The following is a 56,283-nucleotide window of genomic DNA, read 5'->3' as shown; positions in this document are numbered from 1 at the left end:
AGCTCGTCCACCAGGTGCCAGCGGCGGGGCACCTTGAAGGGGCTCAGCCGCTCCCGGCACCAGGCGTCCAGCTCGGCGGGGTCGATGTCGGCACCGGTGGGGACGACGAAGCCGACCACCAGCTCGCCCCACCGCGGGTCGGGGGCGCCCACCACGGCGGCCAGTGCGACGCCGGGGTGCGCGACGAGCACCTCCTCGACCTCGACGGGGGACACGTTCTCCCCGCCGGTCTTGAGCATGTCCTTGAGCCGGCCGACGACCCGGCAGTGCCCGGCCGGCGACATCTCGGCGAGGTCCCCGGTGTGCAGCCAGCCCTCGGGGTCGATGGCCTCGGCGGTGGCGACCGGGTCGTCGAGGTAGCCGCGGGTGATCCGCTCGCCGCGGACCCACAGCTCCCCCGGCGTGCCCGGCGGCAGCACCGCGCCGTCGGGGCCGGCGACGCGGACCTCGGTGCCGGCCAGCGGGGCGCCCACGGTGCCGGCCCGGACGTCGTCGGGGTCGGTGGGTGCGGTCTGCAGCACGGCACCGCACGTCTCGGTCATCCCGAAGGTGGTCGACAGCCGGGCCCCGAACGCCGTCTCCACCCGGTCGACGAACGCGGGGGTCACGGTCATCCCGCCGGTGAACAGCACCGCGAGGTCGGGCAGGTCGGGCACGCCGCGGGAGGCGAGCAGGTCCAGCAGGGTCGGCGCGGCCGACAGCATCGTCACCCGGCAGGCGGCCAGCACCTCCAGCACGGGGTCCGGCGCGAAGGGCAGCACCACGTGCTCGGCCCGCGCCCACAGCGCACCGACCACGCCGAGCACGTTGCCCGCGGTGTGGAACAGCGGCATCGGGTTGCACCAGACCCGGCCGGCGGTGGGTCCCAACCGGTCGGCGAACGCCGCCCCGGTGGCGACCATCCCGGCGTGGGTGATCCGCACGCCCTTGGCCCGGCCGGTGGTGCCGGAGGTGAACTGCACCTGGGCGAGGGTCTGCGGGTCCACGACCGGCAGCCGGCCGGGCACGGCCGACGGCAGCGCGGCCCGCCAGTCGGACCCGACCCGCAGCACGCGCACGCCCTGGACCGCGGCGCAGAGGTCGGCGACCGGGTTGCCGGCGACGTCCTCGGCGGCGACAGCCAGCCGGACGCCGGCCAGGCCCAGCGCGTGCGCGACCTCGGCGGGGCGGGACCGCGGGTTGACCGGCACCAGGGTCATCCCGGCCAGTGCGACCCCGAGCTGCACCAGCACCGGCGCCGGGCCATTGCCCAGGCAGGTGGCGATGCGGTCCCCCGGCGCGGCCAGCTCCAGCAGCCCGGCGGCCAGCGCCGAGGCGTCGGCCAGCAGCTCCGCCGCCGTCCAGCTCTCGCCGGTCCCGGGCGTGCGCAGCAGCACGTCGTCGGGACCCTGCCGGGCGGCCCGGCGGAGGACGTCGCCGACGACGTCCTCCGCCAGGTGCACGGCCGGTGCCCGCAGCTCGCTGGTCACGAGCGCGGGCACCGCTCAGCCGCCGTAGGAGAAGGACTCGGCGCTGGGGCCGCTGACCTGGTCGAGCAGCTCCAGGCCGGCGTCGGCGTCCGCGCTGACCTTGGAGATGAACACCGTCGTCGTCGGCGACTGGCCGGCGTTCGAGTAGTCCAGACCGTCGGGCAGCAGGCCCTCGGTGTCGACCGAGGAGCTCTCGCCCAGCGCCGCGACGACGCCCTCGGGGGTCAGGTCGCCGGACTCGCAGGCACCGTCCAGCGCCTGCTTGAGCAGCTCGGCCTGCACGTAGGCCAGCGGGACCTCCCAGCCCACGGCGCCGTCCGGGTCGGCCTCGGCGTACAGGTCGTTGGCGGCCTGGACGCCGGGGGCCTCGGTGTTGGCGTAGGGCGAGATGCTGGTGATCGAGTAGGCGTTGGCCAGCAGCGCGTCGGCGGCCGGGGTGGTCAGCAGCGAGGGGTTGAACGTCGGGTTCATCCCGATGATCGGGACGTCGGCGCCCTGCGAGGACAGCACGCCGGCCAGCGAGGCGAACTGGGTGGGCGCGGCGGCGAGGACGACACCGGCGACGTCGGCCTGGGCCAGCGCGGAGGCCTGCGCGGACAGGTCGGTGGTCTGCGAGGTGATCTCCTGGGCCACGATCTCCACGCCGCGCTCCTCGGCGGCGTGCTCGGCACCGGCCAGGGAGTCCCCGCCGTAGTCGCCGGCGAAGTAGACGACGCCGATGCTCGAGCCCTCGGCGACGCCCAGCTCGTCGATCATGTAGTCCACGGCGTTCGCGGCCTGGACGGCGTTGGAGGCACCGGGCAGCTGGTTGTTCGGGTAGGCCAGCGCGGAGCCGGCCCAGCCGACGCCGCCGACGTAGACGTCGTCCTGCTCGGCCAGCGGCAGCACCGCGGAGCTGGTCGGGCCGCCGAGCACCTGCTGCAGCGCGATGACGTCGGGGGCCATCGAGCGGTAGAGGGTCACCGCGCGCTGCGGGTCGTAGCCGTGGTCCTGCACGTCCACGGTGACGTCGCGGCCACACACCCCGCCGTCGGCGTTGACCTGGTCCCAGTAGGCCTGGGTCTCGGTCACCTGCACCGCGGCACCGGCGGCGAAGGGCCCGGAGAGGTCGGTGAGCATCCCGATGGTGATCTCCGAGTCGGTCACCCCGTTGCCGGTGGCGACGTCGTCGGACCCGCCGCCGCCCTCGGCGGACGGCGCCGTGGTGCTGCAGGCGGCCAGGGCCAGGAGCGTGACCGCCGCGGCGGACAGCGCGGAGGCGCGGGGCAGGTGCTTCATCGGGTGGTCTCCTTCGACCGGGGGGTGGTGACGGCGACCGGGCGGTCGCCGTCATCGGGGGTGCGGGGTGCGGGGGGTGCGGCAGGGGTGGAGGTGCGCTGCCGCAGCCGGCGGGCGGCGCCGGCCAGGCCGCCGCGGAGGAACACCAGGACGGCGATGATCGCCAGCCCGTAGACGATCCGGGAGGCGGTCGAGGGGTCCAGGCCGCCGGAGCCGGGGGCGGCCAGGAAGGGCAGCGCGGAGCTGTACTGGGCCAGCACCAGCGGCAGCGCGGTGACGAAGAGCGCGCCGACGACGGCGCCGGTGACCGAGCCCAGCCCGCCGAGCACGATCATCACCAGGAAGTCGACCGACGCGGTGAGCCCGAAGACGTCGGGGGCGACCCGGCCGTAGGCCAGCGCGAGCATCGCCCCGGCGAGGCCGGCGTAGCCCGAGGACACGACGAACGCCGAGGCCTTGACCTGGGCCACGCCGACGCCCATCGCGGCCGCGGCGGTCTCGGAGTCCCGGACGTTGGCCCAGGCCCGGCCGGTGCGCCCGGCCCGCAGGTTCGACGCCAGCCACCAGGCGGCCACGGCGAGGACCAGGAACAGGTACCAGAGCCGGTGCAGGCCCTCGAACTCGACGCCGGCGACGGCCAGGTAGTCGGGGTCGCGGTTGCTGAAGCTGAACCCGCCGAGCGCGAAGGACTCGACCGACCGGCCCGTGAACCCGCCGGTCCAGTCCGAGAGGTTGACCAGCAGGTGCCGGACGACGAAGACCAGCCCCAGCGTGGCCAGGCCCAGGTAGATGCCCCGCAGCCGGCCGGCGACCGGGGAGAACGCGGCCCCCACCAGCGCGGCGACGCCGACGGCCAGCACCAGGCCGAGCACCGGCGGCAGCCCGAGTCCGGTGACCGACGTCGTCGTCTCCCCGGTGGTGTAGGCGTAGACGTAGGCGCCGATCGCGGCGAACGCCGCGTGCCCCAGGGACAGCTGCCCGGCCACGCCGACCAGCAGGGTCAGCCCGACGGCGCCGATGGCCGCGGCCATCACGAACAGCCCGGTCTGCAGCCAGAAGTCGCTGAGCACCAGCGGGAGCGCGAGGGCGACGAGCACCAGCACCGCCCCGCCGGCCTTACGCGGGAGCTCAGACACGGACGGCCTCCTTGCTGCCCAGCAGGCCCGAGGGCCGCACGAGCAGGACGACGATCATGACGACGTAGGGCGCGACCTCGCCGAAGCCGGTGCCCAGGAAGGGCTCCAGCTCGGCCTCGTAGCCGGTGACCAGTGCGCTGGTCAGGCCGATGACCAGGCCGCCGACGACGGCGCCGGGCACCGAGTCGAAGCCGCCGAGCACCCAGGCCGGGATGGCCGCGAAGGCGCTGAGCGCGACGGTGGGGGCGACCCCGGGTGCCGGGAAGGAGGTCAGGAAGACCCCGGCGACGGCGGCCAGCACACCGGCCAGCGCCCAGCCGGTGGCCGCCGTCCGGGAGAGCCGGATGCCCATCAGCGAGGCGGTCGGCCCGTCGGCGGCCGCGGCGCGCATGCCCACGCCCAGGTCGGTGCGGCTGAACAGGTACCAGAGCCCGGCGAAGGCCACGACCGTGACGCCGGCGGCCAGCACCCGCCCGGTGGGCAGCGAGACGTCGCCGAACCGGACCACCGAGGCGCCCCACGGCGCGCCCAGGGTGAGCACCTGGTTGCCGATCCGCCGGGTGAGCTCGGTGAGCAGCACGATGTCGACGCCCAGCATGAGGATCGCCGCGGTGTCGGGCTTGCGGTCGGCCAGGTTGCGCACCAGGACGGCGTTGATCAGCACCCCGGTGACCGCGGAGCCGGCCATCCCGACGAGCACCGCGGGCCAGAAGCCGATCGTCGGGTGCAGCACGGCGACCAGGTAGGCGCCCAGCAGCACCACGGAGCCGTGCGCGAAGTTCAGCACCCCGGTGGAGGTGAAGACGATGGCGAACCCGGCGGCGATGAGGCTGAGCACCAGGCCGTAGGACAGGCCGTTGAGCACCTGCTCGAGGAGGTAGCTCATGCCGCAGCCGCTCCCAGGTAGGCCCGCAGCACCTCGGGGTCGCGTTGCACGGCGGCCGGGGTCCCCTCGGCGATCTTCTTGCCGAAGTCCAGGACGGTGACCTGCTCGGCCAGCCCCATGACGAAGGGCATGTCGTGCTCGACCAGCACGATCGACAGGCCCAGGTCCCGGCGGACCTGGCGGATGGTCTCGGCCATCTCCTGGCTCTCCCCGTGGGTCATCCCGGCGACCGGCTCGTCGAGCAGCAGCAGCGAGGGCCGTGCGGCCAGCGCGCGGCCCATCTCGACCCGCTTGCGGTCGCCGTAGGCCAGCGTGTGCACCGGGGTGCGCAGCAGCGCGCCGATGCCCAGCAGCTCGGCGATGCCGGCGACGGTCTCCCGGTGCTCGCGCTCCTCCCGGCGGGCCCGCGGGGAGCGGAACGCCCCGGACAGCACCCCGGCACGCATCAGCCGGTGCCGGCCGACCAGCAGGTTGTCCTCGACGGTGTCCTCGAGGGCGAGGGAGATGTTCTGGAAGGTGCGGGCGACCCCGAGGCCCGCGACCCGGTGCGCGGGCAGCGCCGTCAGCTCGGCGTCCCCGTAGTGCACCGCCCCCTCGGTGGCCCGGTAGGCCCCGCCCAGGACGTTGACCAGGGTGGACTTGCCGGCGCCGTTGGGGCCGATGAGGGCGTGCACGGTGCCGGGCTCGACGGTGAAGGACACCTCCGACAGCGCGGTGATCCCACCGAAGCGCACGGTCAGGCCCTCGACCCGCAGCCGCTGCGGGGGCTCGGCGGTCGGGATCGCCGGCTCGCTCTCGACCACCTCGGTGGCCACGACCGGGACGGCGACGCCCAGGTACCGCTCCTGCACCTCGTCGCTGGCGGCCAGCTCGGCGGCCGGGCCCGACGCGGTCACCCGGCCGATCTCCAGCACGGAGGCGGCGTCGGCGACCCGCAGGCCCATCACCGCGTTCTGCTCGATGAGCAGCACGGCGGTGCCCTGCCGGTTGATCTCGGTGACGATCTCGCCGATCTGGTCGACCAGCAGCGGGGCCAGCCCCAGGCTGGGCTCGTCGAGCAGCAGCAGGCGCGGGGACACCATCAGCGCCCGGCCCATGGCCAGCATCTGCTGCTGGCCGCCGGAGAGCAGGCCGCCGGGCTGGTCGCGGCGCTCGGCGAGGATCGGGAAGAGGTCGAACACCCGGTCCCGGGCCTCGGCGCGGGCTGCGGCGTCGCGGACGGTGTAGCCGCCGGCGCGCAGGTTCTCCGCCACGGTCAGGTCGCGGAAGACCCGGCGTCCCTCGGGGACCTGGACGAGCCCACGGCGGACGACGGCGGCGGTGTCCAGCCCGGCGAGGTCCTCCCCGGCGAACCGCACGGTGCCGCCGGTGACGCTGCCGCCGTAGGAGTCCAGGGCGCGGGACACCGCCCGCAGCAGCGAGGTCTTCCCCGCCCCGTTGGAGCCCAGCACCGCGACGACCTGACCCTCGCCCACGGTCAGCGAGACGTCCGACAGCGCGGTGATGGTGCCGTCGTAGACGACGTCGAGGTGCTCGACGGTGAGCAGGGGCGGGGACATCGACGTCCTCCAGGTCGGCCGGGCGGACCACGGACGGCAACGGTGCCGTGGTCCAGGTCACGCAGAAGTTAGAGAACCAGTCGACGTACGTCAAGCAAGTGTCTAGCTTTGCCGACACCCGGGACGACTGTGCTGGGATCGGCACAACACCGGGAGGTCGACATGGGCGGGGCACTGCACGCGGTGGACGACGCCTTCGAGGCCTCGGTGACCCCCGGCCCGGCCGTCGGGCACCGGCCGCAGTCGCTGCTGCTGTCGATCCTGGGCGCGGTCGTGCTGGACACCGGCCTGCCGCCACTGCCCTCCTCGACGCTGCTGGACCTGCTCGCCGACCTCGGGGTGGCCGAGGCCGCCGGCCGCGCCACGCTCAAGCGGATGACCCAGCGCGGCCTGCTCGGCCGCACCCAGGTGGGCCGGACCGCGGAGTACGCGCTGACCCCGCTGGCCCAGGACGTGCTGCGCGAGGCCGAGGCCCGGGTGGCGTCGGCCTCGCCGTTCAGCCACCCCGAGGGCGAGTGGACGCTGTTGAGCTACTCGGTGCCCGAGAGCCGCCGGGACCTGCGACACCGGGTGCGGTCCCGGCTGACCTGGGCCGGGTTCGGCGGGCTGCGCGACGGCCTGTGGATCGCCCCGGGCACCGTCGACGTCGCCGCGGTGCTGGGCCGCTCGGACCTGGCCGAGGCCGCCGGGCTGGCCGACGCCTTCGCCGCCCGGGTGCTGCCGGGCACCGACGTGGGGGCGCTGGTGCACCGGGCCTGGGACGTGCCGGCCGTGCGGGCCGCGCACACCGCGTTCGTCGAGACCTGGGGCCGTCCGCCGCGGGTCTCGGGGTCGCTGGCCCAGCTCACCCTGCTGGGTGCGGACTGGCTGGCGCTGCTGCGCACCGACCCGGGCCTGCCGGGGTCGGTGCTGGGCGAGGACTGGCCGGCCGCGGCCAGCACCGCGACCTACCGGCGGGTCTTCGACGCCCTCGAGCCCGCCGCCACCGCTGCACTGCACCGCGCGCTGCGCGCGGCCGGCCGGACGGTCTGAACCCCCCTCAGCCCGGGGCCGCCGCGCTCCAGATCCGCGTCAGCATGTCCCGCAGCCGCTCCCGCTCGGCCTCCCCGAGCAGGGCCAGCGGGGTCTCCACCGCCGCGTCCGCCGCAGCACCCGCGGCCTCCCGGACCCGCCGGCCCGCGGCCGTGGCGACCACCAGCCGGGTGCGCCGGTCGGCCGGGTCCGGACGGCGCTCGACCAGCCCGCCGGTCTCCAGCTCGTCGACCAGCAGCACGACCTGGGAGGGGTCCAGGCCCAGCGCCGCGGCCAGCTCCCGCTGGGTCGAGCCGTCGTCGGACTCGCAGGCCAGCACCAGCACCGAGTACTGGCGGACCCGCAGCCCGTGCTCGGCCAGGGCGGTGTTCGTGGCCCGGACGACGAGCCCGCTGGCGCGGGACAGCAGGAAACCCAGGTCGTCGGCCAGCGGCTGACCCATGGCGCACCTCCATCGTTGACAACCTCCACGATACCGCCCTACGGTCCGCGGACCACCCACCACTCGATGAGGAGAACCCGTGGAGCTGACCGGCAAGGTCGCCGTCGTCACCGGATCCGGCCGGGGCCTCGGCCTCGCCTACGCCCAGGAGCTCGCCCGCCGCGGGGCGGCCGTCGTCGTCAACGACGTCGACGGCGACGTCGCGCAGGCCGCCGTGGACTCGATCACCGCCGCCGGGGGCAGCGCCGTCGCCGAGGTCGTGCCGGTCGGCTCCAGCGAGGCCGCGCAGGCCCTGGTCGACCGCGCCGTGACCGAGTTCGGCCGGCTGGACGTGCTGGTCAACAACGCCGGCATCCTGCGCGACACCACGCTGTGGAAGATGACCGACGAGCAGTTCGACGCCGTCGTCACCACGCACCTGCGCGGCACCTTCACCTGCACCCGGGCTGCAGCGGTGAAGCTGCGCGAGCAGGGCGAGGGCGGCCGCATCATCTGCATCGGCTCCCCCACCGGCCAGGTCGGCAACTTCGGCCAGACCAACTACGCCGCCGCCAAGGCCGGCATCGTCGGCATGGTGCGCACCTGGGCGATGGAGCTGGCCCGGGCGCAGATCACCGTGAACGCCGTCGTCCCGGTCGCGGCCACCGCGATGACCGAGACGGTGCCCTTCCTGGAGCCCTACGTGACCGCGCTGAAGAACGGCGACCCGCTGCCGCCCTACGCCCGCAAGCAGCTGGGCTTCGGCTCGGCGCAGGACGTCGCCGGGCTCATCGCCTTCCTGGCCTCCGACGAGGCGGCCGGGATCACCGGGCAGGCCATCGGGATCGGCGGCGACCGGCTGGCGCTGTGGACCCACCCGGTGGAGACCGTCGTGGAGTTCGCCGACGGCACCGGCTGGTCGGCCGAGGCGATCGCCGACGTGTGGGGCCCGGCGTTCGAGGCCTCGAAGCAGACCGTCGGCCAGCAGTTCGAGCCGGAGTCCTGAGATGGCCCTGCAGCTGGACCTCGACGCCCTGGTCGCCATCGACGTGCACACCCACGTGCACGCCGACACCCACGGCCACCTGGCCCTGGACGACGAGCTCAACGAGGCGGCGTCGAAGTACTTCAAGGGCGACCCCTACGACCCCACCGTCCCCGACATCGCCGCCGACTACCGGGCCAAGAACATGGCCGCGGTCGTGTTCACCGTGGACATCGAGCACGCCACCGGGCACCCGGCGCTGAGCAACGAGGAGATCGCCGACCTCGCGGCGCAGCACCCCGACGTCCTCATCCCGTTCGGCTCGGTCGACCCGGCCCGCGGGGCCAAGGGCATCGCGCTGGCCCGCAAGCTCGTGGAGCAGCACGACGTCCGCGGGTTCAAGTTCCACCCCTCGATCCAGGCCTTCGAGCCCAACGACCGGGCGGTCTACCCGCTCTACGAGGAGCTGCAGAGCCTCGGCGTCCCGGCGCTGTTCCACACCGGGCAGACCGGGATCGGCGCGGGCCTGCCGGGCGGGCGCGGGATCAAGCTGCGCTACTCCGACCCGATGCTGCTCGACGACGTCGCCGCCGACTTCCCGGGCCTCACGATCATCATGGCGCACCCCTCGGTGCCCTGGCAGGACAGCGCGATCTCCATCGCCACGCACAAGGCCAACGTCTACATCGACCTGTCGGGCTGGTCGCCGAAGTACTTCCCGCCGCAGCTGGTCAAGGCCGCCAACGGCCTGCTCAAGCGCAAGGTGCTCTTCGGGTCGGACTACCCGCTGCTGCGGCCGGAGCGCTGGATGGCCGACTTCGAGACCCTGGACATCAAGCCCGAGGTCAAGCCGCTGATCTTCAAGGAGAACGCGATCCGGGCCCTGGGGCTCCGGTGAGGGACCAGGGCCTCGGGTCCTGGCCCGAGCGCCGGCTGGCGATCTCCCCGGAGAAGCCGGCGCTGTGGTTCGAGGGGACGACGTCGACCTACCGCGACCTCGCCCTGCAGGTCCGGCGCACCGCGGGGGCCCTGCACGACCTCGGCGTCCGCCGGGGTGACCGGGTCGCCTGGCTGGGCGCCAACCACCCCACCGCGCTGCACCTGCTCTACGCCTGCGGCCAGCTCGGCGCGGTGTGGGTGCCGGTGAACGCCCGGCTCTCGCCCCCGGAGGCCCGGTACGTCCTGGAGCACTCCGGTGCCTCGGTCGTCGTCCACGGCCGCGAGCACGGGACGACGGCCGACGTCCTGGCCGAGCAGCTGCCCGGCGTCGCGCACTGGGCCGCCGCCGAGGCGCCGCTCGAGGGTGGCGCCGCCTCCCTGGACTGGCCGGCACTGGTCGCGGCGGCCGAGCCGGTGCGCCGGGACGAGGCCGTCACGCACGACGACGTCTGCCTGGTCATGTACACCTCGGGCACCACCGGGAAGCCCAAGGGCGCGACCCTCACCCACGGCAACATGACCTGGGCCTGCCTCAACCAGGTGCTCGGGTTCGACTTCACCGGCGACGAGCGCACGCTCGGGCTGGCCCCGCTGTTCCACATCGGCGGGCTCAACGGCTCGGTCAACCCGACCCTGCTGCGCGGTGGGTGCGTCGTCCTGGTCCGCGGGTTCGACCCGGCCGCCACCCTGCAGGTGGTCGCCGAGCAGCGGGTGACCTCGTTCTTCGCCGTCGCCACGATGCTCGACGCGATGAGCAAGCAGCCGGGCTTCGGCACGCTGGACCTCACCGCGCTGCGCACCGTGGCCGCCGCCGGCGCGCCCCTGCCCCTGCCGCTGCTGCGCACCTGGCTGGACCGCGGAGTGACCGTGCAGCAGGCCTACGGCATGACCGAGTCCGCCCCGGCCGGCACGGTGCTGGACAGCGCCGACGCCGTCGCCAAGGTCGGTTCGGCCGGCAAGCAGCAGTTCTTCGTCGACCTGAAGGTGGTGCGGCCCGACGGCACGGAGTGCGACCCCGGCGAGGTCGGCGAGGTGCTGCTGAGCGGCCCCAACCTGATGCAGGGCTACTGGGACGCCCCCGAGGCGACCGCCGCCGTGCTGGTCGACGGCTGGTACCACTCCGGCGACGCCGGCTCCACCGACGCGGACGGCTACCTCTACATCCGCGACCGGTACAAGGACATGATCATCTCCGGCGGGGAGAACGTGTACCCGGCCGAGGTGGAGTCCACGATGCTGGAGCTGCCCGAGGTGTCCGAGGTCGCCGTCATCGGCGTGCCGGACCCGCGCTGGGGCGAGGTCGGCCTGGCCGTCGTCGTCCCCACCCCCGGGGCGGTGCAGGACCCCGAGGCGCTGCGCGCCGCGCTGCGGGAGAAGCTGGCCGGGTTCAAGGTGCCCAAGCAGGTGCGGTTCGTGACCGAGCTGCCCAAGACCGCCACCGGCAAGATCCGCAAGCCCGACCTGAGATCCACGTACTCACCGAGGAGTGACGCATGACCACCACCACGACGATCGCCGAGATCGCCGGCCTCCAGGGCACCGAGCTGGGCACCAGCGACTGGTACGAGATCACCCAGGAGGCGGTCAACACCTTCGCCGACGCCACCGGTGACCACCAGTGGATCCACGTCGACGTCGAGCGGGCCAAGGCCGAGAGCCCCTTCGGCGGGCCGATCGCCCACGGGTTCATGACCCTCTCGCTGGCCGTCCCGCTGGCCACCGCGACGTACACGATCAGCGACGCGGTGATGGGCGTGAACTACGGGCTCAACAAGGTCCGCTTCCCCGCGCCGGTCCCGGTCGGCTCGCGGGTGCGGGCGACGACCACGCTGAAGTCCGTCGAGGAGGTCGCCGGCGGGGTGCAGAACACGATCTCGGTCGTCATCGAGCGCGAGGGCGGCGACAAGCCGGTCTGCATCGCCGAGTGGGTCACCCGCGCGTACGGCGCCCCCGCCTCCTGAGGAACGGCCTGGCTGCCCCCCCACGTCGCGCACCGCGCGGCGTGGGGCCTTGGTCGCGCTCCGCGCGGCGTGGGGCCCTGGTCGCGCTCCGCGCGGCGTGGGGCCCTGCAGCCAGGCCGTTCCAGCACGTCACCATGGCGGCATGCGCATCGCCGTCTTCACCGGGTCCCAGTCCGGCCCGCCGTCCCACCAGCACGCCGCGGCCACGTTCGCCGAGTCCCTGGCCCGGGCCGGCGTCGGGATCGTCTACGGCGGCGGGCGCGCCGGGCTGATGGGCGTGGTCGCCGACGCGGCGCTGGCCGCCGGCGGCGAGGTCGTCGGGGTCATCCCGCAGCACCTGGTCGACGACGAGCTCGCCCACACCGGGCTGACCGACCTGCGGGTGGTCGGCACCATGCACGAGCGCAAGGCCGCGATGGCCGACCTCGCCGACGCCTTCGTCGCCCTGCCCGGCGCCGCCGGCACCCTCGAGGAGCTCTTCGAGGCCTGGACCTGGGGCATGCTCGGCCTGCACGCCAAGCCCACCCTGCTGCTGGACGTCGACGACTTCTGGCAGCCACTGGTCACCCAGCTGCGCCGGATGGTCGACGACGGCTACCTGGACGGCCGCCGCCTGGACGCCCTGGGCGTGGTGCACAGCGCCGACGCCCTGCTGGAGTTCGTCGCCGGCTACCAGCACCCGCAGCGCAAGTGGGCCAAGCCGGCCCAGGGCTGACCACCTACCGTCGGGACGTGGAGTCCTTCGACGTCGTCGTGGTCGGCGGCGGTCCCGCCGGGGCGGCCGCCGCCCTGGCCGCCCGCCGGCACGGGGCGTCGGTGCTGGTCCTGGACCGGTCGGGGTTCCCACGGGACAAGGTCTGCGGTGACGGCGTCGCCCCCGAGGCCCTGGACGTGCTGGCCGCCCTCGGCGTCGACGTCGACGCGGTCACCGCCGGGTACCCGGCGGTCCCCCGGCTGCGGCTGACCTCGCCGTCCGGGCGGACGGTGGAGCGCACGATGCACCGTCCGGCGGTCGTCGTCCCCCGGGCGGTGCTGGACGGCCGGGTGCTCGACGCCGCGCTGGCCGCCGGGGCGCAGTTCCGCCGGCACACCGTCCGCCGGGTCACCCCCGGCCCGGACGGCGTGGACGTCGACGGCGTGCTCACCGCCGGGGTGCTGGTCGGCGCGGACGGCGCGGAGTCCGTCGTCCGGCGGGCGCTGGGCATCGCCCCGAACCGCCCGGACCGGCTGGCCATCGCCCTGCGCGGGTACGCCCCGGCCGGCGACCCGGGCGTGCAGGTCATCACCACCACCGAGCAGCGCTGGCCGGCCTACGCCTGGTCCTTCCCGATCGGCGACGGCCGGGCCAACGTGGGATACGGGGAGCTGGTCAGCGGCGGGGCGACCCGGGCCGGGCTGTTGGAGGGCCTGCACCGGCTGCTGCCCGGCGTCGAGCCGACCGGGCTGCGGGCGCACCGGCTGCCGCTGTCCACCGGCCGGCCCCGACTCCCGGACGGGCGGGTGCTGCTGGCCGGGGACGCACAGTCGCTGATCAACCCGATGACCGGTGAGGGCATCTTCTACGCGGTGCTGTCCGGGGCGTTCGCCGGCGCCGCCGCGGCCCACGGAGCCGACGCCGGCCGGGTGTTCCGCACGGCCCTGCAGGGACGGCTGGGCACCCACCTGCGGCACTCGACCCTCGCGTCGTGGGTCAGCCGGTGGCCGCGGGTGATGGACGCGGTGTTCGCCGCCGCCCACGGAGACCAGCGGGTGTTCGACGACGTCGTCGCGCTGGGGCTGGCCGACGGCCGGCTGACCGGGCGCACCCTGCTGGGCGCGGGACGGCGGCTGGGCGACCCGGGTGCCGTCTCAGGCGGGCAGGCGCGTGCCGGCGGCGGTCTCTGACCGGTCGCGACCGGCCCGCTTGGCGGCGTAGAGCGCGTCGTCCGCAGCGCGGTAGAGGCCCTTCAGGTCCAGGGCGTCGGAGGGTGCGTGCGCGCCGCCCACGCTGACGGTGAGCGGCAGCAGCCGGCCGTCGGGCAGCAGCAGCGGAGAGCGGCGGACGGCGGCCACCAGGTCCGCGGCCCGCTCGGCCAGCCGGTCCGGTGCGCACCCGGGCAGCACCATGACCAGCTCGTCCCCGCCGAGGCGGCCGACCACGCAGTCGGTGCGCCGGACCTGGGTGCGGACGACGTCGGCCAGGTGCACCAGGGCGTCGTCCCCGACCAGGTGCCCGTGCTCGTCGTTGACCTGCTTGAAGCCGTCGACGTCGACCATCAGCACCGCGACCTGGCCCTGCGCCAGGGCCGAGCCCAGCGCGGTGTCCACGGCCCGGCGCCGGAGCAGGCCGGTGAGCCCGTCGGCGGTGGCCTGGACGTGCAGTGCCTCGAAGGCCCGCTCGCGCCGGTCCGCCGACCACACCAGCGCGACGGTGACGGCGACCATGGCGGCACCCACGACGACGGCGTCCGTGACGCCCTGCGCCGAGGGGTCGACCAGCACGGTGGCGGTGCCGCTGGAGAGCACCCCGAGTCCGGTGGTGAGCAGTGCGCCGGGCCCGCGCAGCTGGGTGGCCCCCAGCAGCACCGGCACGACCAGGAAGACCTGGGCGGCCGCGGAGGAGTCCGCCGTCGCCAGGTTGGAGACGCCGTTGGCGACCGCGCCCAGCGTCGGCACCAGGAGCAGCACGCCGGCGCGGTCCAGCCGGTCGGGGTCCGCCCGGAGGATGCCGACCGCTGCCGCGACCATGCCCAGGCCGAGGACGACGAAGGCCGTCATCGGGCCGGGGGCCAGCTGCGGCGGGGCGACGAGCGCCCACGGCACCAGCACCAGGCCGCTGAAGGCGACCAGTCCGGCCGACACCCGGGCGGCGCCCGCCGGCTGGCGGGCGCGCAGACCCGCGGGCAGGCCGCTGCTCACAGCCGGGCCCCGGCCGAGACCTGGTCCCGGCCGCCGCGCTTGGCCTCGTAGAGGGCGGCGTCGGCCGCCGCGTACAGCTCGCGCAGCCCGGTCCCCGCCGCGGCGGCCTGGGCCACCCCGACGCTCACGCTCAACGCCAGCATGGTCCCGTCCACCAGGGTCAGCGGCGCGGCCCGCACCGCCCGGACCAGTTCCTCGGCCCGCTCCACCGCGGTCTCCACGGTGCAGCCGGGCAGCACCACGGCCAGCTCGTCGCCGCCGATGCGGCCCAGCACGCTGTCGGTGGTCCGGATGCTGGCGCGCAGCACGGCCGCCAGGTGCACCAGGGCGTCGTCCCCGGCGAGGTGGCCGTGGCCGTCGTTGACCTGCTTGAAGCCGTCGACGTCGACCAGCACCAGGGCCGCGCCGTCGGCGCGGGTGGCCAGGGCGTGGCTCAGGGCGTCGTCGAAGACCCGGCGGGTGACCAGGCCGGTGAGCGTGTCGACCGAGGCCTGCGCCTCCAGGGCGGCCATCAGCCGTTCCTTGCGGTCCTCGGCCTGCACCAGCACCGCGGTCACCGTCGCCATCGCGGCGCCGACGAAGACGATGTCGCCGAGGCCGTCCACGACCGGCTGCAGCAGTGCGACGACGACGGCGTTCCCGCCGATCGCCACGGCCGTGACCAGCACGGCGCCCCGGGCGCGCAGCTGGGTGGCGGCGAGCAGGACGGGCAGGACGAGGAAGACCTGGGCCGCGGCCGAGGTGTCCCGGGTGAGCAGGTTCAGCGCGTTCACCGCGAGGGCGCCGGCGGTCGGGACCAGCAGCAGCACCCCGTGGGCGTCGAGTCGGACGGGGTCCCCGGTCCGGCAGGTCAGGGCCGACGCCAGCAGCACCGCGACCACGCTCCAGCACCCGACCTGGCTCACCAGACCGGCGTTGCTGGGGTCCAGGAAGGCCGACCACGCGGTGACGACGGCGGCCGCCACGACCACCAGCACGGAGGCACGCGCAGCCGCCGCGGGTTCGCGGGCACGCAGGGAGGCAGGCAGCAGCACGACCGGGTCATCGGCACCACGGACGCCCAGCTGAGGGCGCCGTCCGGCGTCCTCACCCCGCGGGGGTACCCGGTGTGGGACCGTGGACCTGGGCACAGATCCGCGGTCGCCGCGGTTGTGCCGGGCGAGGTCCCGAGCGCAGTCCTGCGCCGACCCCCCGAACCCGATGCTCCGCACACCCGAGGCCCCGCCCACCGGAGGGCCTGCACACCCGAAGGACACCGTGACACCTCCTCCCTCCCCCGCGTCCCGCCGCCGGGTGCGCACCCCCGCGCAGCGCACCGCCACCAAGGCCGCGGCCCGCTCCGCGGAGAAGGCCGCCGAGAAGACCCAGGCCCGCGACGAGCGACGGGCCCAGCAGACCTGGGTCGACGGCGCCGAGCCCGCGCTGCCGGTCCGCACCACCCGGCCCGAGCACGTCGTGTTCCACCTGGGCCCGACCAACTCGGGCAAGACCTACGAGTCGCTGCAGGCCCTCGCGGCCGCCGGCTCCGGCGTCTACGCGGCACCGCTGCGCCAGCTCGCCCACGAGGCCTACGCCAAGCTCTCGGCCCAGCTCCCCGCCGGCACGGTCGGTCTGTCCACCGGTGAGGAGGAGATCGACCCGCACGCGCCGATCGTCTGCTGCACCGTGGAGAAGGCACCCTCCCGCGGTGACCTGCTGGTCCTCGACGAGTCGCACTGGGTCGCCGACCCCGACCGCGGCCACCACTGGGCCCGGCTGCTGCTGACCGGCGAGTACCGCGAGATGCACCTGATCTCCGCCGCCGAGGCGCTGCTGCTGCTGCGCCCGCTGGTCGCCGACGCCGAGCAGGTCGTTGTGGTCAACCACAAGCGGCTGTCCCGCCTGGACGTGCTGCACGCGCCGGTGAAGCCCGCCCAGGTCCGCGAGCAGACCCTCGTCGTCGCGTTCTCCCGCAAGACCGTCTACGCCGTCGCCGCGCAGCTGGACCCGCACCGCCCGGGCAAGGTCGGCGTCCTCTACGGCGCGCTGCCCCCGGCCACCCGGCGCGACGTCATCGACCGCTTCACCCGCGGCGAGCTCGAGGTGCTGGTCACCACCGACGTCATCGGGCACGGCATCAACGTGCCGGCGACGACGGTGCTCTTCGCCGAGACCACCAAGTACGACGGCACCGAACTGCGTCCCCTCCGCACCTGGGAGGCCGCCCAGATCGCCGGCCGCGCCGGTCGTTACGGGCTCACCGGGCACGGCCAGGTCGGCGTCCTCGGCGGGGTGCAGGGCCTGCGACCGGTGCCCGCCCTCGTCGTCGCCGGTGCCGCCGTGGCCCGCGGCGACGTGATGAGCGACCTGCCCAACCGCAAGCCCCGGCTGCGCCCCGAGCTCGAGGACCTGGGCGCCTTCGAGGCCGTCGACCTGCCCGAGGCGCTGACCCGCTGGTCGCTGTGGGCCCGCACGGCCACCAAGACCGAGGCGATGACGCCGGACGACGTCACCGGGTTGATCATCCGGGTGCAGGCGCTGCTGCCGATGCTGCGCGGCCCGCTGGCGACCGACCTGTGGACGGTCTGGCGGCTGATCAACCTGGCCATCGACCACGACCCGCCGCGCCGGGTGCGCTGGCTGGCCCTCGCGCGTGCCGCGCTGCAGCACGAGGCCGGGCTGCAGGTCAGCCGCGACCTGGTGCTGCCCGCGCTGCCCAGCGGCGGCGCCGTGCAGGAGTTCGAGCAGGCCGCCGCGCAGGCCCGCGAGGCCCAGACGCTGCTGCGCTCGTTCCCCGGCGTCGCCGGGCTGACCAGCGACGACGCCGCCCGGGTCGAGGAGAAGTGCGCGGCCCGGATCACCGAGCTGCTGCCCGAGGCCATCACGCTGTCCACCGCCGCCCGCTGCACCCAGTGCGGCGCCGGCATCGCGCCCTGGTTCACCACCTGCCGCGACTGCGGCACCCGGCCGGCCGGCCGGCCGGCCACCGGGGACCGTCGTCCCCCGCGCGAGCCGTCCCGGTCCGACGCGCCGGCCCGGGGACGTTCCGGTGGCGGCGGCGGACGTGGTCGCACCGGCGCCTCCGCCGCGTCGTCCGCTGGTGGGGCGACCGGGGGGCGCAAGCCCCGCAAGTCCGACGTCGGCGCCGGTGGCCGACAGGACCCCAAGGCGCACGACCGCGCCGACCGCGGCCGCGGCTCCGACGGCGGGCCGCCGCCCTCGGACCGGCCCAAGCACCGGCGCCGTGGGCGCTCGGGGGGCGGACCGACCGGGGCACGCTGACCGGGGCGGGGAGAATGCTGGACGTGAACCTCACCGACCTCGGCCTCGGTCCTGTCCTGCTGGGCACCGTCTACCTGGCCCCGGTGGGGTCGGGCAACCAGATCGCGGTCCTCGCCGACCGGCAGGTGGTCCTGCGCGACGGTTTCACCCACGTGCAGACGACGACCAACGGCCAGACCGTGGTCAGCGCCTACCCGGCGAGCCGCGTCATCAAGGTGGAGGACCTGCGCCCAGCGCCCTGAGTCATGCTGTGGGCATGCGTCTGCTGACCCTGGCCCCGATGGCGGCGGCGACGCTGCTCGTCCTCGCGGGGTGCGCCACCGCCTCGTCCACGTCCGACGCCGCCACCCCGGCCACGTCGACGTCCACGGCGGCGTCGACGTCGGCGGCCGCGCCGATCAGCCCCCGGATCTCCGTCCCGGCAGCACCCGTGGCGACCGACCCCCGGGTCGACGGGTACCCCGTCGGTCAGGCCGTCCCCTTCGACGGCGGGTTCACCGTGACGGTCGACGCGGTGGACCTCGACGCTGCGGCCGAGGTCGCGGCCCTGGTCCCCGGGGTCGCATCGGCCAACGGCCGGTTGGTGTTGGTCACCCTGTCCGTCAGCGTCACCGAGGGCGTCGAGGCCAGCTCCCTCCCGGTCGTGGCCGGTTCGTTCCTCGTCGACCTCGTCGGTCCGCAGCGTGAGACCCTCCCCGGCGTCTCCGGGTGCGACGGCACCTCGGAGCTGCGGGAGCCCGCGGTGGCCGTCCCCGCACCCGGGCAGCCCGTGACGTGGCAGGAGTGCCTGGACGCCTCCCCCGCCGACGCGGTGGGCACCTCCAAGGTCAAGGTGACGTACCAGCCCACGATCACCTCGGGCGAAGCCTCGTACTGGTCCCTGGGCTGAGCCCTCGGCCCGGCCACGAGCCCGGCGACCGGGCCGTGTCGTCAGTGGCGGAGGGCGAGGGATTCGAACCCTCGAGGAGCTTTCACCCCTAGCGGTTTTCAAGACCGCCGCCATCGGCCACTAGGCGAGCCCTCCCGGCGCCGACGACCCTATCCCGCGGCCGCGGCCGGCCCGGGGGCCCGTGATCGTCGCCGGGTCGGCGCTGACGCGTCAGCCGCTGGTCACCGTCCGGCGATGTGGGCACGGTGTCGTGGTGCCATGCGCGTCGCCCTGGTGTCCGAGACCTTCACCCCCGCGGTCAACGGCGTGGTCACCTCGGTGCTGCGCGCCGCGGACCACCTGGCCCTGCGCGGCCACGAACCCGTGGTCATCGCGCCGTCGGGCGCCTCCTACGAGTCCCGCTGCGGGGCCCGGGTGCCGGTGCACGCCGTCCGGGCGGTGCGGCTGCCCCGGTACCGGGAACTGCCCCTGGCCGCGCCCACCTCCGAGGTGGGCGACCTGCTCGACGAGGTCCGCCCGGACGTGGTCCACCTGGCCTCGCCGGCGGTGCTCGGCTCGGCCGCGGCGCGGGCAGCCCAGCAGCGCGGCATCCCGGCCGTCGCGGTGTTCCAGACCGACCTGGCCGCCTACGCCGGCCGCTACCGGGTGCCCGGCGGCTCGACGACGACGTGGCGGTGGCTGCGCTCGGTGCACGACCGGGCGGCGCTGACACTGGCGCCCTCCTCGGCCACGCTGGCCCTGCTGCGGGCGCACGGCATCGGGCCGCTGGCGTTGTGGGCGCGCGGGGTGGACCTGGAGCAGTTCGCACCGCGCCAGCGATCGGCGCAGCTGCGCGCCGACCTGGCCCCGCGCGGCGAGCTGCTGGTCGGCACGGTGGCACGGCTGGCGGTGGAGAAGCGGCTGCACCTGCTCGGACCGCTGTCGCAGCTGCCGGGGGTCCGGCTGGTCGTCGTCGGCGACGGGCCGCAGCGCCGGGCACTGCAGCGCGCCCTCCCCCGGGCGGTGTTCGCCGGCCGGGTCACCGGCTCCGACCTCGGCGCCCTGGTCAGCTCACTGGACCTGCTGGTGCACCCCGGCGCCGACGAGACGTTCTGCCAGGCCGTGCAGGAGGCGCTCGCCGCCGGCGTCCCGGCGCTGGTCGCGGCCTCGGGCGGCCCGCTGGACCTGGTGCGCCACGGCGAGAACGGCTGGCTGTGGGCCGGCGACGACCCGCACGTGCTCGCCGCCCAGGTGGAGGGCCTGCGCGACGACCGGCTCGCCCTCCGCGCTGCCGCCGCCCGCACCCGCACCTCCGTCTCGCACCGCACGTGGGGCCGACTCGGCGACGAGCTCATCGGCCACTACGAGCGGGTCCTGGGCGTCTCCGACGTCCGCACGCTGTCCGCCTGAGACCGCAGGACGACACCGTCGACACGCCGTCCCCGGGCGTGGCGCCGTTGCCGTTCCGCAGCCTCAACGCGCCGCGGGACGCCGAACGGCCCCGCCTCCCGGGTGGGAGACGGGGCCGTCGGCCCTACGGGTGGGTCAGTTGCTGCGGCGACGGGCGCCGACCAGCAGCCCCGCACCGGCCAGCAGGGCGAGCGCCCCACCGGTCAGCGGGACGGCGGTGTCGAAGCCGGTGTTCGCCAGGGTGGCGACGCCGCCCGAGACCGTCACCGTGATGACCAGGTTCCGGGTGGAGCCGTCCGGCGCGACGCCGGTGGCGACCAGGCTGTGCGTGCCGTTGGTCAGGTTGGCCGGGATGGTGACCTCGACGGAGAACTTCCCGTCCTGGTCGGTCTCGACCGTGCCCAGGCTGACGGGGCTGGAGAAGACGGTCAGCTGGACGTCGGAGAAGGGCAGGAAGCCCTCCCCGATGAGGGTGACCTTCTGGCCCGCGGTGAGCGAGGTGATGGGGCCGGCAGGGCCACGGACGTCACCGTCGTCCTTGGTGGGGACGGCGGTGGGGACCGAGAGGCCCGGCACGACGCCGCTGTTCTTCGGGGCAGAACCGACGGGGTCGGCGTGGCCCTCGGAGTCCAGCGCGACGACGACGATCCGGTAGTCGACGCCGGGCTCGGCGGCGAACGTGCAGGAGGTCTCCGATGCCTCGGCGTCACACCCGAGGCCGAAGAGCTCCTCGCTGCTGACGTAGACCTCGTACCCGCCGCGGGCGTAGGTGCCCACCGTGGTCGGGGCGGCCCACGTCACCGTGATGGCGCCGGGGGCGGTCTTCACCGAGGTGATGGTCGCCGAGCCGATGGGCGCGTACGGCGTCACGGTCCTCGCCGTGGACACCTCGCCGGGCCCGTTGGCAGCGGAGAGGGAGCGCATGGTCACCGAGTAGGACGTGCCGTTGGTGAGGTTCGGGACGTCGAACTGGGAAGCCGTGACCTGGGCCGGGGTCAGCGGGACCCAGTCGCCCCCGTTCACCGCGTACTCGTACCCGGAGGGAGCTGCGGTCCGCTCGTCCCGGCCGGCCGGGATGAAGGTCGCGGCCGCCGTGCCGTTGCCGGCCGTGAGACCGACGAGGGTCGGGCTGTACGGGGCCGCGCACGGCTGGATCTGGAAGGTGACCGAGCCCGCACCGGTGGCCGTGGAGCCCTCGGTGACCTGGGGCGTGCGGCCTTCCTGGACGACCGCGGAGGGCGAGACACCCGTCGTGCCACCACCGGCGCCTGCCCCGGCGCCACCGCCGGCGCCGCCCGCGGCGGTCGCGACGGGCTCCCCACCCAGTGCCAGCACGGAGCCCGCGCCGCCACCGCCCGCGTTCTGCCCCAGCCCGCCGTTGACGCCGGAGAAGGCGCTGTTGACGCCGCCGGCGCCGTTCCCCGTCGTGGCGTCGCCGCCGGCGGCACCCGCGGCCAGGGTGTAGACCTGGCCGGGCTGCACGACGAGGTAGACCTCGAGGCTGTCCGGGTCCTCGCCGTTGGTGTTCGTCGCGGGCTTGCCGCCGCCCTCTGCACCCAGGACGGTCGAGACGCCCGTGCAGTAGCCGGCGGGGACCGTCAGGCTGGTGTCGCCGTTGAACGTCGCGACGGAGATCGGCGCGAGCGGGACTCCCACGACAGGGGCGGCCGTGGCCACGCCGGTGACGCCGAGGACAGCCGTGGACATCCCGATCGTGGACGCGGCCACCAGGCCGAGTGCACGGCGGGACGGAGACGTGAAGCGCATGTGCGGGGCTCCCCCGTGAGGACCCGGGGACCCCGGGCTCGTGCCGCCGGGACCCGGTGGCGGAGGAACCAGACCATGCGGATCGTCACCGGCCGCTCACGCGACGCACAGGTGGGATGTCGCGTTATGCGATCGTTACCTGCCTAGGGAAACGGCAATCCACGGTCATGTTCTGCCCGCAGGCTGCCGACGAGAGGCCGTCATCAGGTGCCCTCGCCCCGCACTCTTCGGCGCAACGTGCCCAGTTCTCAGCTGGTGGCGAGCGGAACGACCCGTTCACCCCGTCCCGGCCGAGGCAGGACACGAGGACGGCCCCGCCCCCGGATGGGGACGGGGCCGTCGGGCCTACGGGTGGGTCAGCTGCGGCGGCGCGCACCGACGAGCAGGCCGGCACCGACCAGCAACGCCGCCACACCCCCGGCCAACGGGACGGCGGTGTCGGCGCCGGTGGCGGCCAGAGCGGGGGCCCCGGCGACACCGTCGCCGGAGGCAGCCACGGTCACCGTGGTGACCAGGTAGCGGGTGGTCCCGTCGGGGTTGATGCCCGTGGCCACCAGGGTGTGGGTGCCCGCCGTGAGACCCGCCGGCAGCGTCACCCGCACGGAGAACCTGCCGTCGGCGTCGGTGACGGTGGTCCCCAGGCTGACCGGAGCGGAGAAGAGGGTCAGCTGCACGGTCGAGAGCGGCGCGAACCCGAGCCCCTGCAGGGTCAGCTCCTGCCCGGCCTGCACCGCGGTGATCGGGCCCGCCGGGCCCGTGATGTCGCCGTCGTCCTTCGTCGGCACGGTCGCCGGCACGACGGGAGGTGACTGCACGGTGGCCGGGAGGCTCGACTGGAACCCGGCATCCAGGGCGAACACCGTGATGCTCACGTCAGCACCTGCGGGGAGCGGGAACGTGCACGTGGTGACCCCGACGGGCAGACGGCACGCCTCGTCCCCCATCTCCCGACCGCCGTACCCGACGCTGTAGCCATCCAGGGCGTAGGTCCCCGCAGTGGTCGGCGCGGAGAACGACACCGTCGCCGTCGTGTCCGTGCGGGTCACCGTCAGCCCCTGCGGCGCCCCGATGGGCAGGTACGGGGTGGCGGTCCGCGTCGCCGTCGGTGCGCTGGACCCGATGTAGGAGACGGTCCGCACCGCGAACGTGTGCGGCGTGCCGTTGGTCAGCCCGCCGACCGTGCCGGCGACCTCGCGGATCGTCGGGTCGACGGACGTGACGGGGAGCGACCGGAAGCTCCCGCCGTCGACCGACACCATGAAGGAGAGGTCGTCGTCGAGGGGCTCGTCCGGGTCGTCCACCGGCACGGAGAACCGCAGCTGCACCGAACCGTCCGCGCCACGGGCCGAGACGGACTCCGGCGCCTTCGGGCAGGCCACGCCCACCGCCAGGGACACGCCGGGTCCACCGGCGAACTGGGTCCCGGCCGTCGAGCCGTCCACGGCGTTGTCGGCCTCGATGGAGACGGCGTTCGGGCTGAGGGAGTTGGCGGCCCTGGGCGTCGAGGTCCCGGACCCGCCGGCGGCGGTGATGCTGAACCCGTTGCCACCGGTGACGGTGGACTGCTGCCCGTCCACCCCGGGCGGGATCGCCGCGTCGCCACCGACGAGGGTGAAGGACTGGCCGACGCTCGCCCGCACCGTGGTGGCGACCAGTCCGGCGGCGCCGCCCTGGGACCCGGCGACGGCGCCCGAGCCGCCCGCGACGGCGAACCGCACCGCGCAGACGCCCGCGGGCACGGCGAAGGAGACGGTGGACGCGGCCGCGGTCGTCTCCGCGAGCACCTGGTCACCGTCGCTCCCGTCCACGACGGGGGTGGGGACGGGGGCCGGAGCGGCGGACGCGACACCGATCGACCCGAGCAGGGCGCCGGACACCCCGATCGTGCCGGCGGCGAGGAGGCCGAGCACGCGGCGGGACGAGGACGAGACGGGCATGGGCGGGCTCCCCCGGTCGGCCCGGGACGCCGGGCGCGCGCTGCCGTGCGACAGCTGCGAGACCAGACCACGCAGGTGGGGCAGTGAGGCACCCTCGCCGCGGGCCTGGTGCAGGACGTCACCAGATCGTCATGAGACCGATTGGATCTGGATTGTGCCGCTGCCCAGGCCCGCCGTCGCACGGGCGTGAGGGCTCAGAGTGGACGGACCCTGCCCAGCACGTGGTCGGTCCCGGCCGCCTGCGCCCGCACCGCCAGGTCCCACCCGCCCTCTCGCGCACCCGTCGACAACGCGACGGTCGAGGGCAGGAAGAGCGGCTTGCGGAACGCCACGTCGACGGAGAACGCCTCCGGCAGCCGCCCGCTCAGCGCGGCCAGGGCTCGGGCCTTGACCCACATGCCGTGCGCGATGGCCCGCTTGAACCCGAAGGCCTTGGCGGTCAGGCCGGACAGGTGGATGGGGTTCACGTCACCGGAGACCTTGGCGTAGCGCCGGCCGGCGTCGTCGGGCACTCGCCAGACGGCCGCCTCCGACACCTCGCCGATGGTCAGCTCGGGGACGTCGGCCGGCGCACCGGGCGCCGTCGCCCCACGGGCCAGGTACGTCGAGCGCCCACGCCACACCTCGTCACCCCGGGACCGCACCGAGGCGACCAGGTCGACCGTCGCACCCGACCGGTGCGGGGCGAACGCGTCCGCCCACACCTCCAGGTCCAGCCGCTCCCCCACCCCGACCGGCCGGACGACGTCCACCCGGTTGCGCACGTGGACCAGCCCGGGCAGCGCCAGCGGGAACGCCCGGTCGGCCATCAGGGCGACCTGCAGCGGGAAGGTCAGCACGTGCGGGAACGTCGGCGGGAGCGTGTCGGCCAGGGGGAACCGGCACACCTGCGCGTAGTCCGCGACCTGCCCGGGGTCGACCTCGACGGCGACCCGGGCCAGGTGGGTGTCGGGCAGCGACCCACCGCGCCCGCGCGCGGTCACCGCCGCCTGGGCGAAGAGCTTGGCCATCGACGGCGCCGAGGACAGCACCACGGGGGTGCCCATCAGGCGCCCAGCATGCTCTGGCCGCAGACCCGCACGGTCTGGCCGTTGACCCCGCCGGACCCCGGCTGGGACAGCCAGGCGATCGTCTCGGCGACGTCGACCGGCAGCCCGCCCTGCTGCATCGAGTTGATCCTCGAGCCGACCTCGCGGGTGCCGAAGGGCATCTTCGCGGTCATCTCGGTGACGATGAAGCCCGGTGCGACGGCGTTGATCGCGCCCCCGCGGGAGGCGAACCCGGGCGCGAACGCCCGCACCATGCCGATGATCCCGGCCTTGGACGCCGCGTAGTTGGTCTGCCCGCGGTTGCCCGCGATGCCGCTGGTCGAGCTGACGCAGACGAACCGGAAGCCGTCCCGGAGCACGCCGTCGGCGTCCAGCAGGGCCTGGGTGAGGTCCAGCTGGGCCTGCAGGTTCACCGCGATCACCGAGTTCCAGCGCGCGGTGTCCATGTTGACCAGCAGCTTGTCCCGGGTGATGCCGGCGTTGTGCACCACCACGTCCACCCCGCCGTGCCGCTCCCGCAGGTGCTCCACCAGCCGGGCGGCCGCGTCGGGCGCGGTGATGTCCAGCTGCAGCGCCGTCCCGCCGATCTCGTTGGCGACCCCGGCCAGCGCCTGCCCGGCAGCGGGCACGTCGACGGCGACCACGTGGGCGCCGTCCCGGGCGATGGTGCGGGCGATCGCCGCGCCGATCCCACGCGCGGCCCCGGTGACGACGGCGACCTTGCCGGCGAGCGGCCGGTCGACGTCCTCACCGGCTGGCAGGTCGGCCGGGGACACCGTGACGACCTGGCCGTCGACGTAGGCCGACCGGCCGGACAGGAAGAACCGGACCGGGCTGGCGATCGAGGCCTCGGCACCGAACGGGACGTACACCAGGTTGGCGGTGGCGCCGGCCCGCAGTTCCTTGCCGATCGACCGGACCAGCCCGTCGAGGGCCTGCCGAGCGGCCGACTGCGCCGGGGACGTCGTCTCGCTCGGCGGGTCACCCAGCACGAGCACCCGGCCGTTGGGCCGCAGCCGCTTGACCGCCGGGGCGAGGAAGTCGTGCGCCGACGCCAGGTCGGCCGGCGTGGTCAGCCCGGTCGCGTCCAGCAGGACGGCGGACAGCTTCTCGGTGTCCGCGGCCGGGGACAGCACCGTCACCCCGGCCTCGGTCAGCAGCGAGGTCAGCTCCTCGCGCAGCCGGCCCTCCCCGGCGGACCCGATGACGGCGGGACCCGGCAGCAGCGGGTCGCCGGGGGCGTACCGGCGCAGCACCGCGGGGCGGGGCAGGCCGAACTGCTTGGTGATGGTCGTGCCGACGCCGGAGTTGGCGAAGTCGCGGTACCAGTCGCTCACGGGGGTGCTCCTTCTCTCTCTCAGGACTCGAGGATCGCGACGACGCCCTGGCCGCCGGCGGCGCAGATGGAGATCAGGCCCCGCTTGCCCGGGCCCATCTCGTGCAGGGCCTTGGCCAGCGAGGCGACGATCCGTCCGCCGGTGGCGGCGAAGGGGTGCCCTGCGGCCAGGGACGAGCCGTGGACGTTGAGCTTGCTCCGGTCGATCGGGCCCAGCGGGGCGTCCAGGCCCAGCTTCTCCGCGCAGAACGCCGGGTCCTCCCAGGCCTTCATCGTCGACAGCACGGTGGAGGCGAACGCCTCGTGGATCTCGTACAGGTCGAAGTCCTGCAGCGTCAGGCCGTTGCGGGCCAGCATCACCGGCATCGCGTAGGCCGGAGCCATCAGCAGGCCCTCCCCGCCGTGCACGTAGTCCACGGCGGCGGTCTGCGCGTCGACCAGGTGTGCGAGGACCGGCAGGCCCCGCTCGGCGGCCCACTCGTCGCTGGACAGCAGCACCGCGGAGGCGCCGTCGGTGAGCGGGGTGGAGTTGGCCGCCGTCATGGTGGCGCCCTCGCCCTTGCCGAAGACCGGCTTCAGCGTCGCCAGCTTCTCCAGCGAGGAGTCCGGGCGCAGGTTCTGGTCCCGGGTCAGGCCCAGGTAGGGGGTGACCAGGTCGTCGAAGAAGCCCCGGTCGTAGGCGGCGGCCAGGTGCTGGTGGGAGGCGACGGTCAGCTCGTCCTGGGCCTCCCGGGTGATGCCCCACTCCTTGGCCGTGATGGCCGCGTGCTCGCCCATCGACAGCCCGGTGCGCGGCTCCACGTTGCGTGGGACGTCGGGCACCAGCTGACCGGGCCGCAGCCCGGACAGCGCCTTGAGCCGCTGCGGGAGGGTCTTCGCGTTGTTCAGCGCGATGAGGGCGTGCCGCAGGTCCTCGTTGACGGCCAGCGGCGCGTCCGAGGTGGTGTCCACCCCACCGGCGATGCCGGACTCGACCTGGCCCAGGGCGATCTTGTTCGCCACCAGGACGGCGGCCTCCAGCCCGGTGCCGCAGGCCTGCTGCACGTCGTAGGCCGGCGTGGCGGCCGACAGCCGCGACCCCAGCACGGACTCACGGGTCAGGTTGAAGTCGCGCGAGTGCTTGAGGACGGCGCCGGCGACGACCTCGCCGACGGCCTGGTCCTGCAGGCCGAAGCGCGCCACCAGCCCGTCGAGGGTCGCGGTGAGCATGTCCTGGTTGGACGCGCGGGCGTACTTCGAGTTGGAGCGGGCGAACGGGATGCGGTTCCCGCCGACGATCGCGGCCTGGCGAGTCACAGGGGCCTCCGGGAGAGTGGGTGCCGTTGTCGGTACCGAAAGTACCAGGTACCGTCGTTCACATGAAAGCCGAGACGATCGCGGCGCCGGCAGTGACCCCGCCACGCGACCGCCGGGACTCCCGGTGGGACGAGCACCGCCGCGCCCGGCGCGAGCAGCTCGTGCAGGCCACCGTGGCCGCCGTCACCGAGCACGGCTCCGGCGTCGGCATGGACGAGATCGCCGCGGCCGCGGGCACCAGCAAGACCGTCGTCTACCGGCACTTCGCCGACCGTGGCGAGCTGCACCTCGCGGTCTGCGCCCAGGTCGCCGAGCAGCTGCTGGGGGCCCTGCGCGAGGCGATGACCGGCATCGAGCGGCCGCGTCAGCTCGTGGCCGCCGCCGTCGACACCTACCTCGCCTTCATCGAGGCCGACCCGGAGCTCTACCGCTTCGTCGTGCACTCCCCCACCGACCGCGCCGCCGACGCCGACCCGATCGCCGGGCTCTCCGAGCTCGTCGGGGACCAGGCCGCCGGGCTCGTCGCGCTCGCCCTGGAACAGGCCGGCCGGGACACCGCCGCCGCCGAGCCCTGGGGCCACGGGCTCGTCGGCCTGGTCCGCGCCGCGGCCGACCGCTGGCTGCGCTCCCCGGACCCCATGCCGCGCGCCGAGCTCACCGCCCACCTCACCGACCTCGCCTGGGCAGGACTGTCCGGCGTCGTCACGACCGTCCCGCACGCCCAGCAGCACCCCACGGAGGAGAACCGATGACCAGCACCCCGCTCCCCACCACGGTCGACCCGGCCCGCCTCACCGAGGTGCTGGACGGTCGCTGGGCCCAGGTCCGCCGGGATGCCCGCGAGCAGCTGGGCGAGGCCAAGTACGCCCCGGTCTACGGCGAGACCAACGCCGAGGCCCGCGAGCGGATCACCGCCCTGACCAAGGACCTCGCCGCCACCGGCCGCACCAGCCTGGGCTTCCCCCGCGCGTTCGGCGGCCAGGAGGACTCCGGCGCCTCGGTCACCTCGATCGAGATGCTCGCCTTCGGCGACCTGTCGCTGATGGTCAAGGCCGGGGTGCAGTGGGGCCTGTTCGGCGGGGCGGTGCACCTGCTGGGCACCGAGCGCCAGCACGCCGCCTACCTGCCCGACATCATCTCCGGGGAGCTCATGGGCTGCTTCGCGATGACCGAGACCGGGCACGGCTCCGACGTCCAGCAGCTGCGCACCACGTGCACCTACGACCCGGCCACCGAGACCTTCGACCTGCACACCCCGCACGAGTCCGCGCGCAAGGACTACATCGGCAACGCCGCGGCGGACGGCCGGATGGCCGTCGTGTTCGCCCAGCTGGTCAGCGGCGGGCAGCGGCACGGCGTGCACGCCTGGCTGGTGCCCATCCGCGACGAGGCCGGCGCCCCGCTGCCCGGCGTCACCATCGGGGACGACGGCGCCAAGGCCGGCCTCAACGGCGTGGACAACGGCCGGCTGTCCTTCGACCACGTGAGCGTCCCCCGCGACATGCTGCTGGACCGCTACGGCCAGGTCGCCGCCGACGGCACCTACTCCTCCTCCATCGAGAACGAGACCCGACGCTTCTTCACCATGCTCGGCACCCTGGTGCGCGGGCGGGTGAGCGTCGGCGGGTCCGCGGGCTCGGCGACCAAGCTCGCGCTGGAGATCGCCGTCCGCTACGGCGACGTCCGCCGCCAGTTCGCCGCCCCCGGCGAGGACCGCGAGATCGTGGTCAACGACTACCTGGTGCACCAGCGCAAGCTGCTGCCGGCACTGGCGAAGACCTACGCGCTGCACTTCGCCCAGGAGGAGCTGGTCTCCACCATGCACGACGTGCAGGGCGCGGAGGACGTCGACGAGGGGGCCCAGCGGGAGCTCGAGTCCCGCGCCGCCGGGCTCAAGGCGGCCAACACCTGGCACGCCACGTCCACCATCCAGATGGCCCGTGAGGCGTGCGGTGGCGCGGGCTACCTCGCGGAGAACCGGCTGCCGGCGCTCAAGGCCGACACCGACGTCTTCACCACGTTCGAGGGCGACAACACCGTCCTGCTCCAGCTGGTCGCCAAGGGCCTGCTCACCGGGTACCGGGACGCCTTCGGCTCCCTGGACGGCTGGGGCAAGGCGCAGTTCGTCGCCGACCAGGTCCGGGAGACCGTGCTGGAGCGCACCGCCGCCCGGTCGCTCATCGCCCGGCTGGTGGACGCTGTCCCCGGGCGGGACGAGGACGTCTCGCTGCTGGACCGCGGCTGGCAGCTGCGGACCTTCGAGGACCGCGAGAAGCACACCCTGGACGGCGCGATCAAGCGGCTGCGCAAGGGTGCTGCGACCAAGGGGATCAAGCCCTTCGACATCTTCAACGACGTCCAGGACCACGTCCTGCGGACGGCGTCCACGCACATCGACCGGATCGTGCTGGAGGGCTTCGTCGCCGGCATCGAGCGGACGACGGACCCGGCGGCCAGGGCGCTGCTGTCCAAGGTCTGCGACCTGTACGCCCTGAGCACCATCGAGGCCGACAAGGGCTGGTTCCTGGAGCACGGCCGGCTCACCCCGACCCGGTCCAAGGCCGTCACCGGCGCGGTCAACCAGTTGCTCAAGGAGCTGCGCCCGCACATGCGCACGCTGGTCGACGCCTTCGCCATCCCGGAGGCGTGGGTCAAGTCCTCCATCGTCGAGCGCGAGGGCGACCGCCAGGACGTCATGGCCGCCGAGGACGCGCGGGTGCGTGCCGCCGCGCCGGCCGGCGAGTCCGCCGTCGACACCCCGGACGCGACGGCGATCGACCTGGAGATGGCCCCCGCCCAGTAGCCCGCCTCGGCAAGACCCGCCTCGGCAAGACCCGCTTCGGCAAGACCCGCTTCGGCAAAGGAAGCTCTACACCCCCTCCTGGCCCGGATGAGGGGTGTACAGCTTCCTCTGCCGCGGCGGGGCGGGAGGATGGGCCACCGTGAGCACCACGGCAGCCCTCCTCCAGGTCACCGCGGACGTCGCGGCCGACGAGGCGCTGCGGGTCCCCGCCGCGGTCGACCTCACCGCGATCGTGATCGGCGCCCTCACCGGCGGCCTGCTGGCCGCCCGTGAGGGCTTCGCCGTGTCCGGGGTGCTGCTGCTCGCGGTCTCCGGTGGGCTCGGTGGCGGGCTGATCCGGGACGTGCTGCTCGGCGTCCCGGTGGTGGCGCTGACCAACCCGGCCTACCTGCCCACCGTGGCGATCACCGCGATGGTGACGTTCTTCTTCTCCGGCTGGCTGTCCCGGGCGACCGGGCTGCTGGTCGGTCTGGACGCGCTCACGCTGGGCTTCTTCACCGTCATCGGTGCGCAGAAGGCCCAGCTGGCCGGGCTGCCCAGCGCGAGCGTCGTGTTCATCGGCGTGGTGACGGCGGTCGGCGGCGCGGTCATCCGGGACGTCCTGCTGGCGCAGCGGGCCGACATCGTGCAGCCCGGGCCGTACAACGCGGTCGCCGCCCTGCTCGGCGCGAGCGCGCTCACGGTGCTCGCCGGTCCGCTGGACCTGCCGCCGCTGCCGGTGGCGGCCCTGGTCATCGTGCTGGTCGCGGGACTCCGGGTGCTGTCGGTCTGGCGGGGGTGGGCCGCGCCCGTGGCGATCGACCTGCCGCTGCGGGCCCGGAGCCGGTTGTCTCGGGTGCGGCGCCCCCGGCCGGCGACGGACGCCACGGCCGAACGGGCCCGGCGGCGGCGCCGGCTGGGGCGGCGCTGACCAGCACCACCTGTCGTGGGGACGTCACCGGGAGTCACCCCTGCGGGGGATGAGCCGCCGAGCCCGGTCGGCCGATGATCTCCGTGCGGACCACTCGGGTCCGTGTCGAGAGGACTCCTCATGCAGCGGGGATCGCACCGGTGGCCGATGGCCCCCCCTCGTGCTGCCGTCGTGGCGGTCGTGCTGGTGCTGGTCGGCTGCCAGATCGCGGCTCTGTGGAGCCCCGCGGAGTCCTTCGACCGCTTCACCTCCAACCTCGCACAGCTCGGCTCCGGGCTGGTCGCGACCGGTCTCACCGCGTGGCGGACCACCCGGCACGCCGGGCGGACCCGCTGGTCCTGGGCGCTGCTCAGCGCCGGGACCGGCTGCTGGACGCTGGGCCAGGCGTACTGGTCCTGGGTCGAGGTCGTGCAGGGCGGCGAGGCCCCCTTCCCGTCGGTGGCCGACGTCGGCTTCGTGGCCTTCCCGCTGCTGGCCACCGCGTCCCTGCTGCTGCACCCCACCGACGACGGCCGCACCGGCCGCTGGCAGCGCACCCTCGACGCCCTGATGACCTCGACCGCGGTCGGCCTGGTCAGCTGGGAGACCGCCCTGGGCGCCGTCGTCAGCTACGACATCACCGAGGACACGCTCACCTCCGCCCTCCTCGTCACCTACCCGGTGCTCGACGTCCTGGTCGTCACGCTGATCGTGCTCACCCTGGCCCGCACGACCACCGGCCGGACCCCGCTGGTGCTGGTCGGGCTGGGCCTGACCTCCTTCAGCGTCGCCGACAGCGGCTTCGCCTACGTGGCCGCCACCGGCGCCTACGTGGGCAGCTCCATCGACCTGGGCTGGATAGCCGGCTTCCTGCTCATCGGGCTGGCCGCGCTGACCCGACGCGACCCCGTCGCCGGCACGGCCGTGGAGGGCGCCGCCCGCCAGCGCCCGGCCGGCGTCCCGAGCACCCGGTCGGCCTTCCTCCCCTACGTGCCCGTCGCGGTCGCGCTCGTCGTCACCGCGGGGCTGGCCGTCTCCGGCCGGGTCCTGGGCGGCGGGGAGCTGCTCACCGCCGCCATCGTCGTCGGCCTGCTGCTGGCCCGGCAGTACCTGGCCCTGCGCGACAACACCCGCCTCGCCGCCGAACTGGCCACCCGCGAGGCCGAGCTGCGCCACCAGGCCTTCCACGACGGCCTGACCGGGCTGGCGAACCGGGCGCTGTTCCTGGACCGCCTGGAGCACGCCCTGCAGCTGCACGCCCGCGACCTGCGGCCGGTCTCGGTCGTCTTCCTCGACCTCGACGACTTCAAGGTCATCAACGACACCCTGGGCCACGCCGCCGGCGACGAGCTGCTGATCCGGGTCGCCGACCGGCTCACCGGCGCCGTCCGCACCGGGGACACCGTGGCCCGCCTGGGCGGCGACGAGTTCGCCGTCCTGCTCGAGGACGGCGGTGACCCGCTGCAGATCGGTGCCAAGATCGCCGGCGGGCTGCGGACGCCGTTCACGGTGCGCGGCAACACCCTGGACGTGCACGCCAGCGTCGGCATCTGCGCCCTGGACGCCGACGACGCCCCGGTCGCCGCCGACGAGCTGCTGGCCCGCTCGGACACCGCCATGTACTCGGCCAAGCGCTCGGGCAAGGACCGGATCGTGGCCTACAGCGTGGGCATGAGCCTGGCCGAGCTGCAGGACCAGGAGCTGCGCCAGGCACTGCGCACGGCCATCGACGACAAGCGGGTGCGGCTGGCCTACCAGCCCATCGTCGAGCTGGAGACCGGGCGGGTGCTGGGCCTGGAGGCGCTGGCCCGCTGGCGGCACGAGGACACCGACGTCCCCCCGGACGTGTTCATCCCGCTGGCCGAGCGCACCGGGCTGATGCCCGCGCTGACCGCCGACCTGCTCGCCGAGGCCTGCCGCAAGCTGGCAGAGTGGACCACCGGGCGCCACGAGCCGCTCACCGTGCACGTCAACGTCGCTCCCAGCCAGGTCATCGCGCCCGGCTTCGTGGCCATCGTCGGCGAGCTGGTCAGCCGCTACCGGCTGCTGCCCGGTCAGCTGGTCCTGGAGATCACCGAGTCCGGCATCTTCGCCGACCTGGACGCCGCCAAGCGCACCGTCACCCAGCTGCGCCACCTGGGCGTCGGGGTCTCCCTGGACGACTTCGGGGTCGGCTACTCCTCGCTGGCCCAGCTGAACTCGATGCCGCTGGACTCGGTGAAGATCGACCGGTCCTTCCTGGCCGCCATCGACACCGACGCCCGGCAGGCCACGTTCCTGCGCGCCGTGCTGCGACTGGCCGAGGACATCGGCCTGCAGGTCGTCGCCGAGGGCGTGGAGCGGCCCAGCCAGGTCCGCCAGCTGCGGGCACTGGGCTGCGAGTTCGCCCAGGGGTACCTGCTCGGCCGCCCGATGGACGGCGACGACGTCCCCGAGCTGCTCGAGCGCCGCGCCGTCGCCGTCGGCTGACCCCCTCGCCACCGTCGGCTGACCCCCCTCGCCGCCGTCGGCCGACCCCCTCGCAGGGGTCAGGCCGGGCCGGGGCCCGGTCAAGGCCGTGCCCGGGGACGTCGATCACCGTGGGGTGACCGACCTGTTCGAGCCGACCCGCCGAGCCGACTGCCGCCCGCTGCTGGCCGACCCCGACGACCTCACCGTCGTCTGGGCGCCGGTCGTGGCGCTGACCACCGGCACGGTGGCCGGCTGGCGCGCCGAGGCGCGCTTCCCCGGCACCGCCACCCCCGACGTCTGGTTCGCCGCCGCCGCGGACGCCGGCCTCGCCGCCCCGCTGCAGGCGCTGCTGCTGCAGACCGCGCTGGCCCGGCGTCCCGACTCCGGCCTGGTGCACGTGGCCGTGGACCCGTGGCTGCTGGGCGCGCCCGCGGTGCACGAGGCGCTGCAGGTGCCGCTCACCGACGTGGTCGTGGAGCTCACCGACTCCCCCGTGGACGACGAGGCCACCCTGCTGCAGCGCTGTGCCCGACTGGCCGCGCGAGGGGCCCGGATCGCCGTCCCGGCGGCACTGCTGCTGCGGGTGCCCCAGCTCGCGGCCGACGTCGTCGTCCTGCCGCAGGGGCTGACCGCCGGCGTCGCCGGCGACCCGCGCCGCACGGCGGTGGTCGCCGGGCTGCTGGCCTACGCCGAGCGGACCGGCGCCACCGTGCTGGCCGACGGCGTGGAGACCACCGCGGAGCTGTCCGGGCTCAGCCGGTTGGGCGTGCCGCTGGCCCGCGGCTGGCAGCTGGGCCGCCCGTCCGCCGGGTTCGGCCCGGCCGCACCCGAGGTGCTGCGGATGCTGCGCGGCCGGGCCGTCGAGCAGCGCCGGGACACCACCGTCGCCGCCCTGCTGCGGCCGGTGCGCACCTGGACGCCCGGACGGGACGACCGCCAGCTCACCCCGCCGGTCGTCCAGCTGGAGCCCACCGGCGAACCGGCCGGGCTGACCCTGGTCGACGCCCGCACCGGCGACTGGTTCGACGTCCCCGCCACGCTCACCCTGCCCGCGCACACCGAGGTCCGCGAGGCCCTGCACCGGGCACTGGCCCGCCGCCCCGCGCACCGCTTCGACCCGGTGCCCTGCACCGATGCCGCGGGGACCGTCGTCGGCCTGGCGCGCGTCGAGGACCTGGCCGAGGCAGCCACGGCGGTGCCGCTCAGCTGACCGCCGGGCCGGCGACCAGGGCGGCGCCGGCCGCCCGGAGCCGGTCCAGGACCGCCCGCACACCGGACCGCGCGAGGTGGTCGGGACGGGCGAGGACGTCGACGTCGCGGGTCACCGTCAGGCCGTGCAACGGCCGGGTGACCACCCCCGGGTGCAGGTCCTGCTGGGCCAGGTGGCGGGGGACCAGGGCCAGCACGTCTCCGGTGGCCACGACGGCACTGGCCAGCCCGAAGTCGTTGACCCGGTGGACGACGTCCAGCGGGCGGCCGGCGGCGGCGCCGACCGCGCCGAGGACACCGGTGAGCGGGTACCCCTCGTGCACGGCCAGCCAGCGGTGCCGTGCGACGTCCGCGGGGGTCACCTGCGCCTGACCGGCGAGCGGGTGTCCGTGGGCCATGGCGATGTCCATGGGCTCGGTCAGCAACCGGGTGACGACGAGCCCGGGCCCCGTGGGCCACCGGGGTCCGTGGCGCAGCCGGTGGGCCAGCACCAGGTCGTGGTCGGCGACCAGCGCCGGGAAGGCGTCCTGCGCGGTGTCCTCGTCACGGCAGTGCACCGGGGGGTGGCCCGGCTGCCCGGACCACTGCAGCAGCGGCCCGAAGAAGGCCAGTCCGGCGCTGTGGAAGGCACACACCCGGACGGGCGCCGCGGCGTCGGCCAGGTGGTCGGCGACGGCGTGCTCGGCCCGGGCCAGGGCCTCGGCGATGTCGACGGCCGCGGCGGCCAGCGCCCGTCCCGCGGGGGTCAGGACCAGCCGCCGGCCACGCCGCTCGGTCAACGGGACGGCGGCACCCCGCTGCAGCACCTTGAGCTGCTGGGACACCGCCGACGGGCTGACGTGGGCGGCCTCGGCGACGGCGGACAGGCTGCCCCGCTCCCCCAGTTCCCGGAGCAGCTGGAGCTGTCGCACGTCCATGAAGGCGATGCTAAAGCGTGCTTGGTCGAAGTGACCCTGGTTCTTCAGGGTGGCGACGGCGACGCTCGTCCGGTGCACCCGTCCCGGACCGACGTCAGCCTGCTCGCGGTCGCCGCGGTGTGGGGCAGCAGCTACTGGGCCGCCCAGGAGGCCGCCGCGCAGCTGGGGGTGCTCCCCCTGCTGGCGGTCCGCTTCCTCGTCGCCGGCGTCGTGCTGGCCCTCGTCGCGGCCGTGCTGCGCTCCGAGCGGCCCAGCCGCGGGGAGATGCGCCTGGGCGTGGTGCTGGGTGGGTCGCAGGCCCTCGTCCTGGTCCTGGAGACCTGGGGCGTCACCCGGACGACGGCCACCAACGCCGGTCTGCTCATCAGCCTCACCGTCGTGCTCACCCCGGTGCTGGAGTCCCTGGCCGGGCGGCGGTGGCTGCCCCGGCGGTTCTTCGTCGCCGTCGTGGTCGCCGTCGTCGGGGTGGCCGTGCTCGTCTCCGGGGAGGGGCTCAGCGCCCCCACCGTGGGGGACGCCGTGATGCTCCTGGCCGCGTTCGTCCGCTCGGTGCACGTCACGGCCAGCGGGTCGCTGACCAGGGACCGGCCGGTCCGGACCCTGACGCTCACCCTGGTGCAGACCTGGGTCTGCGCACTGGGGTTCACCGCCCTGGCGCTGCCGGCCGGCCTCACCGGGGCCGTCGTGGGTGCCGGTGCCGGGACCTGGTGGGCGGTCGCCTGGCTGGGGCTGGCCTGCACCGTGTTCGCGTTCCTGGTGCAGCTGTGGGCGGTGCGGGCCACCTCGGCCGCCCGGGCCAGCCTGCTGATGGGCACCGAGCCGGTCTGGGCGGTGGCCGTCGGGATCGGCCTGGCCGGGGACCACCTCACCTGGGCCGTCGGCCTGGGCGCCGCGCTGGTGCTGGCCGGCACCGGCTGGGGTCAGCGGGTGGAGCTCCAGCACCGGACCGCGGGCGTCGCGGGAACGGCGGGCCCGGTGTCCCGGCCCGCCGGCGGGGTCAGCGCGGCTGGGCCGAGGCGTCGGTGAGGGCCTGGCGCTCGTCGTCGGTGAGCACCAGGCCCAGCATCGGGAGCAGGTCGGCCAGCTGCTCCACCGACCGGCCGCTGGCGATCGGGGCGACCACCGTGGGCTGGTCGGCCAGCCAGCGCAGCGCCACCGCCGACCCGGTCGTGCCGTGCGCCTCGGCGACCTGCGCCAGCGCCGCCAGCACCCGGTCGCCCTTCTCCCCCACGTAGGCCGAGGCGCCCTTCGCGCGCGGGCTGTCGATGGTCTCCCCCGCCCGGTACTTGCCGGTCAGGAAGCCCTTGGCCAGCGAGAAGTAGGGCAGCGTGCCCAGCCCGCGGTCGGCGACGACGTCGCGCAGCTCGTCCTCGTAGACCGGGCGCTCCATCAGGTTGTAGTGCGGCTGCAGCGCCACGTACGGCGTCAGGCCCAGGTCGCGCTGCAGGTCCAACGCCTCGGTGAGCCGGGCCGCCGAGTAGTTCGAGGCAGCGACGTGGCGCACCTTGCCGGCCTGCACCAGGTCGTCGAAGGCCCGCAGGGTCTCCTCCAGCGGCGTCGTCTCGTCGTCGTAGTGCGCGTAGTAGACGTCGATGGTGTCGACCTGCAGGTTGCGCAGGGAGCGCTCGCACGCGGCCTGCACCTCGGCAGCCGACAGCGGGTGCTCCTTCTCCCCGGGGCTGGCCTTGGTGGCCACCACCACCCGGTCCCGGGCGCCGCGCTCGGCCATCCAACGGCCCAGGATCTGCTCGGACAGGCCGTTGCCGTACATCTCGGCGGAGTCGACGAACGGGGACTGGGTCGAGGGCACGGCGTCGTGGAAGCGGTCCAGCAGGGCGAAGCTCGTCGCCTCGTCCGCGGTCCACCCGAACACGTTGCCGCCGAAGCAGAGGTCGCTGACGGTCAGGTCGGTCCCGGGGAGCTGTGGCATGCCCCGACGCTAGGCCGGACCGGTCCCTCACGCAGGCCGGCCGGTGGGGCGGGCGCGGGCTCGACGGGCCCGCTGCGACCCGGATGAGGGCTCGAAACGCCGGAAAGACGGGCCTGTCGCTGGCGGAACCGCAGGTCGGCATGGCACCGTGCCTGACGTCCCTGGTCGACGACGTGGTCGGCCAGACCGCCCGCGAGGCGGCGGGAAGAGCCGGGAACGGCTCGTCCCCGCACCCCGCGGAGGCCCCGACCGTCCGCCCGGACGACCGGGGAGGCCCACCCGAGTGGGCCACCAGACCACCGAGAGGAACCCCCCGTGAACAAGGCCGAACTCGTCTCCGCCATCGCCAAGCGCGCCGACGTCCCCGCCTCGACCGTCGACTCCGTCATCGCCGCCCTCGGCGAGGAGTTCGTCGAGGCCCTCACCCGCGGCGACAAGATCGCCCTGCCGGGCCTGCTGACCCTCGAGCGCGGTCAGCGCTCCGCCCGCACCGGCCGCAACCCGCAGACCGGTGAGTCGATCGAGATCGCCGCGTCGAACACCGCCAAGCTGTCGGCCGGCTCGAACCTGAAGAAGGCCGCTGCCGCCGTCCCCGTCTCCTGACCGAGGACGCGCACCGCGCGTCGACCGGCTGAGCTGGTCCGAGGCCGTCCTCCCCCGCGAGAACTCGTGGGGGAGGGCGGCCTCTCGCATGGGGGGACGACGCCGCACGGGGCGCCTGTCGGACGGCGGGGGCAGGATGCGGGCGAGCGCCCCGTCCACCGACGAACGGGGCCGCGCGACCAGGAGGCACAGTGCTCGAGAACGTCACCGATCCCGCCGAGGTGGGCCTGGACGCCGGCCGGTTGCGCCGGCTGGACGCCCGGCTGGCCCGTTGGGTGGACGACGGGCAGCTGCCCGGGTTCCTCGTCACCGTCTCGCGGCACGGCCGGCTGGCCCACGTCGGCACGCACGGCGTGCGGGACGTCGAGGCCGGCCTGCCGGTCACCCCGGACACCATCTGGCGGATCTTCTCGATGACCAAGCCGATCACCTCGGTGGCGGCGATGTCGCTGTACGAGGAGGGTGCCTTCGAGCTCACCGACCCGATCACCCGCTGGCTGCCGGAGTTCGCCGACACCCGCGTGTACGTGGCCGGCTCGGCCGCGAAGCCGGTGACCGTGCCGCAGATCGAGCCGATCCGGGTCTGGCACCTGCTCACCCACACCTCCGGGCTGACCTACGGCTTCCACCACGCCCACCCCGTCGACGCCGCCTACCGCGCCGCCGGCCACGAGTGGGGCACGCCCCCGGGCGCCGACTCCGCCGAGGTCACCCGCCAGTTCGCCGCGATGCCGCTGGTCTTCCAGCCCGGCAGCGAGTGGAACTACGGCGTGTCCACCGACGTGCTGGGCCGCCTGGTGGAGGTGATCGCCGGCAAGCCGCTGGACGAGGTGTTCGCCGAGCGGGTGTTCGGCCCGCTGGGCATGACCGAGACCTCCTTCGGCCTGCGCCCCGACGACGACCCCGCCCTGCTGGCCCGGCTCTACGGCCCCGGCGTCGTCCCGCTGGCCGCCTTCGAGCCGGCTGCCCGGCAGAAGCCCGCGTTCCTGTCCGGCGGCGGCGGGCTGGTCTCCACCGCCGGGGACTACCTGCGGTTCGTGGAGATGCTCCGCGCCGGGGGCGCTGCACCCGACGGCACCCGGGTGCTGGGCTCCCGGACTCTGGCGCACATGGTGCGCAACCACCTCCCGGGCAACGCCGACCTGGAGACCTACGGCCGGCCGCTGTTCGCCGAGACCCCGCTGCGCGGCGTCGGGTTCGGGCTGGGCTTCTCGATGGTGCTGGACCCGGCCCGCTACGGCGTCGTCAGCTCGGTGGGCGACTACTCGTGGGGCGGCGCGGCGTCGACGGCGTTCTACGTCGACCCCGTCGAGGACCTGACCGTCAGCTTCTACACCCAGCTGCTGCCCTCCAGCACACTGCCGATCCGCTCGTACCTGCGGCAGCTGGTGAACCAGGCCCTGGTATGAGGCTGGACCCCACGGCGCAGACGCTGCACGGCTGGTTCGACGCGTCGCTGCCGCCCGCACCGACCGTGGACCCGGGTGCCACGGTCACCGTCGGCTGCCTGGACTCCGGCTGGTCGACCGGCCCGTTCGACGGCGGTGACCTGGCCGCGCGCGGGCGGCACCCGGCGTGGGAGCCGGGCACCGGGCACGCGCTCACCGGCCCGATCGCGGTCCGCGGTGCGCGGCCGGGCCAGGTGATCGCCGTCCGGGTGGACGACGTCGTCCCCGGCGCGTTCGGGACGACGTACTGCGGGCTGCGGGACACCGCGCTCAACCGCCGGCTCGGCGTCCTCGGGGACCCGGTGGTGCTGCGCTGGACCATCGCCGACGGGGTGGCCACCGAGCAGCACGGGTACCGGGTCGCCGTCCGGCCGTTCCTGGGCGTGGTGGGCCTGCCGCCGGCCGAGCCCGGCCGGCACTCGACGGTGCCGCCGCGCTGGCACGGCGGGAACCTGGACTGCCGGGAGCTGGTCGCGGGGTCGACCCTGTACCTGCCGGTGACCGTCCCCGACGCGCTGCTCAGCGTGGGCGACGGGCACGCCGCGCAGGGCGACGGCGAGGTCAGCGGCACCGCGATCGAGTGCCCGGTCGAGGCGACCCTGACCCTCGACGTGCTCGAGGACCTGCACGGCCTGCGGCTGCGGACGCCCGTCGCGCAGACCCCGGCCGGCTGGGTGGCGATGGGGGTCGCCGACGACCTGGACACCGCCACCGGGCACGCCCTGGACACGGTGCTGGACCTGATGGGCGCCCTGCACGGGATCGGCCGGTCGGAGGCCCTGGCGCTGGCCTCGATGGTCGTGGACCTGCGGGTGACCCAGGTGGTCAACGAGGTGGTGGGGGTGCACGCACTGCTGCCACCGGGACGGCTCCTGCAGCAGTGACTAGAGCAGCGAGAGGCCCAGCCGCTCGCTGAGCAGGTGCAGGGCCGCCCGGCCGGCCCGGGAGTTGCCCGCCGCGTCCAGCGGCGGCGACCACGCGCAGACCCCGAACCGGTTCGGCACGTCGCCCATCACCGCACCGGCGACACCGCTCTTGCACGGGAAGCCCACGTCGTAGGCGAACTGCCCGGCCGCGTCGTAGGTGCCGCAGGTCAGCATGACCGCGTTGACCCGGCGGGCCAGCGGCTCGGGGAGCACCCGCTCGCCGGTGGCCGGGTCGACCCCGTCCGCGGCCAGGAACCGGGCCGCCCGGGCCAGCTGGCGGGCGGTCACGGTGAGCGAGCAGAGCTGGGCGTAGGCGTCGACGACCTCGGGGACCGGGTGGTGGAAGTTCCCGAACGAGCTCATCAGCCAGCCCATCGCGGTGGCCAGGTCGGCGCCGTCCCGCTCCTGCGCGAGCACCTCGGGGTCGGACTCGAGCCGCTCGCCCACCAGGTCCGACAGCAGGTCCGTCACCGCGGCCGTCGCCGCCTCGGCCGAGCCGGTGGCACCCACCAGCACGTCGCAGACGACGACCGCGCCGGCGTTGATGAACGGGTTCCGTGGCACACCGTGCTCGCGCTCCAGCTGCTCCAGGGAGTCGAAGGGGTCCCCGGACGGCTCGCGGCCGACCCGCTCGAACACGTCCTCGCCCACCAGCTGCAGCGCGGCGGTGAGGGAGAAGACCTTGACCACGCTCTGCACCGGGAAGCCGACGTCGGCGTCCCCGGCGACGTGCTCGGTGCCGTCCAGCTCGCACAGCGCCAGGCCGAACCGCTCGGGGCCCTGCCCGGGTTCGTGCACCTCGTCGTCCCCGGCCAGCGGGCGGGCCTCGGCAGCCACCCGGTCCAGCGCGTCGGTGAGGTCGTCGGGCAGGTCGGCGGGGCGAGGCGGCACACCCCAGGCTGACACGGCCCGCGCGACCGGGCTGGTTGAGTGGACCCGTGCTGCGCATCGGTGCCCTCGACGTCCCCGACGGGCGGCTGGTGGTGATGGCGATCGTGAACCGCACCCCCGACTCCTTCTACGACCGCGGCGCCACCTTCGAGCTCGCCGCCGCCGTGGACCGGGTCGACCAGGTGGTCGCCGAGGGCGCGGACATGGTCGACGTCGGCGGCGTGAAGGCCGCGCCCGGTGCGGAGGTGACGCCGGCGGAGGAGATCCGCCGCACCGTCGACCTGGTCGCCGCGATCCGCGCCGCCCACCCCGAGCTGCCCATCTCCATCGACACCTGGCGCGCCGAGGTGGCCCGCGAGGTGCTGGCCGCCGGCGCCGACGTCGTCAACGACGCCTGGGGCGGGGTCGACCCGCGGCTGGCCGAGGTCGCCGCCGAGGCCGGGGCCGGCATCGTCTGCACCCACGCCGGTGGGCTGCCCCCGCGCACCCGCCCGCACCGGGTGGCCTACCCCGACGTCGTCGCCGACATCGTCGCCCGGACGACGGCGCTGGCCGACGCCGCCGTCGCGGCCGGCGTCGACCGCGAGCGGGTGCTCATCGACCCCGGGCACGACTTCGGCAAGAACACCCGGCACTCGCTGGAGGCCACCCGCCGGCTGGGCGAGCTGGTGGACACCGGCTGGCCGGTGCTGGTGGCGCTGAGCAACAAGGACTTCATCGGCGAGACCCTCGGCGTCCCGCTGGACGAGCGGCTCACCGGCACCCTGGCCGCGACCGCCGTCAGCGCCTGGCTCGGCGCGCGGGTCTTCCGGGCCCACGACGTCGCCCCCACCCGGCAGACGCTGGACACGGTCGCGAGCATCCGGGGCGACCGCCCACCCCTGCGCACCACCCGCGGCCTCGCTTAACGTCACGCTCATGGCCGCCACCGGGTTCCACACCGCCGACGAGCTGAACGCGCTGCTGCCGGGCACCCTCCCGGGGCTGCTCGGGATCGTCATCGACAGCCACGAGGCCGGCCGGCTGACCAGCCACCTCGACGTCCGGGGCGAGCTGCTGGCACCCAACGGCTACCTGCACGCGGCCACCGTCGTGGGCCTGGCGGACACCTCCTGCGGCCTGGCCACCCGCGCCCTGCTGCCCGAGGGCGCCACCGGCTTCACCACCGTCGAGCTCAAGAGCAACCACCTGGGGACGGCGCGCGAGGGCCGGGTGGAGTGCGTCGCCACGAACGTGCACGCCGGACGCACGACCCAGGTCTGGGACGCCGTGGTGAGCAACGCGGACTCCGGGAAGACGATGGCGCTGTTCCGCTGCACGCAGTCCGTGCTCTGGCCGCGCTGACCCCTACTGGCCGGTAGCCCCGCTGTGGCGGGGGCCACGCCGGGTGTGAGACTGGGGTCACCACCCAGCCCTCGAGGAGGACCCCCCGTGGCGTACGCCAGCCGCTTCCCCGACGTCGAGATCCCCGACGCCGCCGTCCCGACCTACGTCCTGGCGAGGTCGCGCGAGCTGGGTGACCACCCGGCCCTGGTCGACGGGCTCTCCGGCGAGACCATCACGCACGGCCAGCTGCTCGCGTACGTGGACCGCTTCGCCGCCGCGCTGCACGCCCGCGGGCTGGGCAAGGGCGACGTCGTCGCCGTCTTCTCCCCGAACACCATCTGGTTCCCGGTCGTCTTCCACGGCATCGCGGCCGCCGGCTGCGTGATGAGCCCGATCAACTCGCTCTACACGCCCGACGAGATCGCCTTCCAGCTCAGGGACGCCGGCGCCAGGACGCTGGTCACCGTCTCCCCGTTCCTGGACCGGGCCCGCCCCGCGATGGAGGCCGCCGGCGTCACCGACCTGGTGGTGCTCGACGGCGCCGAGGGCGCGGACAGCCTGCGCGACCTGCTCGGCACCCAGGCGCCCTCGGTCACCCCGGACATCGACCCGGCCACCGACCTGGTCACGCTGCCCTACTCCAGCGGCACCACCGGCCTGCCCAAGGGCGTGATGCTGACCCACCGCAACCTGGTGGCCAACGTCGCCCAGACGGTGCCGCTGATCGACCTGCACGACGGCGACGAGCGGATCATCGCCGTCCTGCCGTTCTTCCACATCTACGGCCTCACCGTGCTGATGAACCAGGGCCTGCAGTGGGGCGGCACCGTCATCACGCTGCCCCGCTTCGACCTGGAGCAGTTCCTGCGCGCCATCCAGGACCACCGGGTGACCCGCGCGTTCGTGGCGCCGCCGATCCTGCTGGCGCTGGCCAAGCACCCGCTGGTCGAGCAGTTCGACCTGTCCTCGCTGCGCTCGGTCACCTCCGGTGCGGCCCCGCTGGACGAGTCGCTGGCCTTCGCGGCCCAGGACCGGTTGCGGGCCCTGGCCGGCACCGGGGACGACGGCGTCACCGTCGCCCAGGGCTACGGCATGACCGAACTGTCCCCGGTCAGCCACACCACCCCCGACCACGGCCTGGAGCCCGCCGGCGCGGGCGCCACCCCCAAGGGCACCGTCGGCTACGCGCTGCCCAACACCGAGTGCCGGCTCGTCGACCCGGCCACCGGTGCCGACGCCGCCGAGGGCGAGCGCGGCGAGCTGTGGGTCCGCGGCCCACAGGTGATGGCCGGCTACCTGAACAACCCGCAGGCGACCGACGAGACGCTGGACGCCGAGGGCTGGCTGCACACCGGCGACGTCGCGATCGTCGACGACGCCGGCCGCTACACGGTGGTCGACCGGGTCAAGGAGCTGATCAAGTACAAGGGCTACCAGGTGGCCCCGGCCGAGCTGGAGGCCGTGCTGATCGGCCACCCGCAGATCGCCGACGCCGCCGTCATCGGGGTGAAGGACGCCGAGTCCGGCGAGGAGCTGCCCAAGGCGTTCCTGGTCCGGGCACCGGGGACCGAGATCAGCGAGGACGAGGTCAAGGCCTACATGGCCGAGAAGGTCGCCCCGCACAAGAAGATCCGGATCGTGGAGTTCATCGACGCGGTGCCCAAGTCCGCGGCCGGGAAGATCCTGCGCAAGGAGCTGCGGGCCCGCTGACCTGCGTGTCTCACGCGAGAGGCGCGTCGCGACGGCCGTCGGACGGCATGCTGTCCGACGGGCGCCCCGGGCACCGGGGCCACGAGGACGGAGCACCATGGCCAAGCAGCGCTACGAGTACAAGGTCGCCGAGCTCCGCGAGGGCATGATCGGCGGCAAGATGTCCGGCGACAAGCTGGAGAAGGTCCTCAACGAGCACGCCGCCGACGGCTGGCAGGTCAAGTCGGTCACCACGGCCGACGTCAAGGGCCGCATCGGGCCGGGCAGCACCGAGGGCGTGCTCGTCACCTTCGAGCGCCCCGTCGGCTGACCTCCCGGTCGAGACTGCAGAACGGCGACGGCGACACCCCGGTGCACGGGGTGTCGCCGTTGCCGTCCTGCAGGGTCAGCGGCGAGGCAGGCCCTTGCGCCAGGCGCTGAAGGAGCTCACCGGGCCGGCGTGCGGGCGGTGCAGCCACGGCCAGGGGTGCACCTCGACCGGCTCCACGTCGGCAGCCCGACGGCGGAACCCGGGCACGGGCGCGTGCGTCACCGCCACCGACCGGCCGGCCAGCTCGGCGGCCGGCTCCCCCAGGTGCAGCTGCACGTCCCGGTCCTCCGCCAGCTCGGCCAGGGTCTCGGTGAGGAACACCAGCCGCTTGGAGGCCAGCCGCAGCCGGGCCAGCAGCGGCTCGTCGAACACGAAGACCACCGGCAGGTCCGGGTGCGCGGCCAGCGCGGGGTCGGCCGCGCCCAGCGACTCGGCGGTCAGCCAGACGGCGTCGGGCTCCCCCGTCGTCTCCACCTCCGCGGGGCCACCCGTGACGTCGGGCGCGGGGTCGGCGGCCATCAGCGGCTCGCGCTCCAGCCAGCGGGTGGGCTGGTCGTCGGGCCACTGCTCGATCGGGCAGTCGGCGGCCAGCGGGCAGCGCTCGCACAACCCCGGTGCCCGCTTGCGCACCTGCCAGCGGGAGAAGCCGTAGGCCTTGCCGTTGCCGGCACCCACCGTCCACTGCCAGCCCACCCGGTTGGCCGCCCGCGACCCGTCCAGCAGCCGGGCGTACAGCTCGTCCTCCCCCGCCGCCCAGTCGTGGCCGGCGCGCACCGTCCACTGGGAGGACACCCACATCCGGGTCTGGTTGACCAGCCAGCCGTCGGCGTCCAGCTCGCCCAGCACGGTGTCCAGGCAGGCCATCTCGCGCGGCCACGGCTCCTGCCAGCGCGCCCGGGCCCGGGCCGGCTCGGCCCGCAGCGCCGTCCGGGTGCGGGTGCCCAGCCGGGCGTACAGGTGCCGGGAGTACTCCTGCCAGAGCAGCTCGTCGCGGTACTTGGTGCGGTCCCGGGTGGGGGCGTCGGCGACGGCGTCCCACACCTCGGGCAGCGGCAGCAGGCCGTGCCGGATGTAGGGGCTCATCGCCGAGGCGCCCCGGCGGGACTCCGGCAGCACCTCGTTGCGCCGGCCGGCGTACCCGGCGACGTCCAGGGTGGCCAGCGCGGCGTCCGCGGCCGCCTGACCGCCCCGGAACCGGCCCGAGGGGCGGACGGCGTCGTCCCGGTGCAGGTGCCCCAGGTGCTCACCCACCCAGGTGGGGACGTCGGCGACGGCGGGGACGGGGAGCTGGCTCACCGCTCCACCCTGCGGGTTCCCGGCCGCGCGCGCCGGACGGGTGCGGCCTACGGTCGGTCCCGTGCGAGCGATCACGATGGAGTCCCCCGGCGGTCCCGAGGTCCTGGTCTGGGGCGAGGCCCCCGACCCGGTCTGCCAGCCCGGCGAGGTCGTGATCGACGTCGTCGCCGCCGCGGTCAACCGCGCGGACCTGCTGCAGCGGCAGGGCGCCTACCCGGTCCCGCCGGGCGCCAGCGAGATCCTGGGACTGGAGTGCAGCGGGATCGTCTCCGAGGTCGGCGCCGGGGTCACGGAGTGGTCGGTCGGCGACGAGGTGTGCGCGCTGCTGTCCGGTGGCGGGTACGCCGAGAAGGTCGCCGTCCCGGCCGGGCAGGTGCTGCCCAAGCCGGCCGGCGTCGAGCTGGCCACCGCCGCCGCGCTGCCCGAGGTGGTCTGCACGGTCTGGTCCAACGTCTTCATGCTCGCCGGCCTGCGCCGCGGGGAGACCTTCCTGGTGCACGGCGGGTCCTCCGGCATCGGCACCATGGCCATCCAGCTCGCCGTCCGGGCCGGCGCCCGGGTGGCGACGACGGCCGGAAGCAAGGCCAAGCTGGACTTCTGCCGGGAGCTGGGCGCCGAGGTGCTCGTCGACTACCGCGAGCAGGACTTCGTGGAGGTCGTCGGGCAGGCCGACGTGGTGCTGGACAACATGGGCGCGAAGTACCTGCCCCGCAACGTGGACGTGCTGGCCCCCGACGGCCGGATCGTCGTCATCGGCATGCAGGGCGGGGTGAAGGGCGAGCTGGACCTGGGGAAGCTGCTGCGCAAGCGCGGCACCGTGCACGCCACCGCGCTGCGTGGCCGGCCGGCGACCGGCCCGCACTCCAAGGCCGAGATCGTCGCCGCCGTCCGGCACGACGTGTGGCCCGACGTCGAGCGCGGCACCGTCCGCCCGATCGTGGACCGCCGGCTGCCGATGGCCCGCGCCGGTGAGGGCCACGCCGTCCTGGAGGCCAGCTCGCACATCGGCAAGGTCCTGCTGGTCAACGAGGGCTAACGCAGGTCGGAGATGCTCTCGATCATGTGCTCGACCTCTTCGGCCGTGTTGTAGTGCAACAGCCCGAGGCGGACGGCACCACCCTGCTCGTTGACGCCCAGGGCGTCGAAGAGCTCGCGGGCGTAGTAGTCGCCGTCCCAGGCGCAGATGTTGCGCCGGGCGAGCTCGGTGGCCACCTGGCGCGGGCGCATGCGGGAGACGGTGAAGGACAGCGTCGGCGTCCGGTAGAGCGGGCTGCCCAGCACCTGGACGTGCGCCATGCCGCGCAGCGCCCGGTCCAGCCGGTCGAACAGCGCACCCTCGTACTCGGCGACCGCGGCCATCGAGGTGGCCAGCCGCTGTCGGCGGGTGCCGGTGGCCTCCGGCGACAGCGAGGCGAGGTGCTCGACGGCGGCCGCGACCCCGGCGTACAGCTCGAAGGCCGGGGTGCCGGTCTCGAAGCGGTCGGGCACCCGGTCGGAGCTGGGGGTCAGCTTGTCCGGGCTCAGCGTCTCCAGCAGGGCGGGGTCGGCGACGACGGCGCCCAGGTGCGGGCCGCACCACTTGTAGGCCGACAGCGCCAGGAAGTCGGCGCCGGTGGAGGCCAGGTCGATGAGGCCGTGCGGGGCGGCGTGCACGCCGTCCACGTAGACCAGCGCACCGACGGCGTGCGCCCGGTCGGCGATGGCCCGGACGTCGGGGCGGGTGCCGATCGCGTTGCTGGCCAGCGTGACGGCGACCAGCCGGGTGCGCTCGGTGAGCAGCTCGTCGTACTGCCAGTCGGGCAGCTCGCCGGACTCGATGTCCACCTCGGCCCACTTGACCAGCAGCCCGGCCTCCTCGGCCAGCTGCACCCAGGGCCGGATGTTGGCGTCGTGGTCCAGCCGGCTGACCACGACCTCGTCGCCCGGGCGCCAGGTCTTGGCCAGCGTGCGGGCCATCGTGTAGGTCAGCGACGTCGTGTTGGGGCCCAGCACGACGCCGTTCGGGACGCCGCCGACCAGGTCGGCCAGGGCCGACCGTGCGGCACTGACCAGCTGCTCGGCACGGGCGGAGGAGGGGAACACCCCGCCGCGGTTGGCGATGGGCACCCGCATGGCCTGGGAGACCGCCCGCAGCACGCTCTCGGGCACCAGGGCGCCCGCCGGGCCGTCGGCGTGCACGAAGCCGTCGGAGAGGCCGGGGAACAGCCCGCGGACACGCGCGACGTCCAGCGCCGCGGCCCCCGATGACATGTGCGCACCCTAACCGGGCGGCTGCGCCGGTGAGGGGTCAGTCCGTCACGTTCGGTCGCGGCCGGCAGAGGGCAGGATGGGGGGCATGACCGCACCCACACCGAACGGGGCCCCGGGCCAGCAGCAGGTCGTCGTCGTCGGACCCGACGGGCAGCCCGTCGGCGCGATGCCGATGCCCGCCGACGGCGAGGGCGGTGTCGCCGACCTGGTCGAGCAGCCCGCGAAGGTGATGCGGATCGGCACCATGATCAAGCAGCTGCTCGAGGAGGTCCGGGCGGCCCCCCTGGACGAGGCGAGCCGCAACCGGCTGCGCGACATCCACGCCTCCTCGATCCGCGAGCTGGAGAAGGGCCTGGCCCCCGAGCTGCGCGAGGAGCTGGAGCGGATCACCCTGCCGTTCACCGACGGCGTGACCCCGTCCGACGCCGAGTTGCGCATCGCCCAGGCCCAGCTGGTCGGCTGGCTGGAGGGCGTCTTCCACGGCATCCAGACCGCGCTGTTCGCCCAGCAGATGGCCGCCCGTGCCCAGCTGGAGGAGATGCGCCGCAAGGCCCTGCCCGGTGGGCAGCAGCCCGGGATGCCGCAGCAGCCCGGTGGGGGCCAGTACCTCTAGGGCCCTCCCAGGGTCGCCCCGTCGTCCTCGGTCGGCCGCTGACCCGGCCGGCCGCCCCGGTGGTCCTGGGGGCTGAGGCCGCGCACCCGGGTGAAGGCGGCGGACAACGCGAACGGGGTGCCGTAGCCGACCCGGCGGGCCACGGCGGTGAGGGTGGCGCCCGGCTCGAGGAGCAGGTCCGCTGCGACCTCGAGCCGGCGTCCGGTCAGGTAGGCCATCGGCGGCTCCCCGACGGTCTCGGTGAACCTGCGGGCCAGCGCAGCCCGGGACACCCCCGCGACGGCGGCCAGCGAGGCCACCGTCCAGGGGTCGCCGGGTCGGTCGTCGATCACGGCCAGCACCGGGCGCAGCACCGGGTCGGCGTGCGCGGCGTACCAGCGGGGGGTCGGGGTGTCGGGACGGTCCAGCCAGCTGCGGACCGCCGAGACCAGCACGAGGTCCAGCAGCCGGTCCAGCACCGCCACCTGCCCGGGTCCGTCACGGCCGACCTCGCGCTCCAGCCACCGCAGCAACGCCAGGTCGTCACCGGCCAAGGGCTGGCTGAGCAGCGGCGGGAGCGCGTCGAGCAGCCGCCGGCTGGTCTCCGCCGGCAGCTGGTACGTCCCGGTCAGCAGGACGTGCGGGCCCTCCAGGTCGTGACCCCAGGTGCGCACACCCAGCTCGCTGAACCCGGTCAGCGGTCCGCCGTCGGGGTGCGCGCACACCTGGTCGGGCCCGATCACCGCGGACGGCGCCCGCCCGGGGCTGTCGGACACCACGTACGGGGCGGGACTGCTGACCACCACGACCGTGCCCGGCGTGGCCGCGTGCACCGACCCGCCGGCGTCGGTCTGCACGTGGGCCTCGCCGGAGACGACGACGATCACCGACAACGGGGCGCCGTCGGCGATCCGCAGCGACCACGGGGGCCGCAGCACCGAGCGCAGCACGAAGGCGCCCCGCGCCCGCGGGCCGTCCAGCAGTCCGGACACGGCATCCACCCGGACAACCTAGACGCAGGGACATGGGAACGCGCTGATCGACCATGGAGACCCGCACGCGCCTGCGGTTGCGTGGACGCCATGACGCACCCACCCCGGAACCCCCTGGTCCTGCTCACCGGTGGCACCGGCACCACCGGCCGTCGCGTCGACGCCCGGCTGCGCGCCCGCGGTGCCACGACGCGGGTCGCCTCCCGGGCCGGCGACCCGACCTTCTCGTGGCAGGACCGGTCCACCTGGTCGCACCTCGTCGATGGAGCGACCGCCGCATACCTCTGCTTCTCCCCCGATCTCGCGGTGCCCGGCGCCGCGGACACCGTCGCGGAGTTCGCCCGGTGCGCCACCGCGCACGGCGTCCCCCGCCTGGTCCTGCTCTCGGGCCGCGGCGAGCCCGGCGCCCAGCGCGGGGAGCAGCTCGTGCGGGCCGCCGCCGAGGACGGCGGGGCCTCCTGGACGGTGGTGCGGGCGGCCTGGTTCGCCCAGGACTTCGCCGAGTCGTTCCTGGTGGACCAGGTCCGCAGCGGCGTCGTCCGCCTGCCGGTGGACGACGTCCGGGAGCCGTTCGTCGACGTGGACGACGTCGCCGACGTGGTCGCTGCCGCACTGCTGGACCCTGGCCACGACCGCGAGGTGTACGAGGTCACCGGCCCGCGGGCGCTGGCCTTCGGCGAGGCGCTGGCGCACGTCGCCGCCGCTGCCGGCCGGCCGCTGCGGTTGGAGACACTGACCCGCACGGAGCACCTGCGCGGACTGCAGGAGGCCGGCGTCGGGAACGACGTCAGCTGGCTGATGGACCACCTGTTCACCGAGGTCCTGGACGGACGCAACACCCACCTGGCCGATGGCGTGGTCCGAGCGCTCGGTCGCCCGCCGCGGGACTTCACCGCCCACCTGCCCGCGGCCGCGGCCACCGGGTGCTGGACCGCGCCGGCATGAACGCCGCCACGGCGCTGACCGTCGCGGCCACCGTGGGCACCGGGCTGGTGGGCGGGGTGTTCGCCTCCTTCTCGGGCCTGGTGATGCCGGCGCTGGACCGGCTGGCCCCGCAGCAGGCCGCTGCGGCCATGCAGGCGGTCAACGAGGCGGCACTGCGCCCCCCGCTGCTGGGGGCCCTGTTCGGCACCGCCGCGGTGTGCCTCGCCACCGCCGTCGTCGCCGCCCGCTCAGGTGGACCCGCCACCCCCCTGGTCCTCCTGGGTGCCGGCGTCTACCTGGTCGGCACCGTCGGCGTCACGATCGCGGCCAACGTGCCCCTCAACGACGCTCTCGCCGCGACCGCGTCCGACAGCACGACGGCGGAGGCCTGGGCGGCGTGGTCGGGCAGCTGGACGACCCGCAACACCGTCCGGACCGTGGCAGCCTTGGCCGCCACCGGCCTGTACGCCGCGTCCCTGCGAGCGTGAGGACCGGGCGCCCGAAGGCCGGGCCGTGGGGCGCGCCTGGTGAGGTGACCGTCACCCGGCGACGGGGGCACCGCCGTCCAGCGCCCGACCCAGCAGGGCGACCAGCCCGTCGCGGGTGACCGCGCGGGGGTTGGCGTAGGGCGTGGAGAGCACCTGGTCGGCGATGCGGTCGACGTCGTCCCCGGTCATGCCCAGCTCGGCCAGCGAGCGGGGCGCGCCCAGGTCACCGGCCAGGTCCCACAGAGCCCGGGCGGGGTCGGTCACCCCGCCCATCGCCGCGGACAGCGCGGCGATCGTGTCGGGGACGGCGGGGGCGTTGTGGGCCAGCGCGTGCGGCAGGACCACGGTGTGGGTGGACGCGTGCGGCAGGTCCAGCGTGCCACCCAGGGCGTGGCAGAGCCTGTGGTGCAGCGACATCGTGGTCGCCCCGAGCACCGCGCCGCACAACCAGGCGCCGTACTGGGCGTCCCCCCGGGCCTCGAGGTCGTCGGGCACCGCGGCGATCCGCGGCAGGGCCGACACCAGGGCGCGCACGCCCTCGGCGGCCGTCAACGACACGATCGGGGTGGCGTCGGGGGCGTAGAGGCCCTCGACTGCGTGCGCGATCGCGTTGAAGCCCGACGTCACCGACATCGCCACCGGCAGGGTGAGGGTCAGCTCGGGGTCGTAGACGACCGACACCGGCAGCACCCGCGGGTCGCGGCCGGTCTTCTTGACCCCCTCGGCGGTCAGACCCCACACCGGGGTCATCTCCGACCCGGCGTAGGTGGTCGGGACGGCGAGCACCGGCAGGCCGTGCTCCAGCGCGATCGCCTTGCCCAGCCCGACCGCCGACCCGCCGCCGACCGCCACGCAGCCATCGGCGCCCAGCTCGGCGGCCAGGGCCCGGGCCCGGTGCGCGACCTCGACGGGCACGTGCATCCGCGCCTCGGCCAGCACCCCGGCGGCCCGGTCCCCCAGCGCATCGGCGACCAGCTGCCCGGTGGCGGCCTGCTCCGGGGAGCACAGCACCAGCACCCGGGTCAGCCCGAGTGCGGCGACCTCCTCGGGCAGCCGGGCCAGCGACCCGGGCCCGAAGACCACCCGCATCGGCAACGCGGTGTGGGTGAAGGACCTCACTGGTCGGACACCGCCGGCAGCAGCGAGAGGTCGAAGGTCAGCGTGCGGAACGGGTTGCCCAGCCCGACCTCCGCGGCCCGGGCCGGGTCGTCGACCTCGGGGACCTCGCGGACCAGGGACTCCTTCACCCCGAAGACGGCGTCGGAGTCCAGGTAGGGGCTGTCGGCGACGAACACGTGCGTGGTCACCGGCCGGTACCCCGCCGCGGAGGCGATGAAGTGCAGGTGCGCGGGCCGGTTGGGGTGCCGGCCGGTGGCGGCCAGCAGCCGACCGACCGGGCCGTCGTCGGGGATCGGGTACCAGCGCGGGACGACCGAGCGGAACCAGAACCGGCCCTCACCGTCGGTGGTGAAGACCCCCCGCAGGTTCCCGGCGGGCTGCACGTCGGGCTGCTGGACGTCGTAGAAGCCGTCCTCGTTGGTCTGCCACACGTCGACCGTCGCCCCGGCCAGCGGTGCCGCGTCGGGCCCGGTGACCTGCCCGGAGACCAGGCACGGGGTGCCCTTGCCGTCCAGGGCGATGTCCTCACCCAGCTCCCGGACCGGGGAGGCGACCATGTGGAACGGGCCCAGCACGGTGGACTCGGTCGCCGTCCCGCCGGTGCGGTGGTTGACCGTCTCCACCAGCATCGACACCCCCAGCACGTCCGAGAGCAGGATGAACTCCTGCCGCGTCGGCGTGCACGTCTGGCCGGTCTCGGTGAGGAACCCGATCGCGGCCTCCCACTCGGCCTCGGTCAGCTCGACGTCCTTGACGAAGTCGTGCAGGTGGCGGACCAGCGAGGTGAGCACCTCCCGCAGCCGCGGGTCCGGGGTGCCGGCGAAGGACGCCGCGACCACCTCGGCCGACCGCTCCTCGCTGAACAGCTCGTCGCTGGAGGTGGGTGGGTGTTGCGTCATGACGACGTTCCTCTCTGGCCGGGGGTGCGGAGGCACTGGTCGTGGACGGTAGGGGTGCGGGGCGGAGCGGGAGGAGTCGTCGGAGGCGCGTCCCCGTCGTGACGGCCGACCGTCATCGTCGACGAGGTCGAGCCCGTCCGCTCCCGCTCGGGTGAGCACGGAGGGCCGGGACGGCACCCGATCAGCGGGACGGGGCTGCCGGAACGGTGGACGCGTGTGCGCCCAGCGCCTTGAGTCTCACGACGGGCAAGCGGTGGTTCACCGTCGCAGCCGCGACCGGCCTCCCCCGGTCGCGCCACTGCAGGAGCACCGACCGCTGCGCGCGGTCACCCGCGAGCACCTCGGGTGCGCGTCCCGGTGGGATCTCGCCGCTGATCTTGACGTCGAGGCCGAACTGCTCGGTCCAGAAGTAGGGGTCGGGACGTGGGGCGATCGCACCAACACCGTGGAGGAGTCCTGCGGCAGCGGTCCGGGCTTGCCGCACGGCACTCGTCCAGTGCGGTGACCTGCGCAGGACCCCACGGCCGAGGTCGGTCACAGTGACGTCGCCGGCCGCGTAGACCCGGGGTCCGGCCCGGCAACCCCGGTCGACGACGAGCCCGCCACGGACGATCAGGCCGCTGTCGGCCAACCACCCGGTGTTCGGGATGTCGCCCACCGCCGAGACCACGACGTCGGCGGTCACCTGGCCCGCTGCCCACCGCACGCCCTGGACCTCGGGCCGTCCGACCAACTCGATCCCCCCGGGTGCGTGGACGAGGCGCACGCCGCGCTCCCGCGCGGCCTCCACGACCACCTCGGCCAGCCACTCTCCGAGCAGCCGCCGCAGCGGGGGTTCACGGTCGACGACCGTCACCCGGAGACCGAGGTCGGCACACGTGGAGGCGATCTCCATGCCGAGGAACCCGGCACCGGCGACGACGACCGAGCCGGCACGGCCGATCCTGGCGGCCAGCCCCGTCGCGTCGTCCACGGTCCTCAGGACCTGTTCCCCGACCTGGCCGGGGCCGGCCAGCCGGCGGGCGTGTGAACCGGTCGCCACGATGAGCCCGTCGTAGGGCACCTCCTCCCCGTCGGCGAGGACCACCCGCTGCCGTCCGGGCTGCAGTCCCCTGACTGGCGCACCCAACCGGACCACCACGTCATCACCTGCTGCGGGGAGGGTCGCCGATGCAGCAGGCGCCCCGCCGCCGAGGACGGCCTTGGACAACGGCACCCGGGAGTACGGGGGATGGACCTCGTCGGACAGCAGGGTCAGCGCGCCGTCGAAGCCGTCGGCCCGCAGGGAGGCAGCCGCGGTGACCGCCGCGATCGAGCCGCCCACGACCACCACTCGGCGCAGGACCGGCTCGTCGCCGCGGCCGGTCACGCACGCACCCGTAGGGCTGCGACCGGGCACACCCGCGCGCCCGCCTCGGCCTTCGGGACCAACGCTTCCGGCACGTCCTCCACGAGGACCTCGAGTTCACCGTCGTCGTCGAGCCGGTAGACCTCCGGGGCGGTCTGCTCGCAGAGTCCGTGCCCTTCGCACCGGTCACGGTCGACGTCGACGTGGCTCACCGGAGACCCCTGGGCCGATGGGGGCCGCGGCCGTGTCGCTCCGCCTGCGGGTTCACAGGACGACGTCCAGACGGGCCGGGCGGCGGACCATCGAGCGGGCTGCGGGCCGGCGGACGAAGTCCGGCGCCAACCGCAGCGACGGGAAGCGCTCGAGGAGGCCCTCGAGGAGCAGCCGGGCCTCCAGACGGGCCAACGGTGCACCGAGGCAGGTGTGGACGCCGTGGCCGAACGTCGCCGACGTGGCGCTCCCCGCCGGCCGGTCCAGGTCGAAGACGGCCGCGTCCGGGCCCCACACGTCCTCGTCCAGGTTGGCCGACTGGAGGCTCAGGGCGACCCGCGCCCCTTCCCCCACCGGACAGCCGCCGATGTCGCCGGCACCGGTCGTCGTCCGCAGGACGTACTGCAGGGGCGCGTCGTGGCGCAGCGACTCCTCGATCGCCTGCGGCACGAGGCCGGGGTCGGCGACGAGCCGTTCCCAGCGGGTCCGGTCGATCAGCACCTCGTGCAGCAGACTGGTGATCAGGCTCCCGGTGGTGTCCGTGCCGGCGAGGATCAGCTGCAGGCAGTGCATGACCGCCTCGGCCGGGGACAACGGGGTCTCACCCGGCGCCGGGTGCACCAACCCGTCCATGACGCCGCTGCCCGTGGGTGGACCGGCTGCTCGGGCAACGAGGTGCTGCCCGAGGTGGCCCGCCAGCGCGGCGAACTCCGGCATCTCTGTCGACACCTGCGGGAAGTGGTCGTTGACCACGTCGGCCCAGGTCTGGACCTGCTCCCAGTCCGACTCCGGTAGGCCGAGGAAGGCGTACACGGTGCGAGCGGGCAGCGGTCGCCCCCACTCCGCCCAGACCTCCACCCGCTGCCCGGCCTGCAGGTCCTCCAGCAGTTCGGTCACGATCCGCCGTACCCGCGGCTCCTGCTGGCGCAGGACCGCCGGGGCGAACCAGCGCCGCAAGCGTGCCCGCAGGGCGGTGTGGTCGGGAGCGTCGAGCATGGTGATGGGCGTGGCGGGCAGGGCCTCCATCTCCGTGCCGCCGTCCAGGACGAAGTTGTCCGCCGAGGAGAGGAACACCGGGTCCCGGAGCCCGTCGAGCACGTCGTGGTGCCGGGCGACGACGAAGACCCCCGGGCGCGGCTGGGACACCGGGCACCTGCTGCGCGCCTCGGCGAGCCGAGCGGTGGGCTCGCTGACGTGCTGGGGGTTCAGCGGGTCGTAGGGGCTGTCGCTCGTCGAGAGGGCGGGCGTCATCGTCGACTCCTGG

General features: G+C 74.8%; 52 protein-coding genes and 1 tRNA gene (1 of these 53 cut by a window edge). 28 read left to right on the top strand and 25 right to left on the bottom strand.

Annotated features, from left to right (window positions below):
- The 5 genes in view from AC0IVP_RS03155 to AC0IVP_RS03135 are tightly spaced (at most 3 nt apart) and all read right to left on the bottom strand, a layout consistent with a single transcriptional unit that may run on beyond the window.
- Positions 1–1,481 carry the 5' portion of a class I adenylate-forming enzyme family protein gene (locus AC0IVP_RS03155; RefSeq protein ID WP_471754476.1) on the bottom strand. Its footprint begins 64 nt before the window's first position, so 1,481 of the gene's 1,545 nt are visible here — the first part of the coding sequence; the start codon lies at positions 1,479–1,481; the stop codon falls past the left edge of the window.
- A 3-nt stretch (positions 1,482–1,484) separates the two neighbouring features.
- The gene (locus AC0IVP_RS03150; protein ID WP_471754474.1) at positions 1,485–2,747 is read right to left on the bottom strand and encodes an ABC transporter substrate-binding protein; all 1,263 of its coding nucleotides are present in this window, start codon (positions 2,745–2,747) and stop codon (positions 1,485–1,487) included.
- A complete protein-coding gene (locus tag AC0IVP_RS03145) occupies positions 2,744–3,883 on the bottom strand; it encodes a branched-chain amino acid ABC transporter permease (protein ID WP_471754472.1) in 1,140 nt (379 codons plus the stop codon). The genes AC0IVP_RS03150 and AC0IVP_RS03145 overlap by 4 nt, the downstream gene beginning before the upstream one ends.
- Positions 3,876–4,769, bottom strand: a complete 894-nt coding sequence (locus AC0IVP_RS03140; protein ID WP_056294529.1) for a branched-chain amino acid ABC transporter permease — start codon at positions 4,767–4,769, stop codon at positions 3,876–3,878. The genes AC0IVP_RS03145 and AC0IVP_RS03140 overlap by 8 nt, the downstream gene beginning before the upstream one ends.
- Positions 4,766–6,328, bottom strand: a complete 1,563-nt coding sequence (locus AC0IVP_RS03135) for an ATP-binding cassette domain-containing protein (RefSeq protein ID WP_471754470.1) — start codon at positions 6,326–6,328, stop codon at positions 4,766–4,768. Before AC0IVP_RS03135 ends, AC0IVP_RS03140 begins: the two co-directional genes overlap by 4 nt.
- Before the next feature lie 162 nt (positions 6,329–6,490).
- Here AC0IVP_RS03135 and AC0IVP_RS03130 point away from each other — a divergent pair, with 162 nt between their 5' ends.
- Positions 6,491–7,360, top strand: a complete 870-nt coding sequence (locus AC0IVP_RS03130; protein ID WP_471754468.1) for a PaaX family transcriptional regulator — start codon at positions 6,491–6,493, stop codon at positions 7,358–7,360.
- Between the two features lie 7 nt (positions 7,361–7,367).
- Here the strand turns inward: AC0IVP_RS03130 and AC0IVP_RS03125 are convergent, their stop codons facing one another.
- Positions 7,368–7,802 carry a MarR family winged helix-turn-helix transcriptional regulator gene (locus AC0IVP_RS03125; protein WP_471754466.1) on the bottom strand — a complete coding sequence of 145 codons (435 nt, stop codon included), beginning with the start codon at positions 7,800–7,802 and terminating at the stop codon, positions 7,368–7,370.
- A 79-nt stretch (positions 7,803–7,881) separates the two neighbouring features.
- Here AC0IVP_RS03125 and AC0IVP_RS03120 point away from each other — a divergent pair, with 79 nt between their 5' ends.
- The 6 genes from AC0IVP_RS03120 to AC0IVP_RS03095 all read left to right on the top strand — a co-directional run bounded on the left by AC0IVP_RS03120 (position 7,882) and on the right by AC0IVP_RS03095 (position 13,550).
- On the top strand, positions 7,882–8,787 hold the full coding sequence (locus AC0IVP_RS03120) for an SDR family NAD(P)-dependent oxidoreductase (RefSeq protein WP_471754464.1): 906 nt from the start codon (positions 7,882–7,884) through the stop codon (positions 8,785–8,787).
- A gap of 13 nt (positions 8,788–8,800) precedes the next feature.
- Positions 8,801–9,664, top strand: a complete 864-nt coding sequence (locus AC0IVP_RS03115; RefSeq protein WP_471754542.1) for an amidohydrolase family protein — start codon at positions 8,801–8,803, stop codon at positions 9,662–9,664.
- Positions 9,661–11,202: an acyl-CoA synthetase gene (locus tag AC0IVP_RS03110; RefSeq protein WP_471754462.1), complete on the top strand. Its 1,542-nt coding sequence runs from the start codon at positions 9,661–9,663 to the stop codon at positions 11,200–11,202. Before AC0IVP_RS03115 ends, AC0IVP_RS03110 begins: the two co-directional genes overlap by 4 nt.
- On the top strand, positions 11,199–11,666 hold the full coding sequence (locus tag AC0IVP_RS03105; RefSeq protein ID WP_056294546.1) for a MaoC family dehydratase: 468 nt from the start codon (positions 11,199–11,201) through the stop codon (positions 11,664–11,666). Before AC0IVP_RS03110 ends, AC0IVP_RS03105 begins: the two co-directional genes overlap by 4 nt.
- A 142-nt stretch (positions 11,667–11,808) precedes the next feature.
- Positions 11,809–12,381, top strand: a complete 573-nt coding sequence (locus AC0IVP_RS03100) for an LOG family protein (protein WP_056294552.1) — start codon at positions 11,809–11,811, stop codon at positions 12,379–12,381.
- A 17-nt stretch (positions 12,382–12,398) separates the two neighbouring features.
- On the top strand, positions 12,399–13,550 hold the full coding sequence (locus AC0IVP_RS03095; protein WP_471754460.1) for an NAD(P)/FAD-dependent oxidoreductase: 1,152 nt from the start codon (positions 12,399–12,401) through the stop codon (positions 13,548–13,550).
- Here the strand turns inward: AC0IVP_RS03095 and AC0IVP_RS03090 are convergent.
- Together AC0IVP_RS03090 and AC0IVP_RS03085 are read right to left on the bottom strand one after the other, a co-directional pair.
- Entirely contained in the window at positions 13,515–14,564 is a 1,050-nt protein-coding gene (locus AC0IVP_RS03090) for a GGDEF domain-containing protein (RefSeq protein ID WP_471754458.1), read from the bottom strand. The genes AC0IVP_RS03095 and AC0IVP_RS03090 overlap by 36 nt on opposite strands.
- A complete protein-coding gene (locus AC0IVP_RS03085; RefSeq protein ID WP_056294558.1) occupies positions 14,561–15,598 on the bottom strand; it encodes a GGDEF domain-containing protein in 1,038 nt (345 codons plus the stop codon). The genes AC0IVP_RS03090 and AC0IVP_RS03085 overlap by 4 nt, the downstream gene beginning before the upstream one ends.
- A 223-nt stretch (positions 15,599–15,821) precedes the next feature.
- On the opposite strand from AC0IVP_RS03085, the gene AC0IVP_RS03080 reads away from it, so the two are divergent.
- From AC0IVP_RS03080 to AC0IVP_RS03070, 3 genes are read left to right on the top strand one after another with little or no spacing between them, the layout of a single operon-like run.
- Positions 15,822–17,825: a helicase-related protein gene (locus AC0IVP_RS03080; RefSeq protein ID WP_471754456.1), complete on the top strand. Its 2,004-nt coding sequence runs from the start codon at positions 15,822–15,824 to the stop codon at positions 17,823–17,825.
- Positions 17,826–17,848: 23 nt separating this feature from the next.
- Positions 17,849–18,067: a hypothetical protein gene (locus tag AC0IVP_RS03075; RefSeq protein ID WP_157519328.1), complete on the top strand. Its 219-nt coding sequence runs from the start codon at positions 17,849–17,851 to the stop codon at positions 18,065–18,067.
- Positions 18,068–18,081: 14 nt separating this feature from the next.
- Positions 18,082–18,714, top strand: a complete 633-nt coding sequence (locus AC0IVP_RS03070; protein WP_471754454.1) for a hypothetical protein — start codon at positions 18,082–18,084, stop codon at positions 18,712–18,714.
- A gap of 45 nt (positions 18,715–18,759) precedes the next feature.
- Here the strand turns inward: AC0IVP_RS03070 and AC0IVP_RS03065 are convergent.
- A tRNA-Ser gene (locus tag AC0IVP_RS03065) sits at positions 18,760–18,849 on the bottom strand.
- 123 nt (positions 18,850–18,972) lie between these two features.
- Between AC0IVP_RS03065 and AC0IVP_RS03060 the strand changes: the two genes are divergently transcribed.
- Positions 18,973–20,103 (top strand): glycosyltransferase family 4 protein, encoded by a 1,131-nt coding sequence (locus AC0IVP_RS03060; RefSeq protein WP_471754452.1) that lies wholly within the window; start codon positions 18,973–18,975, stop codon positions 20,101–20,103.
- Positions 20,104–20,238: 135 nt separating this feature from the next.
- On the opposite strand, the gene AC0IVP_RS03055 is transcribed toward AC0IVP_RS03060, so the two are convergent.
- From AC0IVP_RS03055 to AC0IVP_RS03035, 5 genes are all read right to left on the bottom strand, one after another.
- The gene (locus AC0IVP_RS03055; protein ID WP_471754450.1) at positions 20,239–21,870 is read right to left on the bottom strand and encodes a fibronectin type III domain-containing protein; all 1,632 of its coding nucleotides are present in this window, start codon (positions 21,868–21,870) and stop codon (positions 20,239–20,241) included.
- A gap of 356 nt (positions 21,871–22,226) precedes the next feature.
- Positions 22,227–23,807, bottom strand: a complete 1,581-nt coding sequence (locus AC0IVP_RS03050) for a hypothetical protein (RefSeq protein WP_471754448.1) — start codon at positions 23,805–23,807, stop codon at positions 22,227–22,229.
- A 194-nt stretch (positions 23,808–24,001) separates the two neighbouring features.
- On the bottom strand, positions 24,002–24,853 hold the full coding sequence (locus AC0IVP_RS03045; protein ID WP_471754446.1) for a MaoC/PaaZ C-terminal domain-containing protein: 852 nt from the start codon (positions 24,851–24,853) through the stop codon (positions 24,002–24,004).
- The gene (locus tag AC0IVP_RS03040; protein ID WP_056291429.1) at positions 24,853–26,193 is read right to left on the bottom strand and encodes a 3-oxoacyl-ACP reductase; all 1,341 of its coding nucleotides are present in this window, start codon (positions 26,191–26,193) and stop codon (positions 24,853–24,855) included. The genes AC0IVP_RS03045 and AC0IVP_RS03040 overlap by 1 nt, the downstream gene beginning before the upstream one ends.
- A 20-nt stretch (positions 26,194–26,213) precedes the next feature.
- Complete coding sequence (locus AC0IVP_RS03035; protein ID WP_471754444.1) at positions 26,214–27,488, bottom strand: acetyl-CoA C-acetyltransferase; 1,275 nt, start codon at positions 27,486–27,488, stop codon at positions 26,214–26,216.
- A 62-nt stretch (positions 27,489–27,550) separates the two neighbouring features.
- Between AC0IVP_RS03035 and AC0IVP_RS03030 the strand changes: the two genes are divergently transcribed.
- From AC0IVP_RS03030 to AC0IVP_RS03010, 5 genes are all read left to right on the top strand, one after another.
- Positions 27,551–28,240, top strand: coding sequence for a TetR family transcriptional regulator (locus AC0IVP_RS03030; RefSeq protein WP_471754442.1), 690 nt, complete (start codon positions 27,551–27,553; stop codon positions 28,238–28,240).
- Entirely contained in the window at positions 28,237–30,291 is a 2,055-nt protein-coding gene (locus AC0IVP_RS03025) for an acyl-CoA dehydrogenase family protein (RefSeq protein WP_471754440.1), read from the top strand. Before AC0IVP_RS03030 ends, AC0IVP_RS03025 begins: the two co-directional genes overlap by 4 nt.
- Before the next feature lie 139 nt (positions 30,292–30,430).
- Positions 30,431–31,201: a trimeric intracellular cation channel family protein gene (locus AC0IVP_RS03020; RefSeq protein WP_056291421.1), complete on the top strand. Its 771-nt coding sequence runs from the start codon at positions 30,431–30,433 to the stop codon at positions 31,199–31,201.
- Positions 31,202–31,348: 147 nt separating this feature from the next.
- Positions 31,349–33,649 carry a putative bifunctional diguanylate cyclase/phosphodiesterase gene (locus tag AC0IVP_RS03015; RefSeq protein WP_471754438.1) on the top strand — a complete coding sequence of 767 codons (2,301 nt, stop codon included), beginning with the start codon at positions 31,349–31,351 and terminating at the stop codon, positions 33,647–33,649.
- A gap of 115 nt (positions 33,650–33,764) precedes the next feature.
- On the top strand, positions 33,765–34,841 hold the full coding sequence (locus tag AC0IVP_RS03010) for an EAL domain-containing protein (RefSeq protein ID WP_471754436.1): 1,077 nt from the start codon (positions 33,765–33,767) through the stop codon (positions 34,839–34,841).
- Here the strand turns inward: AC0IVP_RS03010 and AC0IVP_RS03005 are convergent.
- Entirely contained in the window at positions 34,834–35,757 is a 924-nt protein-coding gene (locus AC0IVP_RS03005) for a LysR family transcriptional regulator (protein ID WP_471754434.1), read from the bottom strand. The two genes, AC0IVP_RS03010 and AC0IVP_RS03005, sit on opposite strands and share 8 nt — an antisense overlap.
- Before the next feature lie 72 nt (positions 35,758–35,829).
- On the opposite strand from AC0IVP_RS03005, the gene AC0IVP_RS03000 reads away from it, so the two are divergent.
- A complete protein-coding gene (locus AC0IVP_RS03000; RefSeq protein WP_471754432.1) occupies positions 35,830–36,783 on the top strand; it encodes a DMT family transporter in 954 nt (317 codons plus the stop codon).
- On the opposite strand, the gene AC0IVP_RS02995 is transcribed toward AC0IVP_RS03000, so the two are convergent.
- Positions 36,755–37,687 (bottom strand): aldo/keto reductase, encoded by a 933-nt coding sequence (locus AC0IVP_RS02995; RefSeq protein ID WP_471754430.1) that lies wholly within the window; start codon positions 37,685–37,687, stop codon positions 36,755–36,757. The genes AC0IVP_RS03000 and AC0IVP_RS02995 overlap by 29 nt on opposite strands.
- A gap of 315 nt (positions 37,688–38,002) precedes the next feature.
- Here AC0IVP_RS02995 and AC0IVP_RS02990 point away from each other — a divergent pair, with 315 nt between their 5' ends.
- From AC0IVP_RS02990 to AC0IVP_RS02980, 3 genes are all read left to right on the top strand, one after another.
- Positions 38,003–38,290 (top strand): HU family DNA-binding protein, encoded by a 288-nt coding sequence (locus AC0IVP_RS02990; RefSeq protein WP_056291413.1) that lies wholly within the window; start codon positions 38,003–38,005, stop codon positions 38,288–38,290.
- Between the two features lie 191 nt (positions 38,291–38,481).
- Positions 38,482–39,699 (top strand): serine hydrolase domain-containing protein, encoded by a 1,218-nt coding sequence (locus AC0IVP_RS02985; protein WP_471754428.1) that lies wholly within the window; start codon positions 38,482–38,484, stop codon positions 39,697–39,699.
- A complete protein-coding gene (locus tag AC0IVP_RS02980; RefSeq protein ID WP_471754426.1) occupies positions 39,696–40,622 on the top strand; it encodes an acetamidase/formamidase family protein in 927 nt (308 codons plus the stop codon). The genes AC0IVP_RS02985 and AC0IVP_RS02980 overlap by 4 nt, the downstream gene beginning before the upstream one ends.
- Here AC0IVP_RS02980 and glsA read toward each other — a convergent pair whose 3' ends face one another.
- Positions 40,623–41,555 carry a glutaminase A gene (gene glsA / locus AC0IVP_RS02975; protein ID WP_471754424.1) on the bottom strand — a complete coding sequence of 311 codons (933 nt, stop codon included), beginning with the start codon at positions 41,553–41,555 and terminating at the stop codon, positions 40,623–40,625.
- Between the two features lie 47 nt (positions 41,556–41,602).
- Between glsA and folP the strand changes: the two genes are divergently transcribed.
- The 4 genes from folP (at position 41,603) to AC0IVP_RS02955 (ending at position 44,901) form a co-directional block, all read left to right on the top strand.
- A complete protein-coding gene (gene folP, locus AC0IVP_RS02970) occupies positions 41,603–42,463 on the top strand; it encodes a dihydropteroate synthase (protein ID WP_056291406.1) in 861 nt (286 codons plus the stop codon).
- Between the two features lie 10 nt (positions 42,464–42,473).
- The gene (locus AC0IVP_RS02965; protein WP_056291405.1) at positions 42,474–42,899 is read left to right on the top strand and encodes a PaaI family thioesterase; all 426 of its coding nucleotides are present in this window, start codon (positions 42,474–42,476) and stop codon (positions 42,897–42,899) included.
- Between the two features lie 87 nt (positions 42,900–42,986).
- The gene (locus AC0IVP_RS02960; protein WP_471754422.1) at positions 42,987–44,591 is read left to right on the top strand and encodes an AMP-binding protein; all 1,605 of its coding nucleotides are present in this window, start codon (positions 42,987–42,989) and stop codon (positions 44,589–44,591) included.
- 97 nt (positions 44,592–44,688) lie between these two features.
- Positions 44,689–44,901 (top strand): DUF4177 domain-containing protein, encoded by a 213-nt coding sequence (locus AC0IVP_RS02955; protein ID WP_056291400.1) that lies wholly within the window; start codon positions 44,689–44,691, stop codon positions 44,899–44,901.
- Between the two features lie 75 nt (positions 44,902–44,976).
- On the opposite strand, the gene AC0IVP_RS02950 is transcribed toward AC0IVP_RS02955, so the two are convergent.
- Positions 44,977–46,197 carry an FAD-binding domain-containing protein gene (locus AC0IVP_RS02950; protein ID WP_471754420.1) on the bottom strand — a complete coding sequence of 407 codons (1,221 nt, stop codon included), beginning with the start codon at positions 46,195–46,197 and terminating at the stop codon, positions 44,977–44,979.
- A 61-nt stretch (positions 46,198–46,258) separates the two neighbouring features.
- Here AC0IVP_RS02950 and AC0IVP_RS02945 point away from each other — a divergent pair, with 61 nt between their 5' ends.
- Complete coding sequence (locus AC0IVP_RS02945) at positions 46,259–47,233, top strand: NAD(P)H-quinone oxidoreductase (RefSeq protein ID WP_471754418.1); 975 nt, start codon at positions 46,259–46,261, stop codon at positions 47,231–47,233.
- Here AC0IVP_RS02945 and AC0IVP_RS02940 read toward each other — a convergent pair.
- On the bottom strand, positions 47,230–48,447 hold the full coding sequence (locus AC0IVP_RS02940) for a cysteine desulfurase-like protein (protein ID WP_056291393.1): 1,218 nt from the start codon (positions 48,445–48,447) through the stop codon (positions 47,230–47,232). The two genes, AC0IVP_RS02945 and AC0IVP_RS02940, sit on opposite strands and share 4 nt — an antisense overlap.
- 85 nt (positions 48,448–48,532) lie before the next feature.
- On the opposite strand from AC0IVP_RS02940, the gene AC0IVP_RS02935 reads away from it, so the two are divergent.
- Positions 48,533–49,060 carry a bacterial proteasome activator family protein gene (locus tag AC0IVP_RS02935; RefSeq protein WP_056291391.1) on the top strand — a complete coding sequence of 176 codons (528 nt, stop codon included), beginning with the start codon at positions 48,533–48,535 and terminating at the stop codon, positions 49,058–49,060.
- Here the strand turns inward: AC0IVP_RS02935 and AC0IVP_RS02930 are convergent.
- Positions 49,057–50,031, bottom strand: a complete 975-nt coding sequence (locus AC0IVP_RS02930) for an AraC family transcriptional regulator (protein ID WP_471754416.1) — start codon at positions 50,029–50,031, stop codon at positions 49,057–49,059. The genes AC0IVP_RS02935 and AC0IVP_RS02930 overlap by 4 nt on opposite strands.
- Positions 50,032–50,121: 90 nt before the next feature.
- On the opposite strand from AC0IVP_RS02930, the gene AC0IVP_RS02925 reads away from it, so the two are divergent.
- Positions 50,122–50,976, top strand: a complete 855-nt coding sequence (locus tag AC0IVP_RS02925; protein ID WP_471754414.1) for an SDR family oxidoreductase — start codon at positions 50,122–50,124, stop codon at positions 50,974–50,976.
- Complete coding sequence (locus AC0IVP_RS02920; RefSeq protein ID WP_471754412.1) at positions 50,973–51,443, top strand: anthrone oxygenase family protein; 471 nt, start codon at positions 50,973–50,975, stop codon at positions 51,441–51,443. The genes AC0IVP_RS02925 and AC0IVP_RS02920 overlap by 4 nt, the downstream gene beginning before the upstream one ends.
- Positions 51,444–51,494: 51 nt before the next feature.
- Here the strand turns inward: AC0IVP_RS02920 and AC0IVP_RS02915 are convergent, their stop codons facing one another.
- The 5 genes from AC0IVP_RS02915 to AC0IVP_RS02895 all read right to left on the bottom strand — a co-directional run bounded on the left by AC0IVP_RS02915 (position 51,495) and on the right by AC0IVP_RS02895 (position 56,270).
- Entirely contained in the window at positions 51,495–52,562 is a 1,068-nt protein-coding gene (locus AC0IVP_RS02915; RefSeq protein ID WP_471754410.1) for a maleylacetate reductase, read from the bottom strand.
- Positions 52,559–53,461, bottom strand: coding sequence for an intradiol ring-cleavage dioxygenase (locus AC0IVP_RS02910; protein WP_471754408.1), 903 nt, complete (start codon positions 53,459–53,461; stop codon positions 52,559–52,561). The genes AC0IVP_RS02915 and AC0IVP_RS02910 overlap by 4 nt, the downstream gene beginning before the upstream one ends.
- 181 nt (positions 53,462–53,642) lie before the next feature.
- Positions 53,643–54,830, bottom strand: a complete 1,188-nt coding sequence (locus tag AC0IVP_RS02905) for an NAD(P)/FAD-dependent oxidoreductase (protein WP_471754406.1) — start codon at positions 54,828–54,830, stop codon at positions 53,643–53,645.
- Complete coding sequence (locus AC0IVP_RS02900; RefSeq protein WP_471754404.1) at positions 54,827–55,021, bottom strand: ferredoxin; 195 nt, start codon at positions 55,019–55,021, stop codon at positions 54,827–54,829. The genes AC0IVP_RS02905 and AC0IVP_RS02900 overlap by 4 nt, the downstream gene beginning before the upstream one ends.
- A gap of 52 nt (positions 55,022–55,073) precedes the next feature.
- Positions 55,074–56,270 (bottom strand): cytochrome P450, encoded by a 1,197-nt coding sequence (locus tag AC0IVP_RS02895; protein ID WP_471754402.1) that lies wholly within the window; start codon positions 56,268–56,270, stop codon positions 55,074–55,076.
- Between the last annotated feature and the right edge of the window lie 13 nt (positions 56,271–56,283).

Source organism: Klenkia sp. AC732 (genome assembly GCF_979256525.1).
The sequence above is the reverse complement of the archived record's forward strand: the minus strand, read 5'-3'. Positions and strand labels throughout refer to the sequence as shown.

Bases quoted from the DNA above. Each gene is read 5' to 3' on its own strand.
- AC0IVP_RS03150 (WP_471754474.1), bottom strand. From the start codon at position 2,747: ATGAAGCACCTGCCCCGCGCCTCCGCGCTGTCCGCCGCGGCGGTCACG.
- AC0IVP_RS03140 (WP_056294529.1), bottom strand. From the start codon at position 4,769: ATGAGCTACCTCCTCGAGCAGGTGCTCAACGGCCTGTCCTACGGCCTG.
- AC0IVP_RS03135 (WP_471754470.1), bottom strand. From the start codon at position 6,328: ATGTCCCCGCCCCTGCTCACCGTCGAGCACCTCGACGTCGTCTACGAC.
- AC0IVP_RS03130 (WP_471754468.1), top strand. From the start codon at position 6,491: ATGGGCGGGGCACTGCACGCGGTGGACGACGCCTTCGAGGCCTCGGTG.
- AC0IVP_RS03125 (WP_471754466.1), bottom strand. From the start codon at position 7,802: ATGGGTCAGCCGCTGGCCGACGACCTGGGTTTCCTGCTGTCCCGCGCC.
- AC0IVP_RS03105 (WP_056294546.1), top strand. From the start codon at position 11,199: ATGACCACCACCACGACGATCGCCGAGATCGCCGGCCTCCAGGGCACC.
- AC0IVP_RS03100 (WP_056294552.1), top strand. From the start codon at position 11,809: ATGCGCATCGCCGTCTTCACCGGGTCCCAGTCCGGCCCGCCGTCCCAC.
- AC0IVP_RS03070 (WP_471754454.1), top strand. From the start codon at position 18,082: ATGCGTCTGCTGACCCTGGCCCCGATGGCGGCGGCGACGCTGCTCGTC.
- AC0IVP_RS03060 (WP_471754452.1), top strand. From the start codon at position 18,973: ATGCGCGTCGCCCTGGTGTCCGAGACCTTCACCCCCGCGGTCAACGGC.
- AC0IVP_RS03055 (WP_471754450.1), bottom strand. From the start codon at position 21,870: ATGCGCTTCACGTCTCCGTCCCGCCGTGCACTCGGCCTGGTGGCCGCG.
- AC0IVP_RS03050 (WP_471754448.1), bottom strand. From the start codon at position 23,807: ATGCCCGTCTCGTCCTCGTCCCGCCGCGTGCTCGGCCTCCTCGCCGCC.
- AC0IVP_RS03045 (WP_471754446.1), bottom strand. From the start codon at position 24,853: ATGGGCACCCCCGTGGTGCTGTCCTCGGCGCCGTCGATGGCCAAGCTC.
- AC0IVP_RS03030 (WP_471754442.1), top strand. From the start codon at position 27,551: ATGAAAGCCGAGACGATCGCGGCGCCGGCAGTGACCCCGCCACGCGAC.
- AC0IVP_RS03025 (WP_471754440.1), top strand. From the start codon at position 28,237: ATGACCAGCACCCCGCTCCCCACCACGGTCGACCCGGCCCGCCTCACC.
- AC0IVP_RS03015 (WP_471754438.1), top strand. From the start codon at position 31,349: ATGGCCCCCCCTCGTGCTGCCGTCGTGGCGGTCGTGCTGGTGCTGGTC.
- AC0IVP_RS03005 (WP_471754434.1), bottom strand. From the start codon at position 35,757: ATGGACGTGCGACAGCTCCAGCTGCTCCGGGAACTGGGGGAGCGGGGC.
- AC0IVP_RS02995 (WP_471754430.1), bottom strand. From the start codon at position 37,687: ATGCCACAGCTCCCCGGGACCGACCTGACCGTCAGCGACCTCTGCTTC.
- AC0IVP_RS02980 (WP_471754426.1), top strand. From the start codon at position 39,696: ATGAGGCTGGACCCCACGGCGCAGACGCTGCACGGCTGGTTCGACGCG.
- AC0IVP_RS02965 (WP_056291405.1), top strand. From the start codon at position 42,474: ATGGCCGCCACCGGGTTCCACACCGCCGACGAGCTGAACGCGCTGCTG.
- AC0IVP_RS02955 (WP_056291400.1), top strand. From the start codon at position 44,689: ATGGCCAAGCAGCGCTACGAGTACAAGGTCGCCGAGCTCCGCGAGGGC.
- AC0IVP_RS02940 (WP_056291393.1), bottom strand. From the start codon at position 48,447: ATGTCATCGGGGGCCGCGGCGCTGGACGTCGCGCGTGTCCGCGGGCTG.
- AC0IVP_RS02935 (WP_056291391.1), top strand. From the start codon at position 48,533: ATGACCGCACCCACACCGAACGGGGCCCCGGGCCAGCAGCAGGTCGTC.
- AC0IVP_RS02925 (WP_471754414.1), top strand. From the start codon at position 50,122: ATGACGCACCCACCCCGGAACCCCCTGGTCCTGCTCACCGGTGGCACC.
- AC0IVP_RS02920 (WP_471754412.1), top strand. From the start codon at position 50,973: ATGAACGCCGCCACGGCGCTGACCGTCGCGGCCACCGTGGGCACCGGG.
- AC0IVP_RS02910 (WP_471754408.1), bottom strand. From the start codon at position 53,461: ATGACGCAACACCCACCCACCTCCAGCGACGAGCTGTTCAGCGAGGAG.
- AC0IVP_RS02895 (WP_471754402.1), bottom strand. From the start codon at position 56,270: ATGACGCCCGCCCTCTCGACGAGCGACAGCCCCTACGACCCGCTGAAC.